Genomic DNA, 56,814 nt, shown 5'->3' with positions numbered 1-56,814 from the left:
TCGGGATCTCGTGGCCAGGAATGAACAAGCCGTGGACGTTGGCATTGTCGGCTGGGTAGTGGGCGCCAGTGCCGGGAGGCAGTTGTTGGCCGCCCCATTGGGCGAGGCCATAGCCGCCGGTTCCGGCTGCGGTCACCACACCAAAGTTCGTCACGCAGTAATTGTCATGCATGGCGAGGCCGATGGTCTCCTGATTGCTGGTAATCCCTTGCAAGTGGTAAACCGAGTTCGCCATCGAGGCAAGACAGCGGCCAATCTCGCCGTTGTAAGCATTCTGTCCAACCCATTGCTTGTGCCAGCCGCCCACGGTGAGTACTTGCTGGTACGGATCGGGACTGGTGAAACCAGGATTCCCGGGGATCTCCGTGTGGCTCATCACCGCGTTGAGCTTCATATACTCCAGGTGGTTCTCGGCCGCGGCGTCCAGGGCGGCGTCTTGCCGCAGCGCGCCTACACCCATTGCGAAGCGCAGGGAGTTGAGCGCATTGAAGAATTCGAGGCGCGGGTCGGTTCTGGAGTAAGTGGATGTGAGCGCGATCGCAGTCGAAGCAGAAGAAGACGGTTCCTTCCTGATGCTCGGTGTGCGTGGCAGGTTTGAAGCAATCGTTGGAGGGGCGGCGCCAGCGCTACCAATGCTGGCGCAGACCGCGACGAAGGTAGACATCGCGGCAATTGCGAAGAGGCTCTGTTTCACGTTTTTCCGGTTATTTTAGATCTGTACAAGCGGGGCTAAGGATCCGCGGGTGACCCTGGCAAATCCGCTTCCAGAGGCTTAACGTGATATCGGGAAGATTGGTGCACAGGAGCATGCGCGCCTGGTGCGGCAAGCTGGGGAAGTGGGTAGGGCGCGCCGTCTGCGCCCATGCAGATGCAAGAACCTAGAGACTGTCCAGGTGCCCACGGAGAGGGATCTGAGTATTAGTGTTTGACCCTGCGATTGGGTGGCGGCACAGGAAAAACAGCTTATCGCCAACCTGCGGGGAGAACGAAGGTCGCAGATCGACCCACTGCTGCCTGTCGAGCCATCAGAGGTTCAACGGCAGGTATCCGAGTGAAGCCGTCGCCCGATACGGGCACTCACGGTCAGCAGGTCGGGCCTTATGGAAGGCTTTGCATAGCGACCGCCATTTCCCTGCTCGTCTATCTACGGATGCCCGAAACACATGTCAGGCGAGCGGCCGCGAGCCCGGCGCGCCTTGCTTCGTAGAACCAGGGCGATTGCCGACGCCGCCGCGCGAAAATTCGACGGAGTGGATGGGTTGACCGTTTCCTCCAGGAGGCGCCGCGTCCGAGTGGTAGCGAAAGCGTCCAGGTGCACGCCGCCGGACGTGTTCGTTGCGCGGCGACGGGATGACGCGTAGGGCAGCAACAGCATTCACGCCGAGACGCCGGACTTGCCCTTGCTCTTCGGACCGGCGCCATTGCCCGAAGCGGAACGCCCCTTGCGCGCCGCACCTCGCTGCGCTCCACCGGTCTGTCCGCCACGCCCCGCTTCCATCACGTCCTCGAGGTAGTGCTGTACCACGCGCTGGAACTCCAGCATCGCCGCGTGACGGTCGGCCACGCTCGCATCGTGGCTCAGTGTGACGGCTGCCTTCATAAGATGCTGGACGACCACGGCCCGGAACAAAGCGTCTTTCGCAGACAGGCGCGGCGCGAGGGCGGCCAGCACGGATGCGATTCCTTTGCGCAGTCTTTCGCGCACGCCGGTGGCGCCGGGCAGCACGACATCATGCGCGTCGGCCAGCACCACGAAAGCGGGGTGCGTCGTGCGAAACGCCACGAACAACGTCGTCAGCCGGCCCGCAACGACCGATACGTCAAGCGACGGCACCTCCTCGCTCAGCCGGTCGAACGCTGCTTCAAGCTCAGTCACGTACTGATCGAGCAGCGTACCTGCGATCTGCTCTTTCGTCGGAAAGAACTGGTAGAGCGAACCGATCGACGACTTCGCACGCGCGGCGATCGCCGTCATCGTCGTTGCTTCGTACCCTTTTTCGGCGAATGCCGCGCTTGCGGCTTCCAGCAACGATGCGACCCGCGCATGTCCGCGGGCGCGGCTAGGCGCCTTGACGTCGCCCGTATTCGGCGTTGACTTTTGTGAGTCCATCCTCATATACTATTTGTGAGCACCCCCTCACAATACACCAGCGGCTCATCGCTTTCAACGGAAGACCATCATGTTGCAGAAACTTGACCCCAAGAATACCGCCCTCGTTCTGATCGATCTTCAGCAGGGCATCCTCGGATTCGGGAAAGCACCCCGCGCCGGCGAAGCCGTGCTGGCTGCCGCGGCAACGCTAGCAAAGCGCTTCCGGGAAGTGAACGCGCCGGTCGTCCTGGTCCGGGTGGGCTGGAGCGCCGACTTCGGCGATGCACTGAAGCAGCCCGTTGATCAGCCCATCGCGCTTCCCCCCGGCGGACTGCCCTCGAACTGGTGGGACTTCCCCGCCGAACTGGCGGTGGAGGAGCGCGACATCAAGATCACGAAGCGCCAATGGAGCGCTTTTTACGGCACCGAGCTCGACCTGCAATTGCGGCGTCGCGGCATCCAAACCATTGTGCTCGGCGGGATTTCGACGAACATCGGCGTCGAGTCGACAGCCCGCGCCGCGCACGAGCACGGCTACTCGCTGGTGCTCGTCGAGGATGCAATGAGCTGCGGCGCGCCCGAGCATCACCATGCGTCGCTGAATTACATCTTCCCGAGGCTCGGTCTCGTGCGGCAATCCGGCGACGTACTTGAGGCGCTCGCAGGCTAATGACGCCCGATGAACAAGCACAGCGTGGCCGGATAGCGACGATGAGCAGCGAACGGCACACCGGAGATTCGTTGCTCTTGCGCCGCGTCGAAACCGTGTTCGACGGGCGGGCGTTGGGTCGCACCATGTTTGCGCTCGTCCCGCTGCTCGTGCTTGCACTCGTATCAGGCAGATCTGAGTGGCTCACCGTTGCAATCGTGCCGGTCGCGATGCTCATTGCACTCGACCACTCGCAGCTTGCGCCGCTCGGCGTCTTCGCGCACGCTTCGGCGATCGGCGTGGGCTTCATGATCCTGATGGCGTCGCTCGCGCACCCGCTGCTCTTTGTCGTAGCCACCGCCCTGCTGGGCATGGGATCCGTGCTGGTGACCGCGGGCGGCAGCGCCTTGCGCTCGCTCGGCAACTTCACGTTCATTCCCTCGCTGTATCTTGCCTGCGAAAGTGGGGAAGGGGTCACGCGGCAAGCGCTTATCACCCGGAGCGTTGAGATTCTGCCGTTCCTGTTGATAGCGGCGTTGCCGATCTTGCTCGTTGCATCAGTCGAGCACTTCCACTCGCGCGAAACCGGCCAGCCGACTCTTGCGCATTTCGCAAAGTGGACTCGCCTCTCCCCAAACAGCGAGCGCAACGCATATATCGAGCTGGTGATCACCGTCGCGCTCGCGGTCGCTTGCGCTGCCGCACTTGTCGAATGGCGACACGTCGATGATGGTCAGTGGATGATCTGGTCGGCCGCCAGCGTCGTTACCGGAAATGCGGCAAGCGCCCGGCAGAAGTTTCGCAGCCGGCTCACCGGGGCTGTTGTCGGCGTTTCCTTCGGGGTGGCCGTTGGGTTGATGATCCCTCATGCGTCGTTTATGCGTGTGCTCGTTGTGTTCGCAGCAATGCTGACGCTCATCTGCATTCGTCCGTACACGCTCGCATTCGGCGTCCGGTGCGCCTGTGCGGCAATCGCATTTGCATTAGCGGGAAAACCGTGGATTTTTGGAGGCGAGCGCCTGCTGAACGTGGCAGTCGGCAGCGCCATTGGGCTGCTGTGTGCGCTCACGGCATCCGCCATTGCGGCGCACATGGAAGACACGTGCCGCTCGACGTGTTGAAACATTGCGCTCCTGTGGCTCGGCGCCAGCGAATGGAGCGTGCTCGGTGCTCGCGTGATCGTAGTGGTACTCGTCTGCGAGCGCGAAGCCCTGGTGGCCGAGCTCGTGGATGGCCGTGGTGATCAGATTGCTTGTGCGCACGCGAGCGTTCGGTCGCGGCCGGATCGGATTCACGCCGTTCACGCTCACGACCGCTACGAGAACTCACTTCTATTCGTACGATTTCACCACCGGCACCATCGAGCTTCATCGAATCGACAACGATGACGTAACCTCCGTGTGGAGCTCGGCCACGCTCATGGGTGCTGGGTGGACCGACCTCCTGCCGCTCGAAATGTATGACGGCTCGCGGCTCCTGCTACTGCATTCGAGGGTCAGCGGGATACTGCGCGTCTTCCGCATCCACAATGACGGGCAGGGGCTCGAGTATGTGTACACCGATAAGAATGCCGGCCGCGGCCCGTACAGCTTTGCGTCCTTCAGCCTGGATGGTCGTGCGTATTACCTGCGATACCGTTGGCCGCTTCTGGGTAAGAGCGCGACCCTCGAAGCGCTGCATGCGAACTAGCCCCGACTACAAGCGATCTGGGAGCTTACCTCGGAAGTTCGGCTGTATCCGTCCGGTGAGCTGGCAACAACGTCCCCGAATGCATCTTCAATAGCCGTTAGCCCCTGAAGCTGCTTCACCAACGGTGATACCTGAATGTCGGCTAAGGCCGACAAGCCATACTTCACCGTCGCGAATTGAATGCCGGTTCCTGAGTGGAACCGACGCCAGAATGTCTGAGCGGCGGTGCGAGCGATTGACTCTTCATGGCCGGCAGGTGCCCTCCGTGAGCCCGGTTATCATCAGCTCTTCCCGACCCGAAGCGGTCTGTCGGATTGCTCCAAACCGGTCACTCAAGCCGCGTCTTCGGAAACTTCGCCGCAAAGGTCGGCTTTCCGGCTAGCAATGGCGCCCGAAACCAAAGGCCAGAACCGCCGGTAAAGCGGTTTGAAACCACTCAGCCGTCATGCACCGGAGTCTCAAGCAAGTCTAGGAAGTCGGAGAACGTCTGAGCTAACGATATCAGCGCCTCATCTCCGACCTTCTCGTGAGCGAAATACGCTACCGTCGGACGCTCCCATCTTCTGAAGTCCCGGCGAACACAGTCGCCGCATCGTCGACTTCAATGCCGAGGTAGCGACCGTGCTTTCGAGCTTGGTGTGTCCAAGCAGGAGCTGGACCGCCCGAAGGTTCTTCATCCGCCTGTAGATCAGTGAAGCCTTTGTGCGCCGCATCGTGTGGGTGCCATACGCGGTATCGTCAAGTCCAATCGAGGCGATCCAACGATGTACCAGCCGGGCATATTGCCGCGTCGACAGATGCGGCGAAGCATACAATCGACTTGGGAAAAGATAGTCGGCAGACGTCAAGCCCCTCGCCCCGGCCCAGCCTTCGAGGCTTTGGCGTGTCTGCTCCGTTATCTCGAACTGTACCGGCCGTTGCGTCTTCTGTTGCATGACTGTTGCCCGGGATCCGACATGACTGCCCGGGCAGATATCCTGCACTCGCAGCCGCGTCAGATCGCACGCCCGCAGTTTGCTGTCGATCGCAAGGTTGAAGGTCGCCAGTTCACGAATGTTCGCAGCCATCTGAAGCCGCGTCCGAATCGCCCAGATTTCTTGGACCTTCAGCGGGTGCTTTTGCCCGGTTAAACTGCCCTTGTTCCAGGGCACACGATGACCGGTAGTCGGGTTCTCTGTTTTCATGACAATCTCCTTTCAATCGGAGGGAGATCCAGTCTGCGCTCCTTCGGGTGGACGCTAACCGACCTTAAGTGGAAGTTGCTTATTCCCAAAACCGGCCACTTGGCGGTTTCATAGTCGACAAACATTTCGACAGCGGTACGCGACAAGGTTGCTGGGTGCCAGAGCCCAGCATCCCACCCCGGGCGCAGGATCCGTTAGATTCTGCGCCCCCCCAAAAAAGCACGCCTGTGGCGGCTGCGTTATGCGACAAGCCGGGCTCGGGGCGTCGGCCGCTTCCAGTCCGGCGACGGGAGATGGATCCGGCTGTCCACCGTGCCGTCCTCTTTACGGAATCGTAACGTCGCGGTAATGCTATGCTCGGCGACACTTCCGATCCTGAACAGGCTGACAATATGGCGCTATACGAAATCTCTGGAGAAACGTTGACACCGATACATCAGAGCACGTTCGCCAGACTCGGGATTCTTGAGCGCCAGAATATCCAGCGAGCGGTTCGCACGCATATTGCCGCAATCACCCCTGGCGTGAGAACAATGGTGCTTGCGGAGGAGTTTGGCGACTGGGTTGGGGCCAACAGGCGCATTGACCTCCTCTGTCTTGATGAGCACGCAAGGCTGGTTGTCGTGGAGCTCAAGCGGGACGATGGCGCCCACATGGAACTTCAGGCTTTAAGGTACGCTGCAATGATCTCCACTATGCGCTTTGACCAGGCTGTGGAGGCGCACCGGAAGTACCTTGCGTCAGTTGGGTCCACCGAGATCGCAGAACAGGCAATTCGGGAGTTTCTGGAGCAGGAGGATGGCCCTGTGGCGCTTTCCGATACGGTCAGGATCGTCCTGGCGGCAGCGGAGTTTCCGCAGGAGCTCACAACCGCAGTCCTCTGGCTCAACAAACAGGGACTTGATATCCGATGCGTGCAAATGCGGCCACACACGATTGACGAGCGCGTCCTTCTCGATATTCATCAGGTCATTCCGCTTCCGGAAGCCGAGCAGTACCAGGTCGCAGTCCGTGAGAAGTCAATGGAACAGGACGCGGCCAGAGCACAGGACAGAGACCTGACGCGGTACGACTTGTCCATCGGCACGGAGACATTTGAGAACTTGCCCAAGCGTCGGCTGGCGTACGAAGTCGTCGCCGAGGGTATCCGCCGCGGACTATCTCCCGAAGCCATCGAACAGGCCATCCCCTGGAAGGGCAATCTCTTCGTGAAAGAGGAAGGAACATTGAACGAGGCTGGTCTGCTGTCCGCAACCGGACAAGCCAAGCTCCGTTGCTACACCGCGGACAGGGATCTGTTTCATTCCGGTGCGCGAACATATGCGTTCACGACCCGATGGGGAAATCGCACTATTGAAGCGGTCGAGAACGTCTTGAAGATTATGCCGGGCACCAGCGATATCGAGTATGCCCCATCCTCTGACGTCACCGATACGGTCACCTATCTCGGTTACACGCTTCGACAGCGGGCCAGTGGCGCGATTGAAGTCGAGTTCGAAGGCGTACAAAAGGTCCCGGTGAAACCTGTCCTTCGCGAGCTGGCAGCGCTCTTGAACATCGGTCTCGGCAACGCCAATGGCAACGACATGAACACGAGGCAATTGGGCGCACAAGTGATGGAGGCAATCCGTCGGATCTGATTCGCGTTGCACGTTCCAGGCGCCCGGCCGATGCAACGGCATTACGGAGAGAATCGAGCCATCACCTCCGGAGGTGATGGCACATCATCGCTTACCCATCTGCACCGCTAGCGGAGATTGCACGCAATCTGGGCTTCTATCTCAAACGGCCGTTTTTGGCCGGACGCTGACGACCACAGTAGGTGGCCGAAACCCGCAACCCGCCGGGCCATACCAGATGTGAAATACAAGGCACCACGCGTCCGAGCGAGAAGCGCTGCATTCTGCACCGGCACGCCCTTATCTCGGATTGCCCGCCTGTTGTCAGGCAATTTCACTGGCAGCTTCGCCAGCCAGCGCGACTTCCGTTTCGTCGGTCACCGTGCTTTCCTCTATCGCGTTGTCGTCTTCGGAAACCATGTCGCCCAGACCGATGACGACCGTGATATTCGGCGTCCAGTTCTTGCGGTCGGTGCTGACCTCGGCAAACGTGGTCACCGTGGCGGTGTAGCCCTGCGTTCTGAGGTTGTTGGCTAGCCGTTGCGCGCGCGGTTCCAGCGCTGCTTGCGGATTGTCTTCGTTGATGTCGAGTACCAGTCTGGTCTCGAATTCTTCCTTGCCCCTCTGGATTGCAGTTTGCATTGCCTTGAGTTGCTTGTTCGCGAGCGCGACGAGCTTGCTGTATCTGGATTCTTCCTGGCTGGCGCGCAGTGCCTTGGCGGCGTTGATGATTTCGGTGCGGTCCACGAACATGATTGCCTTTCGAGGTGGGGGGGGAGAAAGCGCAGGCGCCGCACGGGCTTGACTCCAGGAGCCAGCTTTTCCGGGAGGCGACGGTAACTGTATAAATATACAGTGCTTGCCGGCTAACCGGCAAGGAGTAAAGGGTGAAATTCCCTGACGGCAGAAGATCTGGCGAATCGCGCAATGGTTGCCGCGTCTTGACTAAACGCGGCGCTGCTCAGAAGTGATCGAGTCCCGCGCATGGTGGGAGCGCACGATACCTCCCCTGGCTCCGGCTGAGGTTGGGTAGCCCGATGCGGGCCTTTGTGCAAGGTCCGCAACCGGCTGCTCAAGTCCGAACGTCACGAAGACTAAGTTGAGAGGAGCCGACAGGCGCCTTACGACCCGGAGCCGCCGTTCGATACCAGCCCGGTGTTACGTCTCTTTTCGACGCGCAGCCGTCATTCCGCGGTGGGAACACCCCGGCCCGTCGTTCGGGCAAGACGCCGCGGCTCGCTTGACCGACGCGTCAATCATTGCGCGGAAGCTTCGCAACGACCTTGATCTCAAAGTCGAAGCCGTAAAGCCATGTCACTCCGACTGCTGTGAGCGTAGGATGCGGCGCGTCGCCCCAGAACTCCGGCACGACCTGCCAGACGCGCTCGAATGTCGATTGCGGATCGACCATGAACACCGTGACGTCCACCACATCGTCGAACGTGCATCCGGCCTCGTGCAGGATCGCATTCAGGTTTCGAAAAGCGAGCCGAACCTGTTCCTGCAGATCCGGCTCAGGCGTTCCGTCCTCGCGGCTGCCGACCTGACCCGATACGAACAGCAAACCACTCGCCCGTAGGGCCGGAGAATACCGGTTACGCTCGTAAAGCGCCTGACGTCCCGGCGGAAATACCACATCGCGCTTGCCCACTTCCACCTCCATTAATAAATCATTGGTTTCGATCAGCTCACTCTACCGACCGGCGCCCGCGCGATAAACGTCCAACCCTGTCCATGACTGTTTGTAAAATGCAAACAATTCAAACACGAGGCAAACACTCATGGACCGCTTCGACGCGATGCGCGCTTTCGTCCGGGTAGTCGAGGCAGGCAGCTTCACGAAGGCGGCCGAGACGCTTCATATGAGCAAGACCACGGTGACGCACTTGGTCCAGCAACTCGAAGCGCGATTGCGCGTCCGGCTGCTGAACCGGACGACGCGCAGGATCAACGTCACGCCGGATGGCATCGCGTACTACGAGCGCGTGACCCGGCTGCTCGCCGATATGGACGACGCCGAGACGAGCCTGTCGAGCGCATCGGCGGTGCCGCGAGGCCGCCTTCGCGTGGATGTGCCGAGTCCGTTCGCCCGCCTGATCCTCATCCCGGCGCTGCCGGCATTCCTCGCCCGCTATCCCGACATTCAACTCGACATGGGTGTGAGTGACCGCACCGTCGATATCATCGGCGAGAACGTGGATTGCGTCGTGCGTGGAGGCGAGCCGAACGATCAATCCATGGTCGCCCGGTGCGTGGCGGAGCTTCCGCTCGGCGTCTTCGCGTCGCCCGGATATCTCTCGTTGGCAGGTACGCCTTCGCATCCCGGGGAACTCGAAAACTCGCATCACCGCATCATCGGGTTCTCGTGGGGACGCGCGGGCAATCTCTATCCGCTCGTCATGCATCGCCGCGGCGAGACGGTAAAGGCGCAAGGCCGTTACGCGCTCGCCGTGGATGACGGCAACGCCTATCTCGCGGCTGGAGTGGCCGGCCTTGGCATCATGTGGCTCCCACGTTATATGTCGAAAGCTCATCTGAGACGGGGCGAGCTCGTCGCGCTGTTCGAGGACTGGCAGCTCGATCCGATGCCGCTTTACATCGCGTATCCGCCGAACCGCCATGTCAGCGCGAAGCTGCGTGTGTTCATCGACTGGGTCGTCGCACTGATGAACGAATGTGCTCCCGTGCACATGCAATGAGCTTGCAGGCACGGCGCTTCGTCATGATCGTCGAGCGAGCGCCGAAGCCTTTTGCTTCGCCGCATCGCGCCGGGGGTGGTGCGTTGAACGGGCGGCCATTACCAACCTCGCTACGCTATTTTAGGTAAGACCGTAACAACGTCCGATATGGGATGCGCAGCAGCCCCTCGACCGACCACGCGCCTGCAATCCGGACGGCCGCTCATGGCCGGCAGGCGACGGCTGTGATCGAGGGGCGGCAGGCCGTACCCGACCCGTCTCGGTCATCCACCAGACCTGAAATGGCAGTCCGATTCGCACCGAGGATCTGTCACTCAGCCCTGTTTCAGCGTAAAGGTCCAACTCCTTCTTTGCAGCACGCAAGGCGCCAGTTCATGCCCTTCATAAGACTTGGCGAATGAGGGTGACCATTACGTAGGCCGCGGCAACCACCAGCATGGCCCCAGCAAAGGCCGAGTAGTACTTAGCCCCGTGGTGCGGCGGATGGGAGTGAAAGTGATGAACAATAGGTTTCATTTACATTCTCCCTGACCAAATTGCCCACGATTGGAGCGTAGCCCCGCTATCGCAACTGACCAAGCAACCCTCATGCCATCTCTTGCCTACTAGCCGGTTAACCGCCGGAGAAGACATGCACGTTAGCGCTGGCGTACCAGCCAGAAGCTTTCAATGATCTGGCGCGTCGTGGGGCTGATGACAATCTCCCCCAGTTCTGCTTGGGAGAACCACTGACAGCGTGCGATCTCCTTGCTCGGCTTTGGCGCGGCAGATTTCCCAATATTGGCGACGAAGACATGGTGCACGGTCGTAGCACCTATGACCTGGAACAGAAAGCCGAGCCCTCGAGCCAGCAAGGTCGTTTCCTCTAGAAGCTCCCTTCCTGCAGCGTCAGCAAATGTCTCGTCCTTGCCTGGGCGACCGCCCGGCAGCGCCCACCGGCTGCCGTCCTTGGAAACCAGCAGCAAGCGCTCGCCACGCGCGCAAACCACGGTGGCCCTTATCTTCTTCTTCATCAGTCGCCTGGGGTAATGTCAGAATCTTGCGCTGATCTTACACGCGAGGCCGGGCGGCTCTGACACGGGCAGGCAGGCCAGAACCTTCCCTGCTCCAAGCTGAAAGCTAATGCACACCCGCCCACGTCAGCCGACCTATGTGGCGGTTCCTCGACCGATTTCAGCCGTCAAATCTGCGATAGCCTAGCGGCGGTAGCTGGCCGCTCATGGCCGGCAAGCGACCGCTCGCCGGCCCTTGCAAACGTTACACCTCTGTTTGTTCGGCCATTTCGAGGGCGTCATCTACCTCAATACCGAGGTATCGGACCGTGCTTTCGAGCTTCGTGTGCCCAAGCAGCAACTGTACCGCCCGAAGATTCTTTGTCCGCCGGTAGATCAACGATGCCTTCGTGCGTCGCATGGTGTGCGTGCCGTAAGCCGTGTCGTCGAGCCCGATTGACGCGACCCACCGGTGTACCAACCGGGCATATTGTCGCGTCGAAAGGTGCGGTGAATCATGAAGTCGACTTGGAAACAGATAGTCGGATGGTTTCAGTCCGCGCGCCCTGATCCAGGCCTCGATGCTCAGGCGAGTTTGTTCCGTAATCTCGAACTGCACCGGCCGCTGCGTCTTCTGCTGCATGACCGTCGCCCGGGATCCAACATGACTGCCCGGGCAGACATCTTGCACTTGCAGCCTCGTCAGGTCGCACGCCCGCAGCTTGCTGTCGATGGCGAGGTTGAACATTGCCAGTTCACGAATGTTCGATGCCATCTGAAGCGTTGTGCGAATCGCCCAGATCTCTCGGAGCTTCAACGGGGGCTTCTGCCCGGTCAGTATGCCCTTGTTCCAGGGCATACGATGACCGGTGGTCAAGTTCTCGGATTTCATGACAATCTCCTTTCAATCGAAGGGAGATCCAGTCTGCGCTCCTTCGGGCGGTCGCTAACCAACCCTCTCCTGCCGTTCGAGGTCGCACGGGGCCAATGTCTGTTTCCGCAAGATATAACGGCCGTTCACCGACTCGCACATAGAAACGAAGGTCTGGTGTTCGGCTCAGCCCGTTCCACAAAGAACTCGAATTGCGATGAGCCTAGAAAAGGCCGTGGCGACGGCGATGATGAACGGAAAGACCATCCCCCAGAATGCAGCATGCCAATAGCGGACTTTGCGTTCCAACCATAAACGAGCCCAACGGAAGAAACTCCAAAAGAACAGGGGCGACGCTACTAACCAAAAGAACAAGAGTGGGTGCCCCAACGTGTCCGAAGCGAGCCCCCCAAAGATAATGAAAACGGGAAATATCCATGCGGGCAAGAAATTCCGCCAGAAAGCTCTACCTGTGCCGATGAGTGTAGTCGGGCGTACCTGTTCCATTTGCGGTGTCCCTATATGTTTGTTGTCGATCTTGTCATAGACATCGAATGACCGGTAAGTACCCGTTCGTCGTATCCTGGACGGTCGCGCTTGGCCACAGCGGCTTTTTTAAGATCCATTCTCATTGCCCATCTCCAGGGTCTGGGGATTGCTTTGCTGCCCCCAATGTGTTGCTTGAGTTCGAGACACACCTGGCAATGAAGACATCTGGTTTTTGCGGGTTCGATGAGCATTTGCCGAGTCACCTTCGGAAATGTCTATGCTCATCGCCCACCTCCGAAGTCTGGACATTGCTTCGACCCCGTGGTGCTCGGCGGCGGCTGTCCCAGATCTGCCTGGCAATGGAAGCATAACGAGGACCGGCCGGCTTGCACGTGCGTTGCATAACACAAGAACACAAGCACGCTGGGGCTCGCAGGATGTCGCGAGCGGCGTTGGAATATGAGACGCGCATCATGGTTGCCTCCCAACGGCTGCTTTGTGGATGCGACGGGCACCCGAATGTCTCAAGATAGGAGCGATCGAACGACGCCTTGTGGCCGAACTCAGCCGTCAGACCGATCCCTGAATCACACAGTGAGTCCCATCGCCTAGGCTCTCCCATCCCGCAAGTCGGCGAAGAACCTTCTGCTAGCGGCACCAAGGTTCCACACGAAACAATCCCGATCGCATCGCCAGGAACACGGCTTCGGCGCGGCTCTGCGCACCGAGCTTTCGGCGAGCCTCATCGATGTAGTGATCGGCGGTCCGCGCTGAAATTCCCAACTTCTCGCCGATCTCCCGGCTAGACTTTCCGTTCGCAGTCAAAGACAAAGCCTGCGCCTCTCGCTCCGTCAGTCGCTGGTTCCCGAAATAGGCGGACGCCGCTGCCATGTACCGCGTATCAAGCAAGACGTGCAACTTCGCATGCCCGACCAGCACGGCCTCCAGGTCAGCCCGCTCCTCGTGCTCGACCAGCAACCACGACGCCGAGCCAAAAGGACCAAAATACGCACTCGCTACCACGCCCGGCCGTACAACCGTGGGCAACGCGGCGTATGGCGGACTGAACTGCGATTCCGCCGATCGAGCGCTTCGGGTCATCGAGCCACACTCGTGACTGATGAAGCGTGAGCAGACGGGTGACGCATAACTGAGGCGAAGTCCCGACGCCTTCAGGCGTCCGCGCGTCGACTCCAGCTCCGGAAATGCCTCTGTCAAACCGGGGAGCATCTTGGAAGTTCCGCGACCTTGAACCCTGCGATGTCGGCGGCGATGACTTTGTGCAAGCCCTCTGACCAGTCCAAGCCATGTTCGTAGTATCCCCCAGCATTCCGCGCACCGAGGAAGAATGGCAAATGTGTTCCGCGTTGGATCGCCTTCATGAAAGGCTCGGGTACACCCGCCTCCCGGGCCACCTCCAGCTGGGACACTCTAGCCTCGTCATCCATGACGAGCCAGCGCTTCGTGCGCCCCGCCTTATCGATCGCGGCAATCCCTGGCGGCGTCAGACTGACGGTGACCCAGACGGCCTCGGCGTCGCGCGTCACATCGTCGAGCAGCGCTAGCAACGCCGGATTCCCGAGGAAAGGAAGCGATTGCCGCTGCAAGATGCTCAACGCCGCATCACCGACGGATGCCATCACCTTGCGCTCAAGCTCGCGAACATAGTCCACGACGTGCCGAATTGCCTCGCGATCGTCTTTCCGTATGAATCGGTCGATGACGCCCGCGTTGAAACCCTCTATCGCGTGACGTGGTGACGCCTGCCCCGTCAGCAAGACCTTCCCAAGTCCGCGGCAGATCTGCCAGTCCGCCACCTCGAAGCCAGTCAACTCAGGCATGGCGTAGTCCAGTATGACGACACCGATCTGCTCCGAACATATGCGGTGCAAATCGAAGCCGCTCAACAGACTGTCATTCACACGTAGGGATCGTTTGTCAGGTACCAACTCGACCTCTTTGACCAACCGTCGCGAAAGCGAGTCTGGATCAATGGCATGCTTCCCCAATATGGCCAACGCCGACCAGCACGTCGACGCAGTGTAGATCTTGTTGTGAGGCAAGCGTCGACGTAGGACTTTCGCCATGCTGGCCAGTACATCTTCGTCGTCGTCCACCAGTAGCACACCACATTGCATTCGAAGCGGTACCGTCATACGCTGGGCAACTCCAATTGAAAGCGTGTGAACACGCGATCCTCGTACATGACTTGTATTGCGCCTCCCATTCGCTCCGCGATCATTCGACTTGCGTAGAGGCCCACCCCGATTCCCTCATTCTTCGCACTGAAAAATGGCACAAAGAGGTTTTGCGCTAGTGCTGCCGACAGACTGCCGGCTGAATCTTCCACCATCACTACGCCCCAACCATCCCGCCGCGCCAACTCCAGCGACACCTTCCCGCCGCCGGTTGCCGCCACGGCAGTAATGGCGTTGCGAAGGAGGTTCACCACGATCTGACGCGCGCCACCGATGTCGCCTCGCACAACACAGCTCGCGTCACCGCGAAGCTCAATCAAGGGCATATTTCTCCCTCCCGCCAACGTATCGAGCGCATCTCGTGCAACCTCCGCCAGGTCAAATGTCGCGCTGGTATCCTCCGCCGCCTCGCCGCTGGACCATCGGACGTTCTCGAGATGGAAGTTCAGGTTGCTATGTACGTCCGCTATCCGCCTCTCCAGACGATCCAGAATCTCACTCCATGCCTGGTCGCATCGATCGGCTCTATCCAGCATCTCGTCCTTCAAAGCCAGCATCTGCATACGCAATGCAAACATGGGGCTCCTAACCTCATGTGCCAGGACGGCCAATGCGCGCCATGCGCCCACAAGTCCGTCCCTGACTCGCTGATCTCGTCGACTAGCCCCAGCCACCGCTGTGGAAAAGGCAAAGAGGAATATTGGCAGGATCACGGCACCATCCTGGACAGGAACACCGGCGAACTTGCCCGCGGGCGCCAGGTGAAGGACGGCCACCGCCAGTGCGCTCCCAATCGCGAAACACGCCAACCCGGACAGCACGCGTAGGGAAAAGAACGTCAAGTAGATGGCGCAGACGAACGACATTGCCCATACGCGATTGTCGATGCCATTCGCCAAGTACATGTACGAGAAGAAGAACGGCACGTTGAGGATAAATATCGCGTAGTGGACATACGACGAGACTCTCGCGCTGCAGGCTCTGAGATATCGTCCTGTGCCAACCAGGAACCACAGCCCGGCAACACATCCACGAAGCGCCAGGCTGTCGTGGGGCTGCGGAAACACAAAAGACCAGACGATCCAATAGAGGCCGTGACCAAGAGCGCCGCCCACCCAAAGCAGCCTCAACCGCGGTGCCCAGTGCAGTGGCTCTTCCGAGAACTGGAATGCCTTCCGCGAAGGCCCTGAAGGTGCTTTATGCATCACGACATGTGACGAGCATCGCGTGGGTATAGCCGCCGTCGGCTGGCGAGACCACGTCACCGGTCACATCGTTCAGAAAGCGCCGGCCATCCCAGACGGCAAACACGCCACCCAGGGCAGGCGAACACCCTTGCGCATGTAGGCCATAGGTCAATCCGGGCAAGAGCCGATTACCGTCACTATCCCTGCCGTTGGCGATGCTATTGGGAGCTCGCTTCATCTCTCCATTTTTCTCGACCATTGGATAGGACAAGTCTGATTGACAATAGGAATATTCTTCAGAGTCACTGGGTTTTTCACTGACGCCAATTATTTCCATCTCGCTCGAACACAATGCATGTGCGCAAATCATGCCCCAGCTCACAACCGGCTGTCATCCGTAGATTTACGGGGCACACGACGCCTCCTCCATAACCCCGTATTTTCTCCCTGCACATCGAGAAATCTACTTGGCAGAATTCCATAACTGCCTTTTCCCGCGCCTCATGCCACTCTACCGAATCCGTCTGCACATCAAAGACAAAGCGAAAAGAATCATCCAAGCAGAGCTGTTGACAGCGTAACGCACCTACTTGCTGTCAACATTTGAAACATTCGCATTTATTAGATAGATTAGCCATCAATACTTAAATTATCGGAAAACAGAATGCTGATATCAAAACTCTTGGAAGAGTATCTTCGCAACAAGATTCTGGCACCGGACACAGTGAAATCCTACAGGGAGAAGACTACTCACCTTATCCGAGAAGTAGGCGATATTGACGCGAAGGAATTAAGTGTCGATAACCTTATTGACTACAGAAACAAGGTTATCAAGGGTACTTCGGCTTCGACTTACAATACGCTACACCGGCATCTCTCTGCGATCTTCCAATACGGTGTGGAAACCGGGGTCGTTGCCTCAAGCCCGTTCCGCGTCGTCAAGAAGGCACCGGTGCATCATGAACTGCCGAAGGTCATTCAGAGGGAAAAGCTGAGCCTGTTATTTCAGCTGCTAGACAATCCAGAGCATCCGTGGCCGCCTTGCATGCGACCTATCTGGTTCTGGAGAGCGTTCATCAAGACGCTCTACTTCACGGGCATGCGGAGAAGACAGATTCTCAACCTGGAGTGGCGTGATATAGACGTCGAACAACGCACTATTCACCTCAGATCCGAAACCAGCAAGACTCGGCGATCTTACGACATTCCCGTACCCCAGTCCTTACTCTCCGAGTTGGGAATGTATCGAAAAATATACTGCACGCGCCTCGGCGGAACGAACCCAAACTGGAAGGTCTTCAATGTCGGCCCGTTTCGGACTCGGGCGAAACGGACTGACCCTCGAGAAGCCATGGGCGAATGGAATCTGCGTGACGTCTTCGCCGAGCTAAGGAATACACATGGGATAGTTGCATCCTGCCATCGCTTCCGCCATACGACCGGAACGAAATTGATGCGAGTGACGAAGAACCCGAAGCTTGTTCAGCTTCAGCTTGGACATACGAGTCTCAATACGACGATGAAGTATGTCCACCCCGATATCGACGAGATGCGGGATTTGGTTTCGTATCTGTAGCAGATGGAATGTTGACAGCTACGGGAGGTTCGGGCACCCTCTCGTTTGGGAGGCGACCTGTGCGGGCGCTCTCACGATACCCTGGCGGGTAATTTTTGCCATTTTGGAGCGGGAGACGAGGCTCGAACTCGCGACCTCAACCTTGGCAAGGTTGCGCTCTACCAACTGAGCTACTCCCGCTTTTTGGCTCCCCGACCTGGGCTCGAACCAGGGACCTACGGATTAACAGTCCGGCGCTCTACCAACTGAGCTATCGGGGAACAAGTTCCGTCTCAATCGAAACGGAGGCCGGATTGTACAACAGCCTTTTGCGTTTTTGAATAGTTTTTTTCGCTCAGTGTGGATCGGCTGCGATCGGCTTGCTTCTCGCTCGCTTCTCACGCCTCCCGCAGTTACCGCCTCAAGCGCCGAGATGCCGCAGGTCGAGCACGCGCTGCGCCTTGCCCGTGGCGGTGGTCTTGATCTCGCCGGCATTCAGGACGCGCACGGCCGTGGAAACGCCGATCATCGTCTTCACCCGGTGCTGCAGCTCACGTGCCAGCTGCTCGCGCTCGCTTTCGGCCAGCGAGGCGCAGATCTCCGCGCGCGCCTCCACCGACACGGACAGCGAATCCATATGCCCGTCGCGCGTGATGCACAGCTGGTAGTTGCCGCTAAGCCGGGCAATGCCGAGAATCAGCTCCTCGACCTGGCTCGGAAACACGTTGACGCCGCGAATGATCAGCATGTCGTCGGAGCGCCCCGTGATCTTCGCCAGCCTGCGCATCGAGCGCGATGTCGGCGCCAGCAGCGCGGTCAGGTCACGCGTGCGGTAGCGGATCATCGGCATGGCTTCCTTGGAGAGCGAGGTAAATACCAGCTCGCCCTGGCTGCCGTCGGGCAGCACTTCGCCGGTGACCGGATCGATGATCTCGGGATAGAAATGGTCCTCCCAGACCACCGGGCCGTCCTTGCTTTCAATGCACTCGGACGCCACGCCCGGGCCCATAATCTCCGAGAGGCCGTAGATGTCGACGGCCTGGATGCCCGCCCGGGTCTCGATTTCGCTGCGCATGCCCTGGGTCCACGGCTCGGCGCCGAAGATACCGATCTTCAGCGATGACTTCGCCGGGTTCATGCCTTGGCGTGCCATCTCGTCGATCAGGTTGAGCATGTAGGACGGCGTGACGAGAATGATCGACGGCTCGAAATCGCGGATGAGCTGTACCTGTTTCTCGGTCTGTCCGCCGGACATGGGCACGACCATGCAGCCGAGCCGCTCGGCGCCGTAATGAATGCCGAGGCCGCCGGTGAACAGGCCGTAGCCAAACGCATTGTGCAGCGTGTCGCCACGCCGGCCGCCCGCCGCACGGATCGAGCGCGCCGTCACGTTGGCCCATGTGTCGATGTCCTTCGCGGTATAGCCCACCACGGTCGGCTTGCCGGTGGTTCCGCTCGATGCGTGCACGCGCACCACCTCATCCTTTGGCACGGCAAACAGCCCGAACGGATAGTTGTCGCGCAGGTCCTGCTTGGTCGTGGTGGGGAATTTCGCCAGGTCGGATAGCTGGCGCAGGTCGTCCGGATGCACCCCGGCGGCGTCGAAAGCCCGGCGGTAGTGCGCCACATTGTCGTAGGCATGGCGCAGCGACCATTTGAGGCGCGCCAGTTGCAGCGCCTGGAGTTCGTCGCGGCTGGCTAGTTCGATGGCTTCGAGCTCACCCGGTTGAGGAATTGGCTGGACCACGGTTGTCTCCTGGGAATGACGCGGCAAAATAGGAATGAACGGTGGCGGGAACGGGGGCGCCACGCGGCAGCCTGCCAACCCGGTCATGCGCGTCAACGGTCTTTGCCGTCGTGCCGCCCAGGTTGGCAACGTGCCTGCTTACTGATTACTGATTACTGATTGGTAGTGCTGGATATGCAGTCGCTCAGGTGCGCTGCGGCACATGCCGCCGGCTTTGCACGACGCGGAAGCGGTTGGCAACAAAGGCCGTGTCGGCAAGGCTCGCGTTGGCCGCGGGATTCGCGCCGGTAGCGTGGAAGTCCGAGAACGCCGCCGACTGGTTCACGAAGACGCCGCCCGTCAGGTTGACCGACAGCGCAACGCCGCCGGATACGGCAGCCTCGTCAGCGGCATCGAGCACCTGTTCGTCCGTGCTGTAGACCGACAGCGTCAGCGCGCCGCGCGTGCGAGCGATGCGCGCGGCGAGTTCCAGCGAATGCCGGGTGGAATCGGTGGCAATCACAAACGCAATCGGGCCGAACCATTCCTGCGTAAACGTATCCTCGTCGCGCCGGGCGTCGAGCTTCAGCAGGACCGGCGTGCTGACGCGGGCTTCCGGGTAGGCCGGATGCACCAGGCGCTGGCTGGCAAGGAGCGGCACGCCCAGCTTGGTCACCTGCTCGATCCGGTCAAGCACGCCCTTGTTCTGGATTGCACCGATCAGCTCCACGGCCTTGGCCGGATCGCTGGTCAGCTTTTGCACGGCATCGGCGATGGACTGGGCCACCTCCTCGAACGGGACCGTGCCTTGCGCCGTCTTGATGCCTTCACGCGGCACGTAGATATTCTGCGGCGCGGTGCACATCTGGCCCGAGTACAGCGCGAGCGAAAACGCGATATTGCGCGACACCGCCTTCAGTTCGTCCGCCGAGTCGATCACGATCTGGTTGACGCCCGCCTTCTCGGTGTACACCTGCGCCTGCAGCGCATGTGTCTCCAGCCAGTCGCCGTTGGCGGTGCTGCCGGTGAAGTCGATCAGCCGGATTTCATCGCGCGTGGCCAGCGACTGCACCAGCGCGCCGTCATTGGGTGCGGTGGCCAGCAAGGTCACGACGTTCGGATCGAAGCCGGCCTCCTCCAGCACCTGCCGCGCGATACGCACGGTAATGGCCAGCGGCAGGATCGCGGCGGGATGCGGCTTGACGATGACGGCATTGCCGGTGGCCAGGTCCGCGAACAGCCCGGGATAGCTGTTCCAGGTGGGAAACGTGCAGCAGCCGATCACCAGCCCGATTCCGCGCGGGACGATGGTGAAGCGCTTTTCCATGGCGAGCGGCGGATTCTTGCCTTGCGGCTTTTCCCAGTACGCCGTCTGCGGAATGTCACGCATGGCATCCCACGCATAAGTGATCGCCTCTAGCGCGCGGTCCTGCGCATGCGGGCCGCCGGCCTGGAATGCCATCATGAACGCCTGCCCGGTGGTATGCATGACGCTGTGCGCGATCTCGAAGCTCGCCTGGTTCAACCGCGCCAGGATCTCCAGGCTCACGCCGACCCAGGCCTTCGGGCCTGCCTTGCGGAATTGCAGCTGCGCCGCTTGCGCCGCCGCGATCAGCGCGTCCGGCTCGGCGTTGGGATAGCCGATGTTCAGCGCGAAGCCGAATGGCGAATGTTCCGCGCCGACGGTGCCGCCGCTGCCGGCTTGCTCGAGCACGAAGGGTTGTCCGAGTTGCGCCTTGAATGCCGCCTCGCCGTCGTCGGCGGCGGTTTCGCCGTAGGTGCGCGGGCTGGGCATCTCATTGAAGGGGCTCCAGTAGCCTCGGGTCCGGATGGCGTCCAGGGCTTGGGCAAGTGTCTTCTCGTGTTTTTCAAACAGGGCGTGATTCATTGCGGGGGCCGTATTTCTTTAAAGGATTGCGGTACTGCACTTGCTGTGCGTCGATTTACCGTTCATTTACCGTTCGTCGTAGCTGACGACAACCCGGTCGGAGACCGGATGGCATTGGCAGGTGAGCACGAAGCCGTCGTCGATCTCGTGCTGCTCCAGCGTGTAGTTCTTTTCCATCTTGACTTCGCCTTCCAGGACCTTGGCCCGGCACGTGCAACACACCCCGCCCTTGCAGGCATAGGGCAACGCAAGGCCCGCTTTCAGGCCGACGTCCAGCACGCTGACGCCCACGTACGGCAGCCGCAGCTTGCGCTTCTTGCCGTCGATGATCAGCTCCAGATCCGCGGCCGGCGTGTCGTCGGTGATCTCGATCGGCGGCACGCCCGCTTGCGGCAGCGGCGTGCCGAAGCGCTCCACGTGCACCTTCGCGGGCGCCACGCCGGCGGCCTTGAGCGCGGCCTCGGCGGCGTCCATCATCGGACCGGGGCCACAGATGAAGGCTTCGTCGATCTCGGCGGCGGGCACGAGCGTGGCCAGGAAGGCCTCGCATTTCGCCTGATCCAGCACGCCGTTGAATAGCTCGACCTCCTGCAGATCATCGGACAGCACGTGATACAGCGAGAACCGGCTCATGAAGCGGTTCTTGAGGTCTTCGAGCTCCTCGGCAAACATGATCGCGTCGACGCTGCGGTTGCCATATACCAGCGTGAAGCGGCTGGTCGGCTCCGTCTCCAGCGTGGTCTTGATGATCGCGAGTACTGGCGTGATGCCCGAGCCGCCCGCGAACGCCACGTAGGACCGCGACAGCTCGGCGTTCAGGTGGGTGAAGAAGCGCCCGTCGGGTGTCATCACCTCGATCTCGTGGCCGGGCTGCAGCGTGTCGAAGGCGAAATTGGAGAACCTGCCGCCGCGTACCCGCTTGATGCCGATGCGCAGCTCGCCATCGCGGTCATAGTCGGTGACGCCCACGCAGATCGAATACGAACGGCGGGTTTCCTCGCCATCAAGATGCGCCTTGAGCGTGACGAATTGCCCTTGCGTGAAACGGTACGCGTCGCGCAGGGCCTCCGGCACCTCGAACGAGACGGTCACCGCGTCGGCGGTCTCGGGCCGTACCTCGCGGATACGCAGCGGATGAAATTGCGGTGTCGCCATGTTGTCGGTCCAGGTCGGTACGGTTTGTCAGTACGGTTTGAAGTAGTCGAACGGCTCGCGGCAATCCATGCAGCGGTACAGTGCCTTGCAGGCCGTCGAGCCGAACTGCGCCAGGCGTTCGGTGTGCACGGAGCCGCATTGCGGGCATGCGGGCCGGTCGTGGGTTGCGTGCGATGCTGTGCGCGGCACGAAGCGGATGGTCTTCTCTTGCGGCGCGTGGCCGCTGCCGCAGTTGCCCATCGGGGGCGCTATGCCGTATTGCCGCAGCTTGTCGCGCGCTTCACTGGTCATCCAGTCGGTGGTCCAGGCCGGGGCGAGCACGGTGACAACGCGATGGGAAAGGATCCCGGCGGCGTTCAGCGCCTGCCCGATGTCCTCGGCAATCTGCGACATGGCAGGGCAGCCCGAATAGGTTGGCGTGATGACGGCTTCGAGCACGCCGTCAGCGCCGCGGCGCACGTCCCGCAGGATGCCCAGTTCGCGAATCGACACCACCGGGATTTCCGGGTCGGGTACGGCTTCGAGCACGGTCCAGGCGCGCTCCAGCGTGGCGTCGGACTCCATCAGCGTGTCAGCAGCGTTCATCTTGATCTACCAGGTGGCGCCGGGATGCTGGCGTGCAAGGCTCTGCATTTCGGAAAGCAGGTAGCCCATGTGCTCCGAGTGCTCGCCGTGCTTGCCGGTGGTGATGTGTTTCGCCTCGGACGGCAACGTGAGCGTGGCCTGCGCCACCGTGGCGGCGACGTCTGCCTGCCAGGCGGGCTGAAGGTCCGCCATCAGGGGACCGATGCCGGCCGCTGCCACCGCGGTTTCCACCGCATCGGTCGCGAAGAATTCACGGGTGTACGGCATCAGGTAATCCAGCGCCGCCTGCGCGCGCCGGTGCGACTCCTCGGTGCCGTCGCCAAAGCGGATCAGCCAGTCGGCGGCGTGGGTCAGGTGATAGCGGGTTTCCTTCAGCGACTTGGCGGCGATGGCCGCCAGATGCGTGTCGGTGGACGATTGCAACGCCGTCCACAGGTGGCCCATCAGCGCGGAATACAGGAAGTTGCGCGTGATCGTGACCGCATAGTCGCGCTCGGCACGTGCCGTGCCGGCGAGCGGCCCGAAGTGGGGCAACTCCACCAAGGTGTAGTTGGCGAACTCGCGCTCGGCGCGGAAGTAGGCGTAGCTGTCTTCGGTTCTCCGTGTGCCGTTCAGTGCTTCGTCAAGGGTAGCCGCGTGCGAATACAGCAGGCGTGCCTGGCCGATCAGGTCCAGGCTGATGTTCGCCAGCGCAATATCTTCCTCGAGCGCAGGGCCTTGGCTGCACCACTCGCTGTTGCGCTGGCCGAGGATAAGCGCGTTATCGGCGAGGCGCAGCACGTACGACAAATGTTGGGGCGTGGTCATGTTCTGGGTCCCGCCTTACATGTGGTCGACTTCGGGGGGGAGCACGAAAAACGTCGGGTGGCGATAGATCTTGTCGCCAGCCGGCTCGAAGAACGACTCCTTGTCCGCCGGGTCCGACGCCGTGATCATGGCCGAGGGCACCACCCAGATGCTCACGCCTTCCTGACGGCGCGTGTAGACGTCGCGGGCCATGCGCAGCGCGCCGCTGGCGTCGGGCGCGTGCAGGCTGCCGCAATGCTTGTGGTCAAGGCCCTGCTTGCTGCGCACGAACACTTCCCAGATTGGCCATTCCTTGTTCATCTTTGTCTCCAGTTCAAGCAGCTTGTTTGCGGTCGCGGGCGGCCTGTCTATCGGCCTGCTTCTGGGCATGCGCCAGCGCGGCTTCGCGCACCCAGGCGCCATCGTTATGCGCCTTCACCCGGGTGGCGAGGCGCTCCTTGTTGCAAGGCCCGTCGCCATTGACCACGCGCCAGAATTCTTCCCAGTCGATTGCGCCGTAGTCGTGCGCGCCGCGCGCCTCGTTCCACTTCAGGTCCGGATCGGGCAGCGTCACGCCAAGGATCTTGGCTTGCTCGACCGTTGCGTCGACAAACTTCTGGCGCAGGTCGTCGTTGGAGATGCGCTTGATGCCCCACTTGAACGACTGGCCGCTATGGATGGAGTCCTTGTCGCTGGGACCAAACATCATCAGCACCGGCCACCACCAGCGGTTCACCGACTCCTGCACCATGTCCTTCTGGGCCTGCGTGCCCTTCATCATCGACAGCAGCGCATCGAAGCCCTGGCGCTGATGGAAGGACTCCTCCTTGCAGATGCGGATCATGGCGCGCGCGTATGGGCCGTAGGTGCAGCGGCACAGCGGGATCTGGTTCATGATCGCCGCACCATCCACCAGCCAGCCGATCACGCCCACGTCCGCCCAGGTGGGCGTGGGGTAGTTGAAGATGCTCGAATACTTGGCCTTGCCGGCGTGCAAGGCATCGACAAGCTGGTCGCGCGACACACCCATCGTTTCGGCCGCGCTGTACAGGTACAGGCCATGGCCGCCCTCGTCCTGCACCTTGGCGAGCAGGATGGCCTTGCGCTTGAGGCTCGGCGCCCGGCTGATCCAGTTGCCCTCGGGCTGCATGCCGATGATCTCGGAGTGCGCGTGCTGCGAGATCTGCCGGATCAAGGTCTTGCGGTAGGCGTCTGGCATCCAGTCCTGCGCCTCGATCTTGCCGTCAGCGTCCATGACCGCGTCGAAATGCGCCTGCTCCGGCAAGACGTCGGCTTGCACCGTTTCGAGCGGCTGCGCGTTGCCTGGGATATCCAGTGATTGGGTGTACATGGCGTTTTCCTGTGGACCGATGCCGCAGTATATTTATAAACCGACCGTCCGGTTGATTTATTATTTAGATCGACAAATAAAAACGATAGTTAAAAATCCTGGCTAGTTAGGAACTTGCTGGCTGAGGGAAAAGGGTGTGGCGAGCGAAGCATATTCACTCCGGGATAGCCTCTCCGTCATGCAGCATCGGGCAGGCCCGCCTCGCTGCCGGGAATCCAGCGCACGGCCGGCTCCCCTTGATGCCGCACCCCGGCAGTAGAATGGAAATTTGCCACCGGGGAAGAAAGTGTGCGTGAAGCGCGAGCTTGCTGCGATTGGCATCGCTGCTGTACTGACAGGCACCCAGGTGGTGTGGGCCGCGACCGACGCGTCAATTACATCCGAATCGTCCGAAAGGCCGCTGCCGGCCGCGGCGCCGCCATCGGCGGGCAAGGCAAACTGCTGGGAAACGCTCTGGTCTCGCCCGAATGCGAAAGTGCAGATGGAGGCAGACGGCACCATGCCGATGTCCATGATGACGGTGCAGGAACTGCTCGAAAGTACGCCGGCGGGATGCCAGGCGATCATCAATATTCACTCGAAGAGCGCGCTGGCAGCGCTGATGGGGCCGCCGGTCATTGCGGATCAGCGCGACCTGGTCAACATCTCGCCGCTCGCTGCGCCATCGGCGGTTCGCGTCGAAATCCACTCAGAGATCAATGCGAGAGCGCGCTATGCCCGGCTCTATGGCACATCGACAAGCGTAGGCGAAGGTGTGGTCAACTATGCGGGTGTGGATCTGCGCGAGGGCACGATACTTGGCGGCGAGACGGTCAACTCCAGCGTGACGCTCAAGATCTATGCGCGCGGAACGGATGAGGAGGTGGGCGAGCTGCGCGCTGCGCACGCCACGATCACCATCAGCTCGCGCCACGTCGGGCGGCGCCGCATGATTGAAACCGCGCTGGGCCGCAAGGATTGCGTACCGATCACTTATGAGAAGCGCTCCTCGCTTGGGCCAACGCAGCTCGTCGATACGCTGATCCTGACGACGCCTTCGGTCATGCAGATCACGGATTGGTATTGCCCAAGCGAGCGCTTCGTGCTCCGTACGGAAGTACGAGAGCAGGGCAAGGTCCAGCGCATCGATACGACGGCAATCATGCCGGTCGGCGAGGTCCCCTGAATTCCGTTCGGGGACCAGGCTGGAGGCGAATCCGGTGCGTCGGAGGCAAAAAAAACCCGCCGGCTTGGCGGGTTTTTCCAGGCGCACGGCATCGACCGCCGCGCGGAGAGACGGCTCAGGCCCCGGCAGCGGCTGCCGGCACCGCCTTCTTGGTTTGCTTCTTATGCGACTTCTTCGCCTTCGAATCCGTCAGGTTGGCACGCGAGCTCTTGTTTGCGCCCTGGGTATACGGGTCAAACTTGTCGCCGGCCTTGGCCCCGTCGGTATAGGGGTCGGCCTTGCCAGCCTTGGCGCCATCGGTGTACGGGTCTGCTTTGCCAGCCTTGGCGCCCTGGGTGTAGGGGTCAACCTTGCCGGTGCCTTGCGCCTGAGCGGCGATGGATGCTGCGCCAAGGCACAGCGCGAAAGCGGTAGCGACAATCTTCTTCATGACATTTCCTTGGAAGGCCACCGTCCGGGCGGCCGTGAACACGCGAACATTGAGCCAACCTGACCGGCCAGCTCTCCACTAAACGTATCGTATTAAGCGTCCGTTGACTTGGCATTCAAACTTCTTTTCCCAAAAAATGGAGCCATTGCCGGGTGGACGTGGAACACTTTTTTGCGGCTTTGGCAGATCGAAGTTTCGGCATCGATGCCCACATGCCGTCTAGCGGTGCCGGAACACCGCCGCCCTTCTCTCCAAAAACGCATTCATCCCTTCCTTCAGATCCTCCGTGGCAAACAGCGCATGCAACTGCCGCCGCTCGAACAGCATGCCTTCGGACAGCGATGATTCGCACGCGCGGTTGATCGCCTCCTTGACCGCCATCATCGACGGCAGCGAGAAACCGGCAATTGTCTGCGCCACCGCCATCGCTTCATCCATCAACCGCCCGGCGGCCACCACCCGCGATACCAGCCCGCTGCGCTCCGCTTCATCCGCATCCATGTTGCGCGCCGTCATGCACATGTCCATGGCTTTCGCCTTGGAGATGGCGCGCGGCAGGCGCTGCGTGCCGCCCGCGCCGGGAATGACCGCAAGCTTCAGTTCCGGCAGGCCGAACACCGCGTTGTCCGCCGCGATGAGAATGTCGCAGGCCATGGCCAGCTCGCAGCCGCCGCCAAGCGCGTAGCCCGCGACCGCGGCGATCACTGGCTTGCGCACATTGCGCAGCGTCTCCCAGTTGCGCGTGATGTAGTTGGACTTGAACACGTCCATATAGTCCCAGCCGCGCATGGCCGCGATGTCCGCGCCGGCGGCGAAGGCCTTGTCGTTGCCGGTGATCACGATGGCGCCAACGCCGTCGTCCTGATCACACGCCAGCAACGCCAGGCCGAGCGCATCCATCAGCGCATCGCTGAGCGCGTTCATCTGCCGGGGACGATTGAGGCGGATCACGGCGACGCGGCCGCCCATCTCCAGCAGGACCAGGTTCTTGTCGCTCGCAGGCGTGGCTTCATGCGCGGTCACTGGATGCGCCCTCCCCTTGCCCGCTCTGGCGAAGTTGCTCCCGCAGCCTGAATTTCTGAATCTTGCCCGCTGGCGTCGAGGGCAGCGCACCCTGCACGACCAGCCGCTCGGGGATGTACTGCGCGGCCATCTTCTGCGCCTTGAGGAAGTCCACCATCGCCGCCATGTCGAATGGCTGGCCGCCGTGGGTCACGATGAAGGCGCAGGCGCGCTCGCCGAGGCGCTCGTCGGGATAGGCGACGATGGCCACCTGCGCGACGGCCGGATGGCGGTACAGCAGGGTTTCGATTTCGACCACCGGGATGTTCTCGCCGCCGCGGATGATGACGTCCTTGCTGCGGCCGTCGATGCGGATGTAGCCGCGCGCGTCGATGCGGGCCAGGTCGCCGGTATCGAACCAGCCGTCCGCGTCGGTGTCGTTCAGGTGCGCACGGCGCAGGTAGCCGCCGAAATTGGAGCAGGAGCGCACCAGCAGGCGGCCGCTGGCGCCCACCGGCAACGCCGCGCCCGCTACGTCGACCACGCGCACTTCCACTCCGGGCAACGGGCATCCGTCGGTGCTGGAGGCGCGCTCATCGTCATCCTCGAGCCGCGTGGTGGTCACCGCGCCCATTTCCGACATGCCCCAGGCGGAGATCACCTTGGCACCCAGCGCGCCGCGCGCCAGCTCCACCAGTGCGCCGGGGATCGGTGCGCCGGCGCACAGGAAGGCGCGCAGCGTGGGCACGGCGCCGCCAGTCTCGGTGACCGTGCGGGCCAGGTCGGTGAGGAACGGCGTGGAGGCCATGGTGAAGGTAACGCCCTCCTGCCGGATCAACGCTACGGCCTGGCGCGGCTCCCAGATGTCCTGCAACACCACGCTCGCGCCCAGCATGATCGGCATCATCAGGCCATACATGAAGCCGGTCTGGTGCGCCATGGGCGAGGCCATCAGGATTACGTCGTCCGCACCCAGGCGCAGGCGTTCGGCGTACGTGACGATGTTGGCCATAAGCGTGTTGGACGAATGCAGCACGCCCTTCGGCTCGCCGGTGGTGCCGGAGGTGTAGATGAGCTGGGTGATGTCGTCCGGGCCGGGGCGATGGCCAGCCGCCAGGTCCGGCGCGCCGGCGCCGGCCAGCAAGGTCTCGAACGAATTGGGCCCGGCGCCGCCGATCACGGCCACGTGCCGCAGGTCAGGCAGCGCCTGGCGCAGGCCATCGAACATGGATTCGTAGTCAAACCCGCGAAAGCGCTTTGGGATCACCACAACCTTGCTGCACGCGTGCCGGAGCATGAACGACAACTCGCGCTCGCGCAGGATCGGCATCAGCGGATTGAGCACCGCGCCAAGGCGCGCGCAGGCAAGATAGAGCGCGGTGAACTGCCACCAGTTGGGCAACTGGCAGGACACGACATCGTTGGCGCCAACGCCCAGCCTGGCGAGGCCCGCCGCGATGCGCCCGGCCTGCCCGGCCAGTTCCCGGTACGTCAGGTGCGTGGTCTCGCCGCTTTCCACCTGCAATGCACTTAGCGCGACCTTGTCGGGGCAAGCGGCCACGCAGTCGTCCAGCGCATCGTTGATGGTGCGCTCTGGCCAGAGGCCTTGCGCGACGCTGGACGCGCGGCGCGGGGGCAACAGGATGGCGTCGAATTCCATGGCATGTCTCCTCGTTGTTATCGTTTTGGTCAGGCTTGCTCGCTGGCGAGATCAGGCTGGTACCGCTTCCCGGCCCGCGCGGGTACGGGCGATGATGGTCTTCATGATCTGGGCCGTGCCGTCGCCGATCTGGAAGCCGAGCACATCACGCAGGCGCTGCTCCATCGGGCCGCGGTCGTAGCCGCCGTGGCCAAACGACAGCAGGCACTGGTGCACCACGTCGTAGGCCAGCTTGGGCGCCCACCATTTGCACATCGCGGCTTCGGCCGTGTGCGGCAGGTTGCGGTCTTTCAGCCAGAGCGTCTGCAAGCACAGCAGGCGCGCGGCAGTGACCTGCGTCTCGAAATCCGCCAACGGATGGGACACGCCCTGGAAGGCGGCCAGCGGCTTGCCGAAAGCCTGGCGCTCGGCCACGTATTCCCAGGTTTCTTCCAGGCTCGCCCTGGCCACCGCCAGTACCTGCAGGCCGATCAGCGCGCGGGAGAAATCGAAGCCCTGCATCACCTGCACGAAGCCCTCGCCTTCCTTGCCAAGCAGATGGCTGACGGGCACGCGCACGTTCTCGAAGAAGATCGAGCCGCGCCCGATGGCGCGCTGACCGTGGCAGTCGAAGCGGTTGGTGGTGATGCCGGGCAGGTCCATCGGCACCAGCAGCGCCGAGACGCCGCGCGCGCCCGCCTCGACGGAGCCGCTGCGCGCGAACACCACCGCGGCGTCGGCCTGGTCGGCGGCGGAGATGGAAGTCTTCTCGCCGTTGAGCACGTAGTGGTCGCCGTCGCGCTCCATGCGCAGGCGCAGGTTGGCCGCGTCCGAGCCGCCGCGCGGCTCGGTCAGCGCGATGGCGAACAGGGCTTCGCCTTGCGTCAGGCGCTGCAGCCACGGCCGCGCGATCTCCGGGGCGGCGTGATGCGCCAGGATCTGCCCGTTCAGCGAGGCCAGCAGGTTGATGTAGGAAAGGCTCAGGTCCGCGCGCGCCACTTCTTCGTGGATCACGCCGGCCGCCAGGCAGCCCAGGCCCTGGCCGCCGTATTGCTCGGGCAGCTCGGGGGCGATAAAGCCCATCTGGCCCATTTCGCGCATCAGCGCGCGGTCAAGCTCGCGGGTGCGGTCGCGCTCCAGGAAGCCGGGCGCGATACGTTCGGTGGCGAAGCGGCGGGCATGGTCGCCGAGCGCGGCCAGGTCTTCGTCGAGATAGGGGTTCATGGTGTCTCCAGGAGGTCTTGCCGCATGGCGCGCCGATGCGATGCACCGTGCGGCCGCGTTGCTTGTGAGCGCAACGTCGGCTATGGCGGCTATGGCGGCTTACTTGGCGTGCTTGCGGAAATCGGGCTTGCGCTTTTCCTGGAAGGCGGTGACGCCCTCGCGCGATTCCTCGGTGTCGTAATAGAGCTTGAGCGCGTACATGCCCATGCCGGCGATGCCGCTCTGGTGGGCCGTGTCCATGTTGAACGAGCGCTTGGCGATGGCCAGCGCGGTGGGGCTCTTCTCCATGATCTCGTCGCACCACTTCTGCACTTCGGCGTCGAGCTGTTCATGGGGGACGACAGCGTTGACCAGGCCCATGGCGAGGGCTTCGGCAGCCGGATAGCGGCGGCACATATACCAGATCTCGCGCGCTTTTTTCTCGCCCACCACGCGGGCCAGGAAGGCCGTGCCATAGCCGGGATCGACCGAGCCGACCTTGGGGCCGACCTGCCCGAACACGGCCTTCTCGGACGCGATGGTGAAGTCGCAGATCGTGCAGATGACATTGCCGCCGCCAATGGCGTAGCCCTGCACGCGGGCGATGACAGGCTTGGGCACATCGCGGATGGCGTTGTGCAGCTCTTCCATCGGCAGTCCGATGGTGCCGCGGCCGTCGTACTGGCCTTCATGCGCGGACTGGTCGCCGCCGGTGCAGAAGGCTTTTTCGCCGGCGCCGGCGAGCACAATGGCGCCGATCTCTCGGTCATAGCCGGCGCGGTTGATGGCGTGGATCAGTTCGTCGCAGGTGCGCCCGCGGAAGGCGTTCATCTTCTCCGGGCGGTTGATGGTGATCCAGGCCGCGCCGTTGCGCACGTCGTAGAGAATGTCTTCGTAGTTCATGGTCGTTGTCTTCGTTGTCTTCGTTGTCTTGGAAGCCGCTGCAACCGCTGCAGCCGGGTTCAGCCGTTCATGGTCAGGCCGCCCGACACGCTCAGCACCTGGCCGGTGACGAAGGCCGCGTCGTCGCTGGCAAAGAACACGATGGCGCCGGGCAGGTCCTCCGGCTGGCCGATGCGGCCGAGCGGGATCGAGCGGGTGAAGGCCTCGATCAGCTTTTCCGGGTTGCCAGCGCCTTGCTTGTAATCCTCGAACAGCGCGGTATCGGTCGGGCCGGGGCACACCACGTTGACGGTGATGCCGTGGCGGGCGTGCTCACGCGCGATGGTCTTGGAGAACGACACCAGGCCACCCTTGCACGCGGCGTAGACCGCCTCGCCGGAGGAACCCACCCGCGCCGCATCGGAGGCGATGTTGACGATGCGCCCGCGCCTGCGCTCCACCATGCCGGGCAGCACCGCGTGGTGCATGTGCAGCGCGCCGGTGAGGTTGATGGCGATCAGGCGGTCCCATTGCGCCGGCTCGGTCTTGGTAAAGGGCTTGAACACGTCCCAGCCGGCGTTGTTGACCAGCACGTCGATGGGGCCAAGCTGGCTGGTGGTGGCCGCCACGGCGGCATCCACGCTGGCGCGGTCCGTGATGTCGCACTGGAATGCTTCGGCGCGGCCACCGTTATCGCGGATGCGGGCTGCGACCTGCTGCGCTGCCGCCAGGTTCAGGTCGAGCACGGCCACGGCGGCGCCCTCCCGCGCAAAGCGCCGGCAGGTTGCCCCGCCGATGCCACCGCCACCACCGGTCACGATGACCGTCTTGCCTTCGAGTCTTTGCACAGTGTTCTCCTTCGTGGTCCAGGGTGCTATCGTGCGGCTGATAGGTCGCGCGCCAGCGTTTAAATACGTAAATATATTGACGTATACTAGGCGGACAACTGGACCAATGCAAGTACGGCTACTCTGGAATTTATGATGGTTAACCCCGATTTTGATGATGATCTTGCCCCGGCCGCGCGCATGGAAATGGCAAACAGGTTGTTCTTTCGCCTGTACCAATGCGCAAATATGTTGCATAAAACGGGGTCAAGGGCGGTCGAGGCCGAAGGCCTGACGACGCAGCAGTGGGCCGTGCTGGGCGCGCTGTCGCGGCCACAGGCGGCCGATGGCATGAGCGTGGGCGACCTGGCGCGCTACCTGATGGTGAGCCGGCAGAACCTGTCGGGGCTGATCAGCCGCATGGAGCGCGACGGCCACCTGAGCATGGCGCCCGACGGACGCGACCGGCGCTCGCGGCTGGTCACCATGACGCAGACCGGGCGTCATGTGTGGTTGCGCCTGGCGCAGCCCAAGATCCGGGATTACTACGAGCGGGCGCTGACCGATTTTTCAACCGGCGACATCACCCACACGCTGCACTACCTGCTCAAGCTGCTGGAAAACATGAAGGGGCTGGATGCCGAAGGCGCCGCGCCGGAGGATGGGCGGGAGTGAGGCGTCGTACATGAAGGGGGGGAATGACGCAAACCGGCGGCCATCACCGGCTTGCGTTATTACGCTGTCGCCTTATTCAGCCTTGATGCCGCGCGTGCGGATCAGTTCGGCCCAGCCCGCGGTTTCCACGCGGATACGCGTGGCGAGCGCATCCGGCGTACCGGCAACCGGCTCCATGCCCTGCCGCGCCAGCTCTTCACGCACGGCCTTGCTGCCGAACACCTCGCGCACGTCGGCATGGAGCGCCTCCACCACAGGCGCCGGCGTGGCGCGCGGCACCAGCAGCGCGTACCACGAGCTGACCTCGATGCCGTGCACGCCCTGCTCGGCCAGCGACGGAATCGCGGGCGCCGCGGGCGAGCGCGTGGCCTGGGTCACGGCCAGCGCGCGCAACGCGCCGGAGCGGATAAACGGCGCCAGCGTGGGCAGCGTGCCGAACAGGATCGGCACCTGCCCGCCCACCACATCGTTGAGCGCCTGCGTGGTGCCCTTATAGGGCACGTGCAGTAGCGCGATGCCGGTCTGCTGGCGGAACAGCTCGCCAGCGAGGTGCAGACCGCTGCCCACGCCTGGGCTGGCATAGCCAAGCGGCGGCTTGGCGCGCTGGGCCAGCGCCACCAGTTCCTGCACGGAGCTAGCGCGCACGGAAGGGTGCACCGCCAGCACATTGGGCGAGCTTGCCAGTAGCGAAACCGGAAGGAAGTCTCGCTCGACGTTGTAGGACAGCGCCGGGAACAGCGTTGGGTTGATGGTCAGGTTGCCGGCGGGCGCCACCAGCAAGGTGCAGCCATCGCCCGCCGCGCGGCGCACCACATCGATGCCGATATTGCCATTGGCCCCAGGCTTGTTGTCCACCACCACGGTTATGCCGCGGCGCTGGTGCAAACCCTGCGCGAGCGTGCGCGCGAGCAGGTCGGCCGGGCCAGCCGCCGGGAACGGCACGACAATGCGCAGCGCGCTGCAGGCAGGGGCGGGTTGCGCGGCGCGCGCCGCTGGTGCAGCGCCAATCCACAGGCAGGAGATCGCGAGGCAGGCAGCGGCGGGCCAGCGCAGTGCACGCCTGAGGTTGGTTTCGGACTTCGGATGTCGCACTGGGGACCTGCTAAGGGTTGGCGTAATGAGAGTGACTCCCTGGCTTTTGTTTTATATATAAAACCATGAATCGCTATTGAGACAAATGAAAATATAGCCCGCCCTTTCCCGGAACGGGTCTAGGGTAATCCCTTGGTTTTTGGGGAAGCAGGTTTCGCGCCTAAACTAAAGACGGCACCCCGCCAGGCGCACGCCGTCCATGCCACTTTCGCGGCACGCGAACACCGCCACAGGGGGGGGCAAAAGGGGGATGCCGTGCAAGGCTTCCAACTCACGCTGTTCACCATCGAAAACCGCCGCCACCACGGCAAGCAGCTATCCCACTGGCTGCTGCAAATCTTGCGCGAACTGCAGATCCGCGGCGCCACGCATATGGTGGCGGCCGAAGGCATCGGCCATGACCGCCGCTTTCACACCTGGCATTTCCTGGAGCTGGCCGACCGGCCGGAGGAGATCACCGTGATTGCCACGGAGGAGGAAGTGCAGCGGCTGTTCGACCGCCTCGCCCTGGAAGACGTCCAGGTGTTCTACGCCAAGACGCCGGTGGAGTTCGGCTTCCTGGGAAAAAGCAGCGCGCCAGGGGCGCAGAGCCCCTGACCTGGCTGGGCCACGCGGCCTCACTCGGCCAGCGTGCGCCAGTCAATCCATGCTGGCCGCCACGCTAGCGCCGGTGCTGCCGCGCAAGGTGGCCTCCGGCAGACGCGCCACCAGGAAGGGCGCCACCAGCGACACGGCGGCGCTGAGCAGGAACAGCGTACGGAACGCGGCTTCGGCCACCGCCCGCACCGCGCCGGCATCGGCCGAAGTGCCCGCATCGCCCCCCACCATGGCGCGATGGAACATGCTCATCAGGATGTCCTCGCCGCCGGCCAGGTCCGCGATACCCATGCCGCCATGGCGCAACAGTGCGATCAGCACGGTGGTCAGCACCGCCACGCCAACCGCGCCGCCAAGCATGCGCGAGAAGGCGGTCAGCGCCGTGGCCACGCCCACCTGGTGCGCAGGCACCGCGTTCTGGGTAGCAACCAGGCCGCTTGGCAACTGCAGCCCGATGGCCAGGCCGAGCATCACCATCACCAGCGCGGTCAGCAAGACCGCATGCGGATCAACGAACGCCAGCGCGACGATCGCCAGCGGCGCGACCAGCGAGCCCGCCAGCTGCAGCGGCTTGTAGCGGCCGCTCCACGTCATCAGCCGCCCGGAGATGAACGCGCCAAACGGGATGGACAGCGTCAGCGGCACCAGCCGCAGCGCAGCGCTATCGGCCTGCACGCCGCCCACTACCTGGAAGCGCAGCGGCAGCAGCACGGACATGGCGATCAACTGGAAAAAGCACAGGAACAGCGTGACGCAGCAAATCGTGACCGTCGGCACGCGCAGCATGTCCAGCGGGATCATCGGATCCGCCACCCGGCGCTCTTGCCACACGAACAGCACCATGGCGACCATCCCGGCCACCAGCAGGCCAAGCGTCTGCGGCGTGGCGGCAGACTGCCCCTGCCCGAGCCGGGTCAGGAACACCAGCACGCCGGTCAGGCCGCCACCGAACAGCAGCGCGCCGACGTAGTCGATGCGATGGCGGCGCCTGCCCGCCGGCAGGTGCTTGAGCGCACGGCGGACCACCAGCAGCGCGATCAGCGCCAGCGGCAGATTGATCCAGAAAATCCAGCGCCACGACAGGTAGTGCGCCAGGTAGCCGCCGATCACCGGGCCGGCCATGCTGGCCACGGCCCATACGCCGCTCACATAGCCCTGGTAGCGGCCACGGTCGCGCAGCGGCACCACATCGGCAATGGTGGCCTGCGACACCGAGATCAGGCCACCGCCGCCCAGCCCTTGCAGGACGCGCGCGATGATCAGTTGCGGCATGGTCTGCGCCAGCGCGCACGCGATCGAAGCCAGGAAGAACAACACGATGGCAAACGACAGGACCGAGCGCCGCCCGAGCAGATCCGAGAGCTTGCCGTAGATCGGCGTCACCACCGTGGAGGCCACCAGGTAGGCCGAGACCACCCAGGCCATCTCCTCGAAGCCGTTAAGCTGCAGCGCGATCTCCGGCAACACCACGGCCACGATCGATTGCTCCAGCGCCCCCAGCAGGATGGCCAGCATCAGCCCGAAAATGATCTGCATCACCGGCACCGGCGGAACCGGCGGGGGGACGAATGCCGTGTTGCGAGGGTTACCGCCGTCGTCCGCGGCCTCGGAGGAGGCGGAAGTGGCTGAGGCGATCGCGGTCGCGGGTGACCGGGCGGAAGAAGGCGGAGCTGAAGCCGCCGGGAAGGACGGCATGGAGACGGCGGTCATGGGCGCAGGGGAGAGAACGCTTGCGGCGAGGGACATTGAGTGCGGCGCCACCGCGAACGGGCGGCATCGCTCCTGTCTGTTTTTGTATACAAGGGCGCTATTGTAGGCCTAAGCCTTGCGCCTTGCAGCCGCCCCGCCGCCTTGCCGGGCTCCTGACCTGAACGCCGCCAAGGCGACATTCAAGGCGACGTTGCCTGTCTCAGAACGATTCCCAGTCCCCTGCAGCCACAGCCGGGCTGCCGGCAGCCGGGGTGCGCGCGGCGCGGCGCGGCGCCGGTGTGGCCACGGCAGCAGCCTTGGCCTGACGGGCGGCGGGCAGCGCCTTGGAAGACAGCACTGGTTCGCGGCCCTGGCGCACCACCGGCGCGCGGGCCTTGCTAGGCAACACGGGCTCGCGGGGGGTGCGGACCGCGCCGGCACGTGGCGCTACGGCGGCTGGCCGGGCCGCCGGCTTGGCGGCGGTTGCTGGTGCTACTCGTGCTGCCGGTGCTGCCGGCGCTGCTTGAACCACCTGCACTGCCTGGGCAGCACGAGCGGCCGGAGCCACGGGCTTGGCCGGGGTCGGGCGAGCCGCCCCCGGGCGGGCCGGCGGGTGGCTCTTGCCACCTGCGGCCGTGTGCGCCGCAGGGCGCCGCCCCGCGGCTGCCGGCGCCACGCGCGCTGCGGCTACCGCCCGCGCAGGCGCAGCCGGTGCCGGCGCCCGTGCAACATGCGTTTGCGCCGGTGTCACCTGGAACCTGGATACATCATCGACCAGCCCGGCTGCCTGCTGCTGCAGGCTCTCGGCGGCGGCGGCGGCTTGCTCCACCAGCGCGGCGTTCTGCTGCGTCACGCTTTCCATCTGATTGATGGCACGGTTGACCTGCTCGATGCCGGAGGACTGCTCCTCGCTGGCCGCGGCGATCTCGCCCATGATGTCGGTCACGCGCTTCACCGCCCCGACGATATCGTCCATGGTGCGGCCGGCGTCCTCGACCTGCTTGGCGCCATGGGCCACCTGCCCCACCGAGCCATTGATCAGCTGGCCGATCTCCTTGGCCGCCGACGACGACCGCTGGGCCAGGCTGCGCACCTCTGCGGCCACCACGCCAAAGCCACGTCCTTGCTCACCGGCGCGGGCGGCTTCCACCGCCGCGTTGAGCGCCAGGATATTGGTCTGGAAGGCAATCCCTTCGATCACGCCGACGATTTCGGCGACCTTGGCCGACGATTGCGAAATATGCTGCATGGTCTCGACCACGCCGCGCACTGCGTGCCCGCCCGCCGTCGCCACGCCGGAAGCGCTGACCGCCAGTTCGTTGGCATGGCGTGCATTGGCCGCGTTCTGCTTGACCGTCGAGGTGAGCTGCTCCATGGATGCCGCAGTCTGCTCCAGGGATGCCGCCTGCTCCTCCGTGCGCTGGGACAGGTCGGTATTGCCCCTGGCGATTTCCCGGGTCGCGCCATCGATCGACCGCGTCGCGCCCTGGATGCCGTGCACCAGTGTCGCCAACTGCCCGAAAGCGCGCTCCAGCGCCCCCAGCATGCGGCCCATCTCGTCATCGCTGCTGGCTTGGATGACATAAGTCAGGTTGCCATGTGCGAGCGCTTGTGCCGCATCCAGCGCTTGCCGCGCCGGGCGCGTGATCGAGCGCGTGATGCCGATGCCGAGGACGGCGGCCAGCGCGACCGCGGCGGCAGCCAGGCCCAGCAGCAGGTTGCGCGCCATCTCATAGCGGGCATTGGCCTCCTGCACGGCAGCGGCGGCCACTTTGCGCCCCCCGTCGGACAATTCGCTCAGCTTGTCGAAGTAAGGTGCCTGCGCCGCCGGCAGGGTCGCGACCAGCGCGCTGCGAGCGCTGTCGAACTCGCCGCCCTGCAACTGGCGCAACACCGTGTCGAGCTGGGTGTCGTAAGCATTGCGTGCCTCGATCAGGGCACGATAGGTTTCCTGGATCTCAGGCCTGGCGGACCTGGAAAGCCACTTCCCAAGTTCATCCAGCGTGCCACGCATGTCCTGGCGCAGCGCGCCGATGCGCTCGGCGTTGCGCCGCACGGCAACCGGATCCTCATTCAGGGTGGCATCGCGCACCAGGATGCCGGTGCGCAGCGCATCTTGCTTGACACGCTCGATCTCCAGCACCTTGAACAGGCGCCCTTCCACTGTCAGGCGCATCGATTCGTTCATGGTGCGCAGGGACATCATGCCCAGCACGGCCACGGCAACCAGCAGCAGCGCCACGAGCGAAAACGCTACCGTCAGGCGCACCCCAATGCCAAAGTTTCGCAACCAACGCATCTTCCCGGCTCCTTTAACTCTTATCGCGCGCGCTTCATCCTCGCCCCGGACAGATTTCCGGAGCGACGCCGCATCGCGGGCTTAACGGCAGGGACGGGAGCAAGCTTGAGGGCTAAACAGCGACTTCCACAAAGAAGCGGAAAAATGCGGAATTGAAAGGGAATATAAGGGGGAAAAGCCCGGCAATTCGAACGATTGGCCGGCTGCAACCTGTCGTCTAATGTCACCCATGCACTTCGAAGTGCCGCCACCGGCGCTTGTCGCCGAGGGCGCACAACAAGCAAAGTGGGCGCACAAAAAAAGAAGCCCACGCGCGGGGTGCTCGTAGGCTTTCCAGGACTGCTTTAGAGCCGAAAGGCCCTGAAGCGAATATAAACCTGCTTACATGAGGTGTAAATCCAATTTCTATCAGGGATAACTCTGATAGAAAAAGTGTCGAAAATGTCACTCAAGTGGCGAATACGCGGCATGGGATACATCGCAGCAGCAGGCCAGGGCCACCTTGTTGCCCGCAAACCCGTGCCAGATAGGGAATGCGGGCGCAGGTGGCGTTGGGACTTGCCACGCAAGCGCCTATCAATGCATAGATTTGCAGCGTGATGCAATAGTTTTATTAGAGGAAAATCTCTACACGAGACGCGCCCCCCAACCGTCAAGATTTGTAAGAAATTTTGTTACCCTCGCCCCTGAAGTATTCCCCTTCTCTTCTGGCGGCGTCGCCCGCCACAGCTTGCGGAGCAGCATCGGACCCACCGCCTGGACACAACCCAGGTCCGGTCCCGGCCCATGCCGCCTCGCCGTCCCGCGCCAGCACCGAGAGCGGATGTTTCATCCCCCGCCCAGCCCAGGCCGCGCCACAGCCGGCGCCCAGCCGTGCTGTCACACCGCATTGCCCAGGCCCAGTTATTGGACCGTTGCCAGCCGCCAGAACCCGAGCGGGCTCTTCCGGAGAAGTTGTGAACAAGAAGGTAACCAGGATCGATCGCCCGAGCCGGAAACTGCAGCACCTGCAGCTCTCCACCCACAGCGCAAGTCGCAATCCTGTCGTCGTGCATTTATCGAACGGCATTCGACTGCACGGCGTGATCATGGCGGCGGACAACTATATGGTGCTGCTGGCAGAGTCTGCGCAGGACCCGCTTCCGCAGATCGTCTACAAGCATTCCATCGCCGTGATCACGCCGGCTCACGCCCCCGAGGCCATGGCCTGCGTGCCCGGGGCGGAGACCTCGCCGGATTTTGTCAGCTTATATACACCGCGTACCCGCAAGCGCCGCTAGGCGTTGCCGGCGTCACGCCGCAGGCCCGGCGGGGCTCGTTTCGCGCCGAATCCGCCACTCAGTTTCAATCCATCGCAAAGATCACTCTAAATCTTTTCCGGCACCAACCGATAACCCAAACAACGGTGGCACTTCTCGCCCAGCATTGCCTGGCAGCCAACGTTGCGGCAGCAGCCGGATTGCACAATCTACTGTAAAGAATAGGAGTCGTACCATGTCGATGACCATCAATACCAACACGTTGTCCCTGATGACGCAGAACAACCTGAACGCTTCGCAATCGTCGCTGAACAGCGCGATCCAGCGTCTGTCGTCGGGCCTGCGTATCAACAGCGCCAAGGACGACGCCGCCGGCCAGGCGATCGCCAACCGCTTCACCGCCAACATCAACGGCCTGACGCAAGCACAGCGCAACTCCAACGACGGCATCTCGCTGGCGCAAACGACTGAAGGCGCGCTGAACGAAGTCAACAACAACCTGCAAGCTATCCGTACCCTGTCCGTCCAAGCCGCAACGGGCAGCAACTCGGCAAGCGACCTGCAATCGATCCAGGACGAAATCACGCAACGTCTGGCTGAAATCGACCGCACTTCGCAACAAACCGACTTCAACGGCGTCAAGGTCCTGTCGTCCACCGCCACCCCGCTGAGCGTGCAAGTCGGCGCCCAAGACGGCCAGACCATCTCGATCGGCCTGCAAGAAATCAGCTCGAAGACCCTGGGCATGACCGGCTTCACGGTGGCCAAGAACGCACTGAGCACCAGCGGCGCCATCACCACGGTTGCAGCCGCCACCGGCTCCGCACCGGTTTCGGTCAACCTGACCTCGGCTGCCAACGCCCTGTCCGCCGTCGTCGGCTCGACCGTCAGCACCAGCTCCCTGACCCTGAACAACGTGCTGGACACCGCCGGCAACGCCACCAGCAACTACGTGGTCAAGTACGGCAACGACAACTACGCTGCCTCGGTCGACGCCGCCACCGGCAACGTCACCCTGAACAAGGTGCAAGTGAAGATCGGCGATGCCGCCAACGGCAACACCGGCAACACCGTGGCTGGCCAGCTGGTCAAGGTCGGCGCCAACACCAGCGGCGCTGCAGTCGCTTTCATCACCCAAGGCGGCAACAACTACGCGCTGTCCGCCGGTACGCAGGCTGGCGCCCAGGCCAACGGCGGCTCGACCACCACGTCGGTCACGGATGCCACCCAAATCGAGCTGAGCACCGCCGGCACCACCACCGCAACGGCCCAGTTCACTGGCTCGGGCAGCACCAACCCGCTGGCCCTGATCGACAAGGCGCTGGCCACGGTCGACAAGCTGCGCAGCTCGCTGGGCGCAGTGCAGAACCGCTTCAACTCGGCCATCACCAACCTGGGCTCGGCTGTGACCAACCTGTCGGCTTCGCGCTCGCGCATCCAGGACGCTGACTACGCGACCGAAGTGTCGAACATGTCGCGCGCCCAGATCCTGCAACAAGCAGGTACGTCTGTGCTGGCCCAGGCCAACCAGTCGAACCAAGGCGTGCTGTCGCTGCTGCGTTAATTCTCGCAACAGACGGCGGTCTCCTAGCAGGACGGGCTCTACCCGGGCCCGTCCTGCCGGGAATGTTTTCAGAGCGGTCTCCGCTCTGAAAGCGTTTCCACCGAAGCCTTTTGTGCACAGACCCAACGCTGCGAGAACAGATCATGATCAGTTCGACCGAACCGCTACTGCCAATGCCGGCCACGCTCACCGCCGGGCCGGCATCGTCCGTTGGTGCCGCCGGAGCGGCGAGAAGCCAGGCGGATCCGGGTTCGGGGCCAGCGGAATCGAAGCCGGCCGACAGCGCCCATGCGGCCGGCAGCACCGGGCTGGACAGTGCGCTGAAGAGCCTCAACGAGGCACTGGAGGCCACCCCGCTCGAGGTCCGCGTCAGCATCGACAAAGCCACGCACAGAATGGTCACGAGTGTCGTGGACAAGGTCTCCGGCGAGACGATTCGCCAGTTCCCCACAAAAGAAGTCCTGCGCATTGTCCGCGCCATTGATAAGCTGCAGGGCCTGCTGATTCACCAAACCGCCTGATCGGGCGCCTCTCCCCGCACACATAAACCACAGGTACGCATCATGAGTTCAACGAGTGCAACGAGTTCGACAAGCGGTTCAGCGATTTCGTCGCTTGGTGTTGGTTCCGGCCTGGATCTGAGCACTTTGCTGACCAATCTGAAATCGGCGGAACAGCTCAAGCTCACCCCGATCACCGATCAGCAGAGCGCGGTCAACACCCAGCTTTCAGCTTATGGCGTGCTGCAGGGGGCGCTGGCCTCGTTCCAGTCCGCCGCCACCGCCCTGGGCACGGCCAGCCTGTACAACAGCACCACCACCTCGTCGAGCAACACCAGCGTGCTGAGCACCTCGGCCGACAATACCGCGGTGGCGGGCAGCTATGCCGTCAACGTCTCGCAGCTGGCACAGTCGCAGACGCTGGTCTCGAACGGCATCACCGACAGCACCGGCCAGCAGCTGGGCAGCGCCACCATCCAGATCCAGTTCGGCACCACCACCACCAGCGGCGGCACGACCACCTTCACACCCGGCAGCGCCGCGGCAGCGTCGATCAACATCAACGGCACCAACAATACGCTGAGCGGCATCCGCGACGCCATCAATGCCGCCAATGCCGGCGTTACCGCCAGTATCGTCAACGACGGCAGCAGCACGCCCTATCACCTGGTGCTGACCTCGAACACCACCGGCGCTGCTTCGAGCATGAGTGTTTCGGTCAGCAGCAACGGCAGCGGCGACCCCACCACCATCAGCAACCTGCTGACGTACAACCCGGGCGGCACGACGGCGATGACGCAGAACATCGCGGCACAGGACGCCAAGCTCAGCATCAACGGCCTGGCGATCACCAGTGCCAGCAATTCGGTCCAGGGCGCGGCCCAGGGCGTGACCCTTAACCTGGCCACCACCGGCACCAGCACGGTGAACGTGGCCAGCAACACCAGTGCCATGGCTACCGGTGTGCAGAGCTTCGTCACCGCGTACAACACCCTGCAGTCCACGGCGGCCCAGCTCTCCGCCTACGACCCGAGCACCAAGACCGCCGGCGCGCTGCTGGGCGACTCCACGCTGCGCGTGATCGAGAACCAGCTGCGCAACGTGATCAATACCCCGCAGACGGCCACCGGCACCACCGGCCTGACCAACCTGACGCAGATCGGCATCAGCTTCAACGCCGACGGCAGCATGTCGCTGGATTCGAGCAAGCTCAATACCGCACTCACCACCAACCGCACGGGCGTCGCGCAGTTGTTCAGCGGCACCGACGGCAAGTCGGGCTACGGCAACCAGCTGTCGAGCGCGGCGGCGGGCTTTGTCTCGCCCACGGGCGCACTGACTACCGCCACCAACGGTGTCAACGCCACGCTCAAGTCGCTCGCGACCCAGTACACCGATGTGTCGGCCCAGATCGATGCCGCGGTGGCGCAATACCAGACCGAGTTCCAGAACCTGGACACGCTGATGGCACAGCTGAACTCGACCAAGACTTACCTGACGCAGCAGTTCAGCTCTTCGAGCAGCACTTCGGGCTGAGCCCGGCCAGGTTTCTCGCACACGTCATAACAAACTCAGGGAGCGCCGCCATGTACGCACGCACCGCCGCCAACGCCTACACCAATGTCGGCCACGAGACCGGGGCCATGAGTGCCTCGCCGCACCGCCTCATCGTCATGCTGTTCGATGGTGCACGGGCGGCGATCGCCCGCGCCAAGTTCCACATGGAAGCAGGCAAAATCGCCGAGAAAGGCAAAGCCGTCTCCAACGCCATCAACATCATCGAAAGCGGGCTGCGCGCGTCGCTGGATCATGGCGCCAGCGCCGAGCTTGCCGGCAATCTCGATGCGCTCTACGACTACATGACCCGGCAGCTGATGCTAGCCAACCTGCATAACGACGAGAGCCGCTTCAACGAGGTGGACAAGCTGCTGGCCGACATCGCCTCGGCGTGGAGCCAGATCGATCCGGCAGCCATGCCGGAGCCTGCGCCCCAGGCGTCCATGCCGAGGGAAGCGGTCTCCATAGGGTCCTGACATGCTGCCGCAAAAGAAGAAGATCATCGCCTGCTACGAAGAACTGCTGCGCCTGTCCGGCCTGATGTGCGAAGCCGCGCGCGCGGGCAATTGGGATACCCTGTGCGCGCTGCAGAACGGATACGTCACCCAGGTCAGCACGTTGAAGAGCATCGATGACGTGGCATTGCTGAGCGCCGAAGAGCGGCGCTACCGCTACCGGATGCTGGAAAACATCCTGTCGCAGGATGCCGCCATCCGCAACCTGGTCACGCCGAAGATGGAGGAATTGGGGTACCTGCTGAATAACTCGCGCCGCCGCCAGGAACTGCATCACGCCTACGGCTCGCCGGCCTGATACGGCGAATGATCGGCATCAACCTTCCGGCAGATGTATCGCTTGCCCTGCGCGCGGATCCGCAGGCGCTCAAGTCCGCCCTTACCGTAGCCAAGCTCGCAGCCCTGCAGCCGGTTGGCACCGTCACCGACATGGTGGGGTCTGCCGAGGGCGGCAACACCGTGCAGCAAGGCCGGGCTGGAACGGTCGGTACCGGCATGCCGCCTGCGCCCGAAGGCGCGGCAACGACTTCGGCGCGCGAGTCGCTCAGCACGGCCGCGCGCGTCATCCTCGATATCCTGGACGGCACCGACGCCGCGCCGCTGCGCAGCGCGGCGCCCATCGTGGCCACACCGCCTGGCAGCGGCCAGGCCGGCTCGCTGGCAAGCGCGCTGGCCCGCCAGGTTGGGCAAAGCGGCCTGTTCTATGAGTCGCATCTCGGCCAGTGGCTGAACGGCACGCGCGCGCTCGACAGCCTGATGCGCGAGCCACAGGCCATGCTGGGGCGCCCGCCCGCTCCGCCGGCCACCACGGATCCCGCACAACCCGTATTGCAGTTGACGTATCAGCCGGCCGCGGGCGCGGCGGCGCCTGCCCCGGCGCAGGCTGTTGCCCAGGCGGCTGCCAAGGCAGCCACCGCTGTCGCCGTCGCGACGGATTCGGGCAGCCTCCCCCTTCCCGCAGAAGGTCCCGGTGCCGACACGCCGGCACAAGCGCAGAAGGCCGCGAGCACTTATTCAGCGCCCGCTCCCAGCACCGCCTCCACGGCGGCGGCGCCTGCCGCGAACCCGTCCACGCCCTCGGCACATCTCGCCCAGCAGGCAACCCAGGCCTACCAGGCAGCTTCAGCCACGCCGGCGCCGCGTGCGGTGCATCTCTCGGCGGACGACATCTTCGGCGCAAGCAAGCCGGCCGCCGACCCGTTGCGAGCCGCCAGCGCCACCGGCCCCGCCGTGCACCCCGATGCCACCACCTTGGTGCGCCAGCAGCTCGACACCCTGGCAACCCAGCAATTCCGCTGGATGGGCGAAGCGTGGCCGGGTACACCGATGCAATGGCAGATCCTGCGCGAGCAGGATGACAACCCCGCGCGCGGGCAGGGCGAGCCGGATGCCATTGCCGACGGCATCTGGTCGACCCGGCTGGTCCTCGAATTCCCCAACCTTGGCACCGTGGAGGCCAGAATCAGGCTGACCGGCAACAGCATCGAAGCACGCCTGGCGGCGCCCGCCTCCGTCAATCTCCTGGCCGGTGCGCGCGCGCAGCTCCAGGATCGCCTCGCCGCGACCGGCCTCGATCTCACTGCGATGGCGGTGGATGGCATCTTCCAACCGGCCGGGGGCACCAGGCGGTGAGTCAACCCGACGACAACGCGCGCGGCTCCGCGGTAGCGCTGAGCTACGACGAAACGCGCGACAATAGTCCCCGCGTGGTAGCCAAGGGCTACGGCGACGTTGCCGACGCCATCATCGCCCGCGCCCGCGACAGCGGCGTCTATGTCCACAACTCCCCCGCGCTGGTGACCCTGCTCATGCAGGTCGACCTGGACTCGCGCATCCCGGAGCAGTTGTACGTTGCCGTGGCCGAATTGCTGGCCTGGCTGTATCAGCTCGAAAAGGGCGAGGCACAAGCCGGTTCCGCGCCGGCGTCGAATACGTTCAGCCCTCGCTGAGTCCCCGGCGGCGGCCGCCCTCCCCCCCCGAAAGCGCCGCATTCACCCCACTGCTGCCCCGCCTCCGGAATTAGCCTCTTTTTTGGCTTGTATTCCGGCCTCCCCGTGCCTGTCGTCCTGATAACTTTCAGGGGCCGGAACAGCCTGGCGATGCCGCCGCGACACCGCCTTTCCCGGTACGCGGCGGCGTCGCCAATAAGCGCATTGCCTGTACCAGCCCGCCAAGACGGGCCCAACCGATGAAACCTACCAACGCTAGCAAGTCTCCCCGCCAGATCGAGAAGGCTCGCGCAGCCTACCAGGCCGGCCAGTACCGCGCTGTACTCAGAGAAGCCGAAAAGGCGGAGCAGATCCTCGGCAAGCGGGCCGACGCCTCTTACTGGCAGATGGCAGCCTGGCTGGCCCTGCAGGATACGAAGAAGGCCGGCGAGATCCTGCGCGACGGGCTGCAGCATTTCCCCGACGACATCGAGCTGATGTCTCTTGGCGGTTTCGTCCTGCTGCGCAACGGCGAGCACGAGCAAGCCAGGCAACTGCTGCTGCACTGCGTCGGCGCCGCTCCCGGCTCGCTGAGCGCGTGGGTGCACTACGCCGCCCTGCTGCTGGAGTTGCGCGAACCCGCGGCGGCCAAGGAAGCCGCCAGCAAGGCACTGGCGATCGACCCCAACGAAGCCACTGCGGCCTGCAACTACGCCCTGGCCCTGAAGGAGACGGGCGAAATGGTGGAGGCCATGCCGGCGCTGCGCAAGGCGGTGAAGCTGGCACCGCGCAGCCTCGCCATCCGGGCCAACCTGCTGTTCGCGATGTTGTTCGCCCAGGAGACCACGGCGCTTGACCTGCTGCGCGAAGCCAGAACCTACGAAACGCTGCTGCTGGACGGCCCGCGCTTGCCGCGCAACGACATTGCGCCGCGGCGCACCAGCGGTCCGATCCGCCTGGGCCTATTCTCGAACGACCTGCTGCGCCACGCTTGCGCCTACTTCATCCTGCCGCTGATGGCACATCTGGACCGCTCCCGGGTGGAAGTGGTGGCGCTCTCGCTCAACCCGCAGAGCGACCACGTCACGGACAAGATCCGCCTGCACGCCAACGAGTTCATCGAACTGGCGGGAAGAACCACCACCGACATCGTGCAGACCATCCGCGACGCGCAGCTCGACGTCGTGATGGATCTCGGCGGCCATACCGGCAATTCGCCGCTGCCATACATGGTGCACGAGCTGGCGCCGGTGCAGATGACCTGGCTTGGCTATCCCGGCAGCACCGGCCTGAAGTCCATCCAGTACCGCATCAGCGACGCGACCTGCGACCCGGAAGGCTTCGAGCCCCACTACACTGAAACCCTGCTCAGGGCGCCCACCGTCTTCTGCACGTATGCGCCGCTGGTGCACAGCCCGCTCAATGCGTACGGCCCGAAATACAGGGTCCAGGAGACGCCGGCGCTGCGCACCGGCGCGATCACCTTCGGCTCCTGCAACAACCTGGGCAAGATCACCGAGCAGACCGTGGCCCTGTGGAGCGCGGTTCTGGCCCGCTGCCCGGACAGCCGCCTGCTGATCGAAGCACGCGACCTCGACAACGACGCCGTCAGCGGCCCCCTGCTGGCGCGCCTGGCCCAGGCCGGCATCGATCCGGCCCGGGTCGCCTGCGTCCCCCGGCTGGCGACGAACCAGTACCTGACCTATCACGACATCGACATCATGCTGGACACCGCGCCGCTGACCGGCGGCACCACCACCTGCGACGCCTTGTGGATGGGGGTGCCGGTGATCACGCTGGCGGGGTCGGCCTTCCACTCGCGGATGTCCGCCAGCTTCCTGCATGCGCTCGGCCTGGGTGGCCTGATCTGCCACAGCGACGAAGCGTACGTCGAGATGGCCGCGCAACTGGCCGCGGACGCAAACCAGCTCAACGCCTTGCGCCTGTCGCTGCGGCAGCGTTTCGAGCAGAGTCCCCTGGCCGACAGCGCCGCCTTCGCGCGCTGGATGGAAGACCAGCTCACCGAAGCGCTCAAGCCGCACCGCCCGGTCGACAGCACGCCCGGCCCGCACGACGGCGTGTACTTCTCCGGCACCTGGCACACCATGGCGGAAATCGTGATTGCCGTCGCTGGACTGCTGGAGGCGGGCCGCTACGTGGAACTGCGGGCGCTGCTCGATAACTTCTCGGCGAAGTGGCCCAGGCACTGGATCGTTCCCTACGCACTCGCCGAGATCGAACATCGCGCCGGGCAGCACGACACCGCGGTCGATTACCTGATGGAGAGCGTTGGCCTGCGGCCCTATCACCTGCCGCTGTACCGCCTGCTTAGCGCGCGGCTCGACGAGTACCAGTACGACAAGGGCTCGCTTGGCGAATTCATGCTGCAGCAACTCGGGGTGCCGCTGGCACTCGTCGAACAGCAGGGTGCGCCAACGGTGCTGGAAATCCTCGGCATCGACGTCAGCCAGCCAATGCAAGCCGAGCCGGCACATGCATGAGCTACCGCTCGCCCGGGGTGCGGACCGCCCCCGGGCTCATCCGCCCGGCGCCGTTGCGGCTGGGTGTTGCCCTGCAACGGCCTGCCGGCCCGGCAAATCCACCCTTACCCTATGAAGAACTTCGCATTCAACGCCAAAGCGGACCAGCATAACAAGAAGGCCGAAGCCAGTCATTTCTCTGGCCACTTCGAGGAAGCCATCGTCCATGCGGAGAAGGCCAGGAAGCTCGCCCCGCATATGGCCAAGCCCTACTACTGGGCGGCTTTTTCATCGCTGGAACTGCATCGCCTCGACGACGCGTACCGTTTCGCCCAGGAAGGACTGGCCGCGCATCCCGGCCAGCCTGAGATCGCGTCCATGTGCGCGCGCATCCTTGCAGCGATGGGCAAGCTGGAGGACGCCAGGACCATGCTGCGAGACTGCGTGGCATCCCACCCGCGGTGCCTTGAAGGCTGGGCGAACTACGCCATCGTGCTGAACAAGCTGGGCATGCATGCCGAAGCCAAGCAAGCCTCGCTCAAGGCCATCGAGATCGCCCCGGATCATCCGGCGATCCTGGCCAACTATGCCAACGACCTGAAAAACACCGGCTTTGCCGAGGACGCGATCCGGGTGTTGCGCCGCGCCGCGGCAACCGCGCCAACCAACAAGAACATCCGCTCGAACCTGCTGTTCATGCTTCTCTTCGGCGAGAAGACGAGCGCGCAAGACTTGCTGGCCGAAGCCTCCAGGTATGCGCAAGTGCTGGCGCGCGAGCGGCTGCCGGCGTTGCCCGTGCAGCCCCGCCCCCGCTCGGACAGGATCCGTATCGGCATCCTGTCGAACGACTTGTACAAGCATGCCTGCGCCTACTTCCTGATCCCGCTGATCGCCAACCTCGACCGCGCCAGGTTCGAAGTCGTGGCGCTCAGCCTGCACGCCTATCACGACAACGTCACGCACAAGATTTCCATCTACTGCGACCGCTTCGTCAGCCTGGCCAATAAGCCGGATGGTGAAATCGTCAAGCTGGTCCGCGAGGAAAACGTCGATGTGCTGATCGACCTTGGCGGATATACGGGCACCTCGCCGCTGCACTACATGGTCCACGGCCTGGCTCCGGTGCAGCTCACCTGGCTTGGCTATCCTGGCAGCACCGGCATGCCGGCAGTGCAGCATCGCGTGACCGACTGGATCGGGGATCCGGCCGGGGCAGAGCCCAACTACACCGAGAACCTGCTGCGCGCACCCGGCCCGTTTGCCGTCTACCACCCGCTGGTTGGCAATCCGCTGACGGTCTATCAGACCGAATACCAGGTCAGGGAAACGCCGGCGCTGCGCAATGGCTTCATTACCTTCGGCTCCTGCAACAACATCGGCAAGCTGACCGACCGGACCCTGCGGATGTGGAGCGCCGTCCTGGCGCGCTGCCCTGGCAGCCGGCTGCTGGTCGAGGCGGCAGGGCTCGATACGGATGAAGTGAAGGTGCCGCTGCTGGAGCGCATGCAGCAAGCCGGCATCGACACGCAGCGCGTCACCTGCATCCCCCGGGAAGGCAAGAACCAGTACCTGACCTACCACGACATCGATATCGCACTGGATACCTCGCCGGTCACCGGCGGCACCACGACCTGCGACACGCTCTGGATGGGCGTGCCCGTGATCTCGCTGGCCGGCCCGGCATTCCACACCCGCGTCTCCGCGCCCTTCCTGCACGCCGTAGGCCTGGGCGGCCTGGTCTGCGAAACGGAGCAGGCCTACGTCGAGATGGCCGCGCAGCTTGCCGCGGACGTGGAGCAGCTCAACGCGCTGCGACTCTCCCTGCGGCATCGCTTCGAGAAGAGCGCCATCGCCGACGTGGCCGGATTCACGCGCTGGTTCGAAGACCAGGCGGCGCATCTGATCAGCCAGCACCGGGATGTGAGCCACCTCAAGCCGCGTACGCAGGACGGCGTGTTCTGCAATGGCGCCTGGCATTCGATGGAAGAACTGGTGCTGACCATCGGGCTGCTTCTGCAGGAAGGACGCCATATCGAGTTGAACAGCCTGCTGGAAAACATGTCGGCCAAGTGGAGCAAGCATTGGCTGATCGCCTTCGCGCTGGGCGAGATGGCCCAGCGCGAAGGCCGCTACGACCGTGCGCTCGAACTACTGATGGAAGCCGTCAACCTGCGTCCGTACCACCTGCCGCTCTACCGCCTGCTCAGCGTGCGGATGCGCGAAGGCGGTCATGACACGAGTCCCGTGGCCGATATCCTGCAGCAGCAGTTCGGCCTCGACCTGGCCCTGCTCGATAGCCAGGGCAAACCTTCGACCTACGAAATCCTGGGCATCCAGGTGCTGGAGGAAGCAGCATGAAAGCCGTCATCCTGGCGGGCGGGCTGGGTACCCGCATATCCGAAGAGTCCCACCTGCGTCCCAAGCCCATGATTGAAGTGGGCGGCAAGCCGATCCTGTGGCACATCATGAAGATGTATGCCGCACACGGCATCAATGACTTCGTCATCTGCCTGGGCTACAAGGGCTACGTCATCAAGGAATACTTCGCCAACTACTTCCTGCATATGTCGGATGTGACCTTCGACATGTCGGAAAACCGCATGGACGTGCACTGCCGCAAGGCCGAGCCGTGGCGCGTGACGCTGGTGGATACCGGCGAGGAATCGCAGACCGGCGGCCGCCTGCGGCGCGTGCGCGAGTACCTCACGCCTGGCGAGCCGTTCTGCTTTACCTATGGCGACGGCGTGTCCGACATCGACCTCACCGCCGAGATCGCCTTTCACCGCAACCACGGCCGCTGGGCCACGGTGGCGGCGGTGCAGCCGCCGGGACGCTACGGCGCGCTCGAGCGTACCAGCGAAGGCATGGTGGCCGGCTTCGCGGAAAAGCCGCGCGGCGACGGCGCCTGGATCAATGGCGGCTTCTTTGTGCTGCAGCCCGAGGTACTCGACCTGATCGCCGACGACAAGACGAGCTGGGAGCAAGCCCCCATGGAAGAGCTCGCCACGCGCGGGCACTTGCTGGCGTTCGAGCACCAGGGCTTCTGGCAGCCGATGGACACCCTGCGCGAGAAGAACATGCTGGAGCAGTTGTGGCAATCCGGCGCGGCACCCTGGAAGACATGGTGACCCGCATGCTAGACGGCTACACCGGCCGGCCGGTCTTCGTGACCGGCCACACCGGCTTCAAGGGCGCATGGCTCGCGCTATGGCTGGCTCGCCTCGGCGCGCGGGTGACAGGCTATGCGCTGGCGCCCGAATCGCCGGCCGGCCTGTTCACTGCGGCGGGCGTCCAGAGCACGCTGCACGCCCACCACCTGGCTGACATCCGCGATGCGAGCACGCTGGCTGCCGCCATGCAGGCAGCGCAGCCGGAGATCGTCTTCCACCTGGCGGCGCAGCCGCTGGTCGGGGCCGGCTATCGCGACCCGGTGGCCAACTGGGCCACCAACGTCATGGGCACGGTCAACCTGCTGGAAGCGGTGCGCCACTGCCCTTCGGTACGTGCCGTGGTGGTCATCACCACCGACAAGTGCTACGACAACAAGGAATGGTTCTGGGGCTACCGCGAGACCGACCCGCTCGGCGGGCATGACCCGTACAGCGCCAGCAAGGCCGCGGCCGAGCTGGTTGCCGCCAGCTATCGCAATGCCTTCCTGGCCGAACGCGGCGTGCTGGTCGCCACCGCGCGCGCCGGCAATGTCATCGGCGGCGGCGACTGGTCCGACAATCGCCTGGTGCCCGATGCCGCACGCGCGGCCGCCGCCGGCGCGGTGCTCGAAATCCGCAACCCGCAGGCAACGCGGCCCTGGCAGCATGTGCTGGAAGCCCTGCACGGCTACCTGCTGCTCGGCGCACGCCTGATGGCCGGAGAGCAAGCGCTTGCGCGCGCCTTCAACTTCGGCCCGCAAGCCGCCGACAACCTCGCCGTGGGCGCGGTGCTGGCGCGACTGGCGCAACACTGGCCCGAATTGCGCTGGGAGCATCGCCCGGATCCCGCCGGCGCCGCACCGCACGAAGCCCGCAACCTTCACCTGGACTCTGCGCTGGCCAGAGGACTGCTTGGCTGGGAGCCGCGCTGGCCGCTCGACCAGGCCCTTGCCGCTACCGCCCACTGGTACCGTGCCGTGCATGAAGCTCCGGCCCAGGCGCGGTCCGTTACCGAACGACAAATCGAGCAATTCTGCGTATGACAGACGCTGCCCACGCCATTCCCGCTACCCATTCCAGCCACGCTGCCAGCGACGCGGCCTGCCGTTCCTGTGGCCAGCCGCTCGCGCAGACCGTGGTGGACCTTGGCCTGTCGCCAGTCTCCAACGCGTTCATCAAGGCGGACGACCTGGCCCTGGCGGAAACCTTCTACCCGCTGCATGCGATGGTGTGCCAGCACTGCTGGCTCGTACAATTGCGCGACGCCACGCCTGCCCAAACACATTTTCACGACGACTACGTCTACTTCTCGTCGTACTCGTCGTCATGGCTGGAGCACGCGCAGCGCTATGTCAGCACCATGACCCACCGCCTCGGCCTGAACGCCGACAGCCGCGTGATGGAGCTGGCCAGCAACGACGGCTACCTGCTGCAATACTTCGTGCAAGCCGGCATTCCCTGCCTGGGCGTGGAGCCCACCGCCAACACCGCCGCCGCCGCACGCGCCAAGGGCGTGGACAGCCGCGAGCTGTTCTTTGGCCGCGACACCGCGCGCGCGCTGCGCCAGCAAGGCTGGGAAGTGGACCTGCTGCTGGGCAACAACGTGCTGGCGCATGTGCCGGACATCAACGACTTCGTCGGCGGCATGCCGCTGGTGCTCAAGGCCCAGGGCGTGATCACGCTGGAGTTTCCGCACCTGCTGCGCCTGATCGAGCAGAACCAGTTCGACACGCTTTATCACGAGCACTACTCGTACCTGTCGCTATCGGCGCTGGAGCCGGTATTCGCCCGGGCCGGCCTGCGCGTGTTCGATATCGAGCACCTGCCCACCCATGGCGGCAGCCTGCGCGTGTTTGCCTGCCATGCCGACGCCAACCACGCGACCCGCCCCTCGGTGGCCGCCACGCTGGAAGAAGAACGCGTCGCCGGGCTGCGCTCGGCCGCGCTGTATGCCGGCTTTGCCGAGCGCGTGCGCAAGGCCAAGCGCGACCTGCTCGCCTTCCTGATCGAAGCCCGCAATGCCGGCAAGCGCATCGCGGCGTATGGCGCCGCCGCCAAGGGCAATACGCTGCTCAACTACTGCGGCGCCGGCACCGACTTCATCGACTACGTGGTCGATCGCAATCCCACCAAGCAGGGCCGCCTGCTGCCCGGCACCCGCATCCCGGTGGTGGCGCCCGAGCAGGTCTTCAGCGACAAGCCCGACTACCTGCTGATCCTGCCCTGGAACATCAAGGACGAAGTCATCGCGCAGATGGCCGGCATCCGCGAATGGGGCGGCCGCTTCGTGGTGGCCATTCCGGAAACCGCGGTGCTGCCATGATTTTCACGCGGACCCCCATCGAAGGCGCATGGCTGGTGGACCCGGAGCCCCTGGCGGACGAGCGCGGCTTCTTTGCGCGCACGGCTTGCGTGGATGCCTTCGCGGACCACGGGCTGAACGGGCGCTTTGTGCAGCAGAGCATCTCGCGCAATACCCGGGCCGGCATCCTGCGTGGCATGCATCTCCAGTACGAGCCTGCCGGCGAGGACAAGCTGGTGCGCGTCACCACCGGCGCCATCTTCGATGCGATCCTGGACCTGCGCCCCTACTCGCCAAGCTACCGCCAGTGGTTTTCGGTGGAGCTGACGGCGCAGAACCAGCGCGCGCTGTATATCCCCAGGGGCGTGGCGCACGGTTTCCAGACCCTGACGGATCTGTCCGAAGTCTTCTACCAGATGACCGTGCCATTCGCGCCTGCCCACAGCGGCGGTGTGCGCTGGGACGATCCCGAGATCGGCATCGCCTGGCCGCCTTGCGAGAACCGGCTGATCTCGGCCAAGGACCTTGCACTGCCGTGCCTGGCAGCGGTCAGTTGTTATTGAATTTCGTATTGCCCGAAACACCGAAACACCGAATTTCCCGAATTGCCGAATCATCAAATCCAACCGGTCAGCGAAGCCGACCAACAAGCCAAACTGCGGAGCCATTCCATGAGTACCGATCAATTGCAGAAACTGTCCAAAGCCCTGCGCGAAGTTGGCACCAGCGCGGCCGCGCGCGACCGGCTGGTCGCGCTGTGCAAGTCCATCGAGCAAGACCTTTCCGGCTACGAAGGCAGCGTGCGCGATGACATCACAGGCCCCATCGTCGACGCCATGTACGACGACGAATCGCGCCTGCGCAAGACGCTGGCCGATGGCACCGTGTTCGAGTTCCTCTACCGCACCAAGATCGCCCGCGATTTCCTGATGAGCACGCCGGCGCAGCCGGACCACGTATGGGAGCCGCAAACCACCAAGCTGCTGGTCAAGCTGTGCCAGAACGGCGGCAACGCGGTAATTGGCGGCGCTTACTTCGGCGACCAGGTGATCCTGATGGCCAAGCAGCTGGCGGCCGCCGGCGGCGCCTGCCACGCGTTCGAGCCCAATGCCGACCAGCTCGGCATGCTGCGCAACAACGCGCAGCTCAACCATGTGGAGAACATCCACAGCTGGCGCCTGGGCCTGTGGTCGGACAGCAGCACCCAGCTGCGCCTGGTCGGCAACGACTCCTTCGCCCACGCCGAGCGCGCCGATGGCGCTGCCGGCGACGACAGCTTTGCCACCATCACCATCGACGACTACTGCGCCCAGCAAAAGCTCGACAAGCTCAGCCTGATCATGCTGGACATCGAAGGCGCCGAGCTTGACGTGTTCAAGGGCGCGCGCGAGCAACTGTCGCGCCCGGCGCCCGATGCCCCGAACATCGTGTTCGAGGTGCACCGCCACTACGTGGACTGGAGCAACGGCCTGGAGAACGCGGAGATCATCCAGCTGCTCCAGGGCTTCGGCTACAGCGTGTTCGCGGTGCGCGACTTCAACTCCAACGTGGACATGGCCGGCCGCCCCATCGAGCTGATCCCGGTCGACGAGGTCTACCTGGAAGGCCCGGCGCACGGCTTCAACATGGTCGCCGTCAAGGACCCGTCCCTGCTGCAGGGCGCGGACTTCTCCGTGTGCCATGGCGTGAGCCCCAAGCTGCTGTGGCACCGTGACCCGGCGCTGCATCACCCGTTGTCGTGAGGCCAGACATGCCCGGCTCCGTACCTTGTACCGTGATCGGTGGCGCCGGCTTTGTCGGCCAGCGCCTGGTCCAGGCGCTGCGCCAGGCCGGGCATGAAGTCCATGTGCCCGGCCGGGACGACCCCGGCCTGCTGGCGCGCGACCTCGGCCGCGTGTTCTATTGCGCCGGCCTGACCGCCGACTTTGCCGCGCGCCCCTTCGATACGGTCGAAGCCCATGTCGGCTTGCTGGCCCGGCTGCTGCAGGCGGGCCGCTGGGACCACCTGGTCTATCTCTCCTCCACCCGCCTGTATGACAGCTCCGCGCTGCCGGTAGGCGACGAGGCCGGCGCGCTCACGCTGCAGCCAGCCAACCCGCGGCATCTCTACGACCTCTCCAAGGCGCTCGGCGAAAACCTGTGCCTCACGCTCGCGCCGGAGCGCACAGCCGTGGCGCGGCTGTCCTGCGTCTTCGACTGGTCGCCGGGCTCGCCTGGCTTTCTCTCCGAATGGCTGCAGCGCGCATCGACCGAGCGCGCGTTCCAGCTCGACAGCGATGCCGCCTTGGTGCGTGACTACATCCACCTCGACGATGTCGTGCAAGCCCTGGCCACCGTGTCGGCACTGGGCGAGCGCGGAATCTTCAACGTGGCCAGCGGCGCCAACGTCTCCAACGGCGAACTGGCCGACGTGTTCAACCGCGCAGGCTGGGCTGTCGAACTGGCCAGGTCCACCCGGGCGCAACCGGCGGCGGTATGCAGCGTGACGCGCCTGCGCGCGCTAGGCGTAGCACCGCGCGACGTGCGCGAGGTGCTGGCCGCTCACCTGGAAGGAGCAAGAACATGGAACTGATCGACCAGACACCTGAAAGCCTTGCCGCCTACACCTGCGCGCAGGTCGCGGCGCTGGTGCCGGACGGCAAGGCAGAGACCTTGCTGCCGCTGATCAAGCGCCACCAGGCGCAAGCACTGGCCCGGGTGGAACGCTGCATCAACGCCGTACGCATGTGGCACCCAGGGCGCTTCAACTACCTGCACTCCAGCCAGTACTGCCAGTACCTCTACTACCTGGCCAACACCATCTGGCGCAACGAGGGCGACGCCCGCGCCTGCACGCGGCTGTTCCTGCTGAACAAGGCGCTCAACGGCATCGACCTGTTCTACGAGATCGAAATGCCGGAAGTCTTTTTCATCGGGCACTCGGTCGGCATCGTGCTGGCAAAAGCCACCTACGGCAATTACCTCGTGCTGTACCAGAACTCCACGGTAGGCAAGAACCACGGCGCCGCCCCGATGATCGGCGACGGCGTGGTGATGTATCCCAATACCGCCATCATCGGCCGCAGCCATGTGGGCAATGGCTCGGTGATTGCGCAGGGCGTTAGCGTGATCAATCGCGATACGCCGGGAGATTGCCTGGTGTACGCGGGAAATGCCGGGGATCTGGTGTGCAAGCCGGTGCGCGAACCAGCGGCGGAAGAGTATTTCCGGTTGTAAGTTCCCGGGAGGCTGTCGGCCCGTGCCGTAACGAAGGCATCGCGGCATAGCAAGCGCCCGCCCTCTCCCCCGGCCCCTCTCCCACAAGTGGGAGAGGGGAGCCAACCAGCGGCAAGATCAACCAACTGT

General features: G+C 63.7%; 52 protein-coding genes, 2 tRNA genes and 1 pseudogene (1 of these 55 only partly in view). 26 read left to right on the top strand and 29 right to left on the bottom strand.

Annotation, left to right across the window (positions count from 1 at the left end):
- On the bottom strand, nt 1–694 hold the 5' portion of the coding sequence (locus tag AC1RQC_RS37435; protein ID WP_492886453.1) for a CAP domain-containing protein. The gene continues 317 nt to the left of window position 1, outside the view; the window shows 694 of its 1,011 coding nt (coding positions 1–694); the start codon lies at nt 692–694; the stop codon falls past the left edge of the window.
- A 681-nt stretch (nt 695–1,375) separates the two neighbouring features.
- Entirely contained in the window at nt 1,376–2,110 is a 735-nt protein-coding gene (locus AC1RQC_RS37430) for a TetR/AcrR family transcriptional regulator (RefSeq protein ID WP_492886451.1), read from the bottom strand.
- A 70-nt stretch (nt 2,111–2,180) separates the two neighbouring features.
- Between AC1RQC_RS37430 and AC1RQC_RS37425 the strand changes: the two genes are divergently transcribed.
- From AC1RQC_RS37425 to AC1RQC_RS37415, 3 genes are all read left to right on the top strand, one after another.
- Nucleotides 2,181–2,762, top strand: coding sequence for a hydrolase (locus tag AC1RQC_RS37425; RefSeq protein WP_492886450.1), 582 nt, complete (start codon nt 2,181–2,183; stop codon nt 2,760–2,762).
- On the top strand, nt 2,762–3,862 hold the full coding sequence (locus AC1RQC_RS37420) for an FUSC family protein (RefSeq protein WP_492886448.1): 1,101 nt from the start codon (nt 2,762–2,764) through the stop codon (nt 3,860–3,862). Before AC1RQC_RS37425 ends, AC1RQC_RS37420 begins: the two co-directional genes overlap by 1 nt.
- 109 nt (nt 3,863–3,971) lie before the next feature.
- Nucleotides 3,972–4,430, top strand: a complete 459-nt coding sequence (locus AC1RQC_RS37415) for a hypothetical protein (RefSeq protein WP_492886446.1) — start codon at nt 3,972–3,974, stop codon at nt 4,428–4,430.
- 540 nt (nt 4,431–4,970) lie between these two features.
- Here the strand turns inward: AC1RQC_RS37415 and AC1RQC_RS37410 are convergent.
- Nucleotides 4,971–5,614 (bottom strand): annotated as a pseudogene (locus AC1RQC_RS37410) (tyrosine-type recombinase/integrase).
- 353 nt (nt 5,615–5,967) lie between these two features.
- On the opposite strand from AC1RQC_RS37410, the gene AC1RQC_RS37405 reads away from it, so the two are divergent.
- Entirely contained in the window at nt 5,968–7,254 is a 1,287-nt protein-coding gene (locus tag AC1RQC_RS37405) for a hypothetical protein (protein WP_492815106.1), read from the top strand.
- A gap of 303 nt (nt 7,255–7,557) precedes the next feature.
- Here the strand turns inward: AC1RQC_RS37405 and AC1RQC_RS37400 are convergent, their stop codons facing one another.
- On the bottom strand, nt 7,558–7,986 hold the full coding sequence (locus AC1RQC_RS37400; protein WP_492886444.1) for a hypothetical protein: 429 nt from the start codon (nt 7,984–7,986) through the stop codon (nt 7,558–7,560).
- A 499-nt stretch (nt 7,987–8,485) separates the two neighbouring features.
- The gene (locus AC1RQC_RS37395; RefSeq protein ID WP_492886461.1) at nt 8,486–8,884 is read right to left on the bottom strand and encodes a RidA family protein; all 399 of its coding nucleotides are present in this window, start codon (nt 8,882–8,884) and stop codon (nt 8,486–8,488) included.
- A 130-nt stretch (nt 8,885–9,014) separates the two neighbouring features.
- Between AC1RQC_RS37395 and AC1RQC_RS37390 the strand changes: the two genes are divergently transcribed.
- Nucleotides 9,015–9,932, top strand: coding sequence for a LysR family transcriptional regulator (locus AC1RQC_RS37390; RefSeq protein ID WP_492815255.1), 918 nt, complete (start codon nt 9,015–9,017; stop codon nt 9,930–9,932).
- A gap of 638 nt (nt 9,933–10,570) precedes the next feature.
- Here the strand turns inward: AC1RQC_RS37390 and AC1RQC_RS37385 are convergent.
- The 6 genes from AC1RQC_RS37385 to AC1RQC_RS37360 all read right to left on the bottom strand — a co-directional run bounded on the left by AC1RQC_RS37385 (nt 10,571) and on the right by AC1RQC_RS37360 (nt 16,006).
- Nucleotides 10,571–10,945, bottom strand: coding sequence for an NUDIX hydrolase (locus AC1RQC_RS37385; protein ID WP_492831036.1), 375 nt, complete (start codon nt 10,943–10,945; stop codon nt 10,571–10,573).
- 244 nt (nt 10,946–11,189) lie between these two features.
- A complete protein-coding gene (locus AC1RQC_RS37380) occupies nt 11,190–11,816 on the bottom strand; it encodes a tyrosine-type recombinase/integrase (RefSeq protein WP_492886442.1) in 627 nt (208 codons plus the stop codon).
- Nucleotides 11,817–12,932: 1,116 nt separating this feature from the next.
- Nucleotides 12,933–13,385: a helix-turn-helix transcriptional regulator gene (locus AC1RQC_RS37375; protein ID WP_492886440.1), complete on the bottom strand. Its 453-nt coding sequence runs from the start codon at nt 13,383–13,385 to the stop codon at nt 12,933–12,935.
- 113 nt (nt 13,386–13,498) lie between these two features.
- On the bottom strand, nt 13,499–14,401 hold the full coding sequence (locus AC1RQC_RS37370) for a hypothetical protein (RefSeq protein ID WP_492886438.1): 903 nt from the start codon (nt 14,399–14,401) through the stop codon (nt 13,499–13,501).
- Between the two features lie 35 nt (nt 14,402–14,436).
- Entirely contained in the window at nt 14,437–15,597 is a 1,161-nt protein-coding gene (locus AC1RQC_RS37365; RefSeq protein WP_492886437.1) for a sensor histidine kinase, read from the bottom strand.
- Between the two features lie 82 nt (nt 15,598–15,679).
- Nucleotides 15,680–16,006 (bottom strand): hypothetical protein, encoded by a 327-nt coding sequence (locus tag AC1RQC_RS37360; protein ID WP_492886435.1) that lies wholly within the window; start codon nt 16,004–16,006, stop codon nt 15,680–15,682.
- Between the two features lie 327 nt (nt 16,007–16,333).
- On the opposite strand from AC1RQC_RS37360, the gene AC1RQC_RS37355 reads away from it, so the two are divergent.
- Nucleotides 16,334–17,245, top strand: coding sequence for a tyrosine-type recombinase/integrase (locus AC1RQC_RS37355; RefSeq protein WP_492886433.1), 912 nt, complete (start codon nt 16,334–16,336; stop codon nt 17,243–17,245).
- Nucleotides 17,246–17,349: 104 nt separating this feature from the next.
- Here the strand turns inward: AC1RQC_RS37355 and AC1RQC_RS37350 are convergent.
- From AC1RQC_RS37350 to paaA, 9 genes are all read right to left on the bottom strand, one after another.
- A tRNA-Gly gene (locus AC1RQC_RS37350) sits at nt 17,350–17,425 on the bottom strand.
- Between the two features lie 4 nt (nt 17,426–17,429).
- Nucleotides 17,430–17,505 (bottom strand) — tRNA-Asn (locus tag AC1RQC_RS37345).
- A gap of 140 nt (nt 17,506–17,645) precedes the next feature.
- Nucleotides 17,646–18,971, bottom strand: coding sequence for a phenylacetate--CoA ligase PaaK (gene paaK / locus AC1RQC_RS37340; RefSeq protein ID WP_492886431.1), 1,326 nt, complete (start codon nt 18,969–18,971; stop codon nt 17,646–17,648).
- A gap of 184 nt (nt 18,972–19,155) precedes the next feature.
- Entirely contained in the window at nt 19,156–20,838 is a 1,683-nt protein-coding gene (gene paaN, locus AC1RQC_RS37335; protein ID WP_492814732.1) for a phenylacetic acid degradation protein PaaN, read from the bottom strand.
- A gap of 66 nt (nt 20,839–20,904) precedes the next feature.
- Complete coding sequence (gene paaE / locus AC1RQC_RS37330) at nt 20,905–21,993, bottom strand: 1,2-phenylacetyl-CoA epoxidase subunit PaaE (protein WP_459375270.1); 1,089 nt, start codon at nt 21,991–21,993, stop codon at nt 20,905–20,907.
- Between the two features lie 27 nt (nt 21,994–22,020).
- Complete coding sequence (gene paaD / locus AC1RQC_RS37325) at nt 22,021–22,578, bottom strand: 1,2-phenylacetyl-CoA epoxidase subunit PaaD (RefSeq protein WP_492886429.1); 558 nt, start codon at nt 22,576–22,578, stop codon at nt 22,021–22,023.
- Between the two features lie 6 nt (nt 22,579–22,584).
- Nucleotides 22,585–23,385 carry a 1,2-phenylacetyl-CoA epoxidase subunit PaaC gene (gene paaC, locus AC1RQC_RS37320; protein WP_492831942.1) on the bottom strand — a complete coding sequence of 267 codons (801 nt, stop codon included), beginning with the start codon at nt 23,383–23,385 and terminating at the stop codon, nt 22,585–22,587.
- A 15-nt stretch (nt 23,386–23,400) separates the two neighbouring features.
- Nucleotides 23,401–23,685, bottom strand: coding sequence for a 1,2-phenylacetyl-CoA epoxidase subunit PaaB (gene paaB, locus AC1RQC_RS37315; RefSeq protein ID WP_006156041.1), 285 nt, complete (start codon nt 23,683–23,685; stop codon nt 23,401–23,403).
- A 13-nt stretch (nt 23,686–23,698) separates the two neighbouring features.
- Nucleotides 23,699–24,715, bottom strand: a complete 1,017-nt coding sequence (gene paaA, locus AC1RQC_RS37310) for a 1,2-phenylacetyl-CoA epoxidase subunit PaaA (protein WP_492886427.1) — start codon at nt 24,713–24,715, stop codon at nt 23,699–23,701.
- 292 nt (nt 24,716–25,007) lie between these two features.
- On the opposite strand from paaA, the gene AC1RQC_RS37305 reads away from it, so the two are divergent.
- Nucleotides 25,008–25,880: a hypothetical protein gene (locus tag AC1RQC_RS37305; RefSeq protein ID WP_492886425.1), complete on the top strand. Its 873-nt coding sequence runs from the start codon at nt 25,008–25,010 to the stop codon at nt 25,878–25,880.
- 115 nt (nt 25,881–25,995) lie between these two features.
- Here AC1RQC_RS37305 and AC1RQC_RS37300 read toward each other — a convergent pair whose 3' ends face one another.
- The 6 genes from AC1RQC_RS37300 to badH form a co-directional block, all read right to left on the bottom strand.
- On the bottom strand, nt 25,996–26,310 hold the full coding sequence (locus AC1RQC_RS37300; RefSeq protein ID WP_492372366.1) for an amino acid ABC transporter permease: 315 nt from the start codon (nt 26,308–26,310) through the stop codon (nt 25,996–25,998).
- A 219-nt stretch (nt 26,311–26,529) separates the two neighbouring features.
- Nucleotides 26,530–27,333, bottom strand: a complete 804-nt coding sequence (locus tag AC1RQC_RS37295; RefSeq protein ID WP_492886423.1) for an enoyl-CoA hydratase — start codon at nt 27,331–27,333, stop codon at nt 26,530–26,532.
- Nucleotides 27,320–28,972: a cyclohexanecarboxylate-CoA ligase gene (gene aliA, locus AC1RQC_RS37290; protein ID WP_492886421.1), complete on the bottom strand. Its 1,653-nt coding sequence runs from the start codon at nt 28,970–28,972 to the stop codon at nt 27,320–27,322. The genes AC1RQC_RS37295 and aliA overlap by 14 nt, the downstream gene beginning before the upstream one ends.
- Nucleotides 28,973–29,023: 51 nt before the next feature.
- A complete protein-coding gene (gene aliB, locus AC1RQC_RS37285; RefSeq protein WP_492886419.1) occupies nt 29,024–30,175 on the bottom strand; it encodes a cyclohexanecarboxyl-CoA dehydrogenase in 1,152 nt (383 codons plus the stop codon).
- 99 nt (nt 30,176–30,274) lie between these two features.
- Nucleotides 30,275–31,057 (bottom strand): 2-ketocyclohexanecarboxyl-CoA hydrolase, encoded by a 783-nt coding sequence (badI, locus tag AC1RQC_RS37280; protein WP_492372370.1) that lies wholly within the window; start codon nt 31,055–31,057, stop codon nt 30,275–30,277.
- Nucleotides 31,058–31,116: 59 nt separating this feature from the next.
- Nucleotides 31,117–31,884 (bottom strand): 2-hydroxycyclohexanecarboxyl-CoA dehydrogenase, encoded by a 768-nt coding sequence (badH, locus tag AC1RQC_RS37275; RefSeq protein ID WP_492372371.1) that lies wholly within the window; start codon nt 31,882–31,884, stop codon nt 31,117–31,119.
- Nucleotides 31,885–32,019: 135 nt separating this feature from the next.
- Here badH and AC1RQC_RS37270 point away from each other — a divergent pair, with 135 nt between their 5' ends.
- Nucleotides 32,020–32,538, top strand: coding sequence for a MarR family winged helix-turn-helix transcriptional regulator (locus AC1RQC_RS37270; protein WP_492372389.1), 519 nt, complete (start codon nt 32,020–32,022; stop codon nt 32,536–32,538).
- Nucleotides 32,539–32,610: 72 nt separating this feature from the next.
- Here AC1RQC_RS37270 and AC1RQC_RS37265 read toward each other — a convergent pair whose 3' ends face one another.
- A complete protein-coding gene (locus tag AC1RQC_RS37265; RefSeq protein ID WP_492886459.1) occupies nt 32,611–33,561 on the bottom strand; it encodes a tripartite tricarboxylate transporter substrate binding protein in 951 nt (316 codons plus the stop codon).
- A 324-nt stretch (nt 33,562–33,885) separates the two neighbouring features.
- On the opposite strand from AC1RQC_RS37265, the gene AC1RQC_RS37260 reads away from it, so the two are divergent.
- On the top strand, nt 33,886–34,227 hold the full coding sequence (locus AC1RQC_RS37260) for a DUF190 domain-containing protein (protein ID WP_492372372.1): 342 nt from the start codon (nt 33,886–33,888) through the stop codon (nt 34,225–34,227).
- Between the two features lie 42 nt (nt 34,228–34,269).
- Here the strand turns inward: AC1RQC_RS37260 and AC1RQC_RS37255 are convergent, their stop codons facing one another.
- Together AC1RQC_RS37255 and AC1RQC_RS37250 are read right to left on the bottom strand one after the other, a co-directional pair.
- Entirely contained in the window at nt 34,270–35,763 is a 1,494-nt protein-coding gene (locus tag AC1RQC_RS37255; RefSeq protein ID WP_492831945.1) for an MDR family MFS transporter, read from the bottom strand.
- Nucleotides 35,764–36,136: 373 nt separating this feature from the next.
- Entirely contained in the window at nt 36,137–38,215 is a 2,079-nt protein-coding gene (locus AC1RQC_RS37250) for a methyl-accepting chemotaxis protein (protein WP_492886417.1), read from the bottom strand.
- Nucleotides 38,216–39,171: 956 nt separating this feature from the next.
- Between AC1RQC_RS37250 and AC1RQC_RS37245 the strand changes: the two genes are divergently transcribed.
- The 17 genes from AC1RQC_RS37245 to AC1RQC_RS37165 all read left to right on the top strand — a co-directional run bounded on the left by AC1RQC_RS37245 (nt 39,172) and on the right by AC1RQC_RS37165 (nt 56,685).
- Entirely contained in the window at nt 39,172–39,495 is a 324-nt protein-coding gene (locus AC1RQC_RS37245) for an RNA chaperone Hfq (protein ID WP_492372375.1), read from the top strand.
- Between the two features lie 214 nt (nt 39,496–39,709).
- A complete protein-coding gene (locus AC1RQC_RS37240; RefSeq protein ID WP_043353502.1) occupies nt 39,710–41,038 on the top strand; it encodes a FliC/FljB family flagellin in 1,329 nt (442 codons plus the stop codon).
- A 143-nt stretch (nt 41,039–41,181) separates the two neighbouring features.
- Complete coding sequence (locus AC1RQC_RS37235; protein WP_492886415.1) at nt 41,182–41,559, top strand: flagellar protein FlaG; 378 nt, start codon at nt 41,182–41,184, stop codon at nt 41,557–41,559.
- Between the two features lie 42 nt (nt 41,560–41,601).
- Nucleotides 41,602–43,074 (top strand): flagellar filament capping protein FliD, encoded by a 1,473-nt coding sequence (gene fliD / locus AC1RQC_RS37230; protein WP_492832846.1) that lies wholly within the window; start codon nt 41,602–41,604, stop codon nt 43,072–43,074.
- A 50-nt stretch (nt 43,075–43,124) separates the two neighbouring features.
- A complete protein-coding gene (gene fliS, locus AC1RQC_RS37225; protein WP_492372378.1) occupies nt 43,125–43,571 on the top strand; it encodes a flagellar export chaperone FliS in 447 nt (148 codons plus the stop codon).
- Between the two features lies 1 nt (nt 43,572).
- The gene (locus tag AC1RQC_RS37220; protein WP_492372379.1) at nt 43,573–43,908 is read left to right on the top strand and encodes a flagellar protein FliT; all 336 of its coding nucleotides are present in this window, start codon (nt 43,573–43,575) and stop codon (nt 43,906–43,908) included.
- An 8-nt stretch (nt 43,909–43,916) separates the two neighbouring features.
- Nucleotides 43,917–45,242: a flagellar hook-length control protein FliK gene (fliK, locus tag AC1RQC_RS37215; RefSeq protein WP_492832844.1), complete on the top strand. Its 1,326-nt coding sequence runs from the start codon at nt 43,917–43,919 to the stop codon at nt 45,240–45,242.
- Nucleotides 45,239–45,559, top strand: a complete 321-nt coding sequence (locus AC1RQC_RS37210; RefSeq protein WP_492372381.1) for an EscU/YscU/HrcU family type III secretion system export apparatus switch protein — start codon at nt 45,239–45,241, stop codon at nt 45,557–45,559. Before fliK ends, AC1RQC_RS37210 begins: the two co-directional genes overlap by 4 nt.
- A gap of 239 nt (nt 45,560–45,798) precedes the next feature.
- On the top strand, nt 45,799–48,039 hold the full coding sequence (locus tag AC1RQC_RS37205; protein ID WP_492886413.1) for an O-linked N-acetylglucosamine transferase, SPINDLY family protein: 2,241 nt from the start codon (nt 45,799–45,801) through the stop codon (nt 48,037–48,039).
- Nucleotides 48,040–48,150: 111 nt separating this feature from the next.
- A complete protein-coding gene (locus tag AC1RQC_RS37200; RefSeq protein ID WP_492886411.1) occupies nt 48,151–50,376 on the top strand; it encodes an O-linked N-acetylglucosamine transferase family protein in 2,226 nt (741 codons plus the stop codon).
- Complete coding sequence (gene rfbF / locus AC1RQC_RS37195) at nt 50,373–51,146, top strand: glucose-1-phosphate cytidylyltransferase (RefSeq protein WP_043353489.1); 774 nt, start codon at nt 50,373–50,375, stop codon at nt 51,144–51,146. The genes AC1RQC_RS37200 and rfbF overlap by 4 nt, the downstream gene beginning before the upstream one ends.
- Before the next feature lie 5 nt (nt 51,147–51,151).
- A complete protein-coding gene (gene rfbG / locus AC1RQC_RS37190) occupies nt 51,152–52,210 on the top strand; it encodes a CDP-glucose 4,6-dehydratase (protein WP_492372392.1) in 1,059 nt (352 codons plus the stop codon).
- Nucleotides 52,207–53,490, top strand: a complete 1,284-nt coding sequence (locus tag AC1RQC_RS37185) for a class I SAM-dependent methyltransferase (RefSeq protein WP_492372384.1) — start codon at nt 52,207–52,209, stop codon at nt 53,488–53,490. The genes rfbG and AC1RQC_RS37185 overlap by 4 nt, the downstream gene beginning before the upstream one ends.
- A complete protein-coding gene (gene rfbC, locus AC1RQC_RS37180) occupies nt 53,487–54,032 on the top strand; it encodes a dTDP-4-dehydrorhamnose 3,5-epimerase (protein WP_309408345.1) in 546 nt (181 codons plus the stop codon). Before AC1RQC_RS37185 ends, rfbC begins: the two co-directional genes overlap by 4 nt.
- Before the next feature lie 108 nt (nt 54,033–54,140).
- Nucleotides 54,141–55,211 (top strand): FkbM family methyltransferase, encoded by a 1,071-nt coding sequence (locus tag AC1RQC_RS37175; RefSeq protein WP_150992975.1) that lies wholly within the window; start codon nt 54,141–54,143, stop codon nt 55,209–55,211.
- A gap of 8 nt (nt 55,212–55,219) precedes the next feature.
- Nucleotides 55,220–56,041, top strand: a complete 822-nt coding sequence (locus tag AC1RQC_RS37170) for an NAD-dependent epimerase/dehydratase family protein (RefSeq protein ID WP_492832836.1) — start codon at nt 55,220–55,222, stop codon at nt 56,039–56,041.
- Nucleotides 56,032–56,685 (top strand): LbetaH domain-containing protein, encoded by a 654-nt coding sequence (locus tag AC1RQC_RS37165; RefSeq protein WP_492886409.1) that lies wholly within the window; start codon nt 56,032–56,034, stop codon nt 56,683–56,685. Before AC1RQC_RS37170 ends, AC1RQC_RS37165 begins: the two co-directional genes overlap by 10 nt.
- The last annotated feature ends 129 nt before the right edge of the window (nt 56,686–56,814 follow it).

This window comes from Cupriavidus sp. GW822-FHT03E04 (assembly GCF_058801495.1).
Note: the sequence above shows the minus strand (reverse complement) of the source record. Positions and strands in the feature narration are given on the sequence as shown.

What these genes read in the sequence shown, in the direction of transcription:
- AC1RQC_RS37300 (WP_492372366.1), bottom strand. Translation starts at nt 26,310, where the DNA reads ATGAAGAAGATTGTCGCTACCGCTTTCGCGCTGTGCCTTGGCGCAGCA.
- AC1RQC_RS37170 (WP_492832836.1), top strand. Translation starts at nt 55,220, where the DNA reads ATGCCCGGCTCCGTACCTTGTACCGTGATCGGTGGCGCCGGCTTTGTC.
- paaN (WP_492814732.1), bottom strand. Translation starts at nt 20,838, where the DNA reads ATGAATCACGCCCTGTTTGAAAAACACGAGAAGACACTTGCCCAAGCC.
- paaE (WP_459375270.1), bottom strand. Translation starts at nt 21,993, where the DNA reads ATGGCGACACCGCAATTTCATCCGCTGCGTATCCGCGAGGTACGGCCC.
- AC1RQC_RS37420 (WP_492886448.1), top strand. Translation starts at nt 2,762, where the DNA reads ATGACGCCCGATGAACAAGCACAGCGTGGCCGGATAGCGACGATGAGC.
- AC1RQC_RS37200 (WP_492886411.1), top strand. Translation starts at nt 48,151, where the DNA reads ATGAAGAACTTCGCATTCAACGCCAAAGCGGACCAGCATAACAAGAAG.
- badI (WP_492372370.1), bottom strand. Translation starts at nt 31,057, where the DNA reads ATGAACTACGAAGACATTCTCTACGACGTGCGCAACGGCGCGGCCTGG.
- AC1RQC_RS37270 (WP_492372389.1), top strand. Translation starts at nt 32,020, where the DNA reads ATGGTTAACCCCGATTTTGATGATGATCTTGCCCCGGCCGCGCGCATG.
- AC1RQC_RS37375 (WP_492886440.1), bottom strand. Translation starts at nt 13,385, where the DNA reads ATGACCCGAAGCGCTCGATCGGCGGAATCGCAGTTCAGTCCGCCATAC.
- rfbF (WP_043353489.1), top strand. Translation starts at nt 50,373, where the DNA reads ATGAAAGCCGTCATCCTGGCGGGCGGGCTGGGTACCCGCATATCCGAA.
- AC1RQC_RS37360 (WP_492886435.1), bottom strand. Translation starts at nt 16,006, where the DNA reads ATGGAAATAATTGGCGTCAGTGAAAAACCCAGTGACTCTGAAGAATAT.
- AC1RQC_RS37250 (WP_492886417.1), bottom strand. Translation starts at nt 38,215, where the DNA reads ATGCGTTGGTTGCGAAACTTTGGCATTGGGGTGCGCCTGACGGTAGCG.
- AC1RQC_RS37405 (WP_492815106.1), top strand. Translation starts at nt 5,968, where the DNA reads ATGCTCGGCGACACTTCCGATCCTGAACAGGCTGACAATATGGCGCTA.
- AC1RQC_RS37430 (WP_492886451.1), bottom strand. Translation starts at nt 2,110, where the DNA reads ATGGACTCACAAAAGTCAACGCCGAATACGGGCGACGTCAAGGCGCCT.
- AC1RQC_RS37355 (WP_492886433.1), top strand. Translation starts at nt 16,334, where the DNA reads ATGCTGATATCAAAACTCTTGGAAGAGTATCTTCGCAACAAGATTCTG.
- paaD (WP_492886429.1), bottom strand. Translation starts at nt 22,578, where the DNA reads ATGAACGCTGCTGACACGCTGATGGAGTCCGACGCCACGCTGGAGCGC.
- AC1RQC_RS37240 (WP_043353502.1), top strand. Translation starts at nt 39,710, where the DNA reads ATGTCGATGACCATCAATACCAACACGTTGTCCCTGATGACGCAGAAC.
- AC1RQC_RS37165 (WP_492886409.1), top strand. Translation starts at nt 56,032, where the DNA reads ATGGAACTGATCGACCAGACACCTGAAAGCCTTGCCGCCTACACCTGC.
- AC1RQC_RS37400 (WP_492886444.1), bottom strand. Translation starts at nt 7,986, where the DNA reads ATGTTCGTGGACCGCACCGAAATCATCAACGCCGCCAAGGCACTGCGC.
- AC1RQC_RS37415 (WP_492886446.1), top strand. Translation starts at nt 3,972, where the DNA reads ATGGCCGTGGTGATCAGATTGCTTGTGCGCACGCGAGCGTTCGGTCGC.
- aliA (WP_492886421.1), bottom strand. Translation starts at nt 28,972, where the DNA reads ATGGAATTCGACGCCATCCTGTTGCCCCCGCGCCGCGCGTCCAGCGTC.
- AC1RQC_RS37185 (WP_492372384.1), top strand. Translation starts at nt 52,207, where the DNA reads ATGACAGACGCTGCCCACGCCATTCCCGCTACCCATTCCAGCCACGCT.
- fliD (WP_492832846.1), top strand. Translation starts at nt 41,602, where the DNA reads ATGAGTTCAACGAGTGCAACGAGTTCGACAAGCGGTTCAGCGATTTCG.
- rfbG (WP_492372392.1), top strand. Translation starts at nt 51,152, where the DNA reads ATGCTAGACGGCTACACCGGCCGGCCGGTCTTCGTGACCGGCCACACC.
- AC1RQC_RS37425 (WP_492886450.1), top strand. Translation starts at nt 2,181, where the DNA reads ATGTTGCAGAAACTTGACCCCAAGAATACCGCCCTCGTTCTGATCGAT.
- fliS (WP_492372378.1), top strand. Translation starts at nt 43,125, where the DNA reads ATGTACGCACGCACCGCCGCCAACGCCTACACCAATGTCGGCCACGAG.
- AC1RQC_RS37380 (WP_492886442.1), bottom strand. Translation starts at nt 11,816, where the DNA reads ATGAAATCCGAGAACTTGACCACCGGTCATCGTATGCCCTGGAACAAG.
- AC1RQC_RS37205 (WP_492886413.1), top strand. Translation starts at nt 45,799, where the DNA reads ATGAAACCTACCAACGCTAGCAAGTCTCCCCGCCAGATCGAGAAGGCT.
- AC1RQC_RS37220 (WP_492372379.1), top strand. Translation starts at nt 43,573, where the DNA reads ATGCTGCCGCAAAAGAAGAAGATCATCGCCTGCTACGAAGAACTGCTG.
- rfbC (WP_309408345.1), top strand. Translation starts at nt 53,487, where the DNA reads ATGATTTTCACGCGGACCCCCATCGAAGGCGCATGGCTGGTGGACCCG.
- paaA (WP_492886427.1), bottom strand. Translation starts at nt 24,715, where the DNA reads ATGTACACCCAATCACTGGATATCCCAGGCAACGCGCAGCCGCTCGAA.
- AC1RQC_RS37385 (WP_492831036.1), bottom strand. Translation starts at nt 10,945, where the DNA reads ATGAAGAAGAAGATAAGGGCCACCGTGGTTTGCGCGCGTGGCGAGCGC.
- paaB (WP_006156041.1), bottom strand. Translation starts at nt 23,685, where the DNA reads ATGAACAAGGAATGGCCAATCTGGGAAGTGTTCGTGCGCAGCAAGCAG.
- AC1RQC_RS37255 (WP_492831945.1), bottom strand. Translation starts at nt 35,763, where the DNA reads ATGCAGATCATTTTCGGGCTGATGCTGGCCATCCTGCTGGGGGCGCTG.
- AC1RQC_RS37235 (WP_492886415.1), top strand. Translation starts at nt 41,182, where the DNA reads ATGATCAGTTCGACCGAACCGCTACTGCCAATGCCGGCCACGCTCACC.
- AC1RQC_RS37175 (WP_150992975.1), top strand. Translation starts at nt 54,141, where the DNA reads ATGAGTACCGATCAATTGCAGAAACTGTCCAAAGCCCTGCGCGAAGTT.
- aliB (WP_492886419.1), bottom strand. Translation starts at nt 30,175, where the DNA reads ATGAACCCCTATCTCGACGAAGACCTGGCCGCGCTCGGCGACCATGCC.
- fliK (WP_492832844.1), top strand. Translation starts at nt 43,917, where the DNA reads ATGATCGGCATCAACCTTCCGGCAGATGTATCGCTTGCCCTGCGCGCG.
- AC1RQC_RS37390 (WP_492815255.1), top strand. Translation starts at nt 9,015, where the DNA reads ATGGACCGCTTCGACGCGATGCGCGCTTTCGTCCGGGTAGTCGAGGCA.
- paaC (WP_492831942.1), bottom strand. Translation starts at nt 23,385, where the DNA reads ATGACCACGCCCCAACATTTGTCGTACGTGCTGCGCCTCGCCGATAAC.